Consider the following 43,917-nt stretch of genomic DNA (forward strand, 5'->3'; position numbering starts at 1 on the left):
GCTTCGGTCAGCAGGTTCGATTAGTCTCCTTTACGTGGTCAATCGCCACAACGAGATGATTCAACCTCTGACCTATCTACTCCAGCTACTTTCGCAACTGGAGTTTACCGCCGCACCTCTTACTCATCATGCCGTCTCCTATAAAAAATCCGGTGATGACAATGTAGGGGCAGACCTGGGTGTCTGCCCCGGTCGCTTTTGCGGCCTTCGATGCCGTCTGCGGCCACCTGGGCAGACACCCAGGTCTGCCCCTACATTGTCACCGAAAAATTTACAGCAAGAATTGTTTTGTTAAGCTGGGAAACCGGGCTGAAATTACCTGATCTGTAAAACCCTAGTCTGGCCTAGCGGAATCGTCCCCATACGTTGCCACGCTTAACGATTCCGCTAGACCAGAAAGGGTGCGACTTAAGCTCGTAGGACGAACCCGCGAAGTTCGTAACTACCCACAGCGCTTGTGCATCTTCCACGCTATCCCCAGATGCACCGGCTGTCCGTCCAAAAGCCGCACCCATCCGATAAACTTGCAAAGATCTGCCGCGCTTAACCGGCGGCCGAGAAAGCCGGCGCGCCGTCCTGCTCCGGCTGTTTACACCGGCTCAATTGGCGCAGGGTTTCGCTGACCAGTTCCAATTCTTCCGACTTGTCGAAAAAATAATCCGCCCCTGCCGCTAGGCAGCGTTCGCGATATTGCGGGTAAGGAAAACTGGTCAGAATGATAACTTTCAACTTCCCGCCGTCTTGCCGAATCTGTTGCAAGACCTCAATGCCGCTCCCGCCCGGCATCCGTAAATCCAGAATGAGTGCATCGGGCTTGATCACCTGCGCCAGTTGCAGCGCGGTCGCGCCATCGGGCGCCTCGCCTGCTACTTCGACTCCCTCAATCGCCGACAATAACCGCGTCAGCCGCTCGCGCAGCAGCGCCGAATCGTCAGCAATCAACACCTTTAAGCTCATCTTGCACATAACGATTCATTTCCCGGGCGGGTCGCCTTGCACGAGGCTGACTCTCTGCCTGACAGATCAGCCGCACGGCCGTGGGAATCAGGTGGTAGGGGTCCACCGGTTTTTTCAACAGCCACTGCGCGCCTGACCGTAACGCTTTGTTAAATGAAACAGTATTGATCTCTTCGGCAAACAACAGAATCGGCGTTGCCGAATCCAGCAGCCGGAACGCCTGGCACATTTCCAAGCCCGTATCGTCTTGCTGCGCTTCATCGAAGATAAAAAGATCAAACTGTTTTGTCTGTGCTTCACGTACTGCCGTCGCGGGGTCGGCGGCGTAGATGACGTGATAACCAATTGAATGCAATTTGTCGGTCACCAGGCGAATCAACGCCGCTTGGGAGCCGACCAGCAATACCTGCTTAAGGTCGTCTTTCATTTGTGCTTCGTCCACGCTTGCCTCACCGCTGAACCCGCTGCCTGGCAAGCCGCCATGCTGTTTTCGCCAAACGCGCGGCGTCAAACTCAAGCTCCCGGTCAGCTCTCCTATTTGCCTCATCACCAGTTCCGAAAGACGTGGAGAAGAATTCGGATCTGACACGCACAAAATAACAATGTGGCTCATGTTCTACTATCGGACGATGGATGAAAATCTTAGTAGGTGTTTGTCTTATAACCGAATGAGCACTGAGCCATCGGTCGGTGGCAGGCTGGCCGGACAAGCGTCAACAAATTGCCCGCGTAGTCAAGCGTGCATCAAGACGCGGCCAGCAACGCGATAATGCGTTGCGCCGCCCGTGCCGAGGCGTTGGCGTCGCCCAGTTGCTGGCGTAGTGCGGCCAATTCCGCGCGCTGTTGCTGCAAGCCCACCGGGTTACCCAGCAGCGTGACAAGCTCTGCCGCCAGGCGTGGCGCGTTCAACTCGTTTTGCAACAGTTCGAGTGCAATCTGCCGCCCAGCGATGAGATTGGGCATACCGACAAAGGGTACATTGATCAGCGGGTGAAAGAGCCGCCAATTCAAGGCGGAGGCACGATAGACCACGATCAGCGGCGTCCCGATGATGGCTGTTTCCAGCGTTGCCGTGCCGCTGGCGACGACGGCCAGATCGGCGGCGGCGATGGCGTTGTAGGTGTCGTGTTCAAGCAATCGTAATGGCAAGCGCACAACCGCCGCCGCAGGCACTTCAGCGCGCGTCAACGTGCGCGCCAGCGGCAAGACGAATTGAATCCGGGGCTGCGTTTGGTTGAGCAACTGCGCGCTTTCAAGCAACGGCGGCAGGATGTATTTGAGTTCCGAATGACGGCTGCCCGGCAGGAGCGCCACGATGGGCCGGGCCGGGTCGAGTTGGTAACGCGCACAAAATTCCGCTCTGGTCGCCGTCACGCGCACACTGTCGAGCAGCGGATGGCCGACGTAATCCACCTCGACGCCGTGGCGTTGATAGTATTCCTGTTCAAACGGCAGGATGACCAGCATGCGTTCGACATCGCGTTTGATTGCGTGGATGCGGTAACCGCGCCAGGCCCAGATTTGCGGGCTGATGTAATAGACGATGCGCTGGCCGTCGCGTTTGAGCCGCCGCGCCAGCCGCAAATTGAACTCCGGCCAATCAATCAGGATGACCAGATGCGGTTGGCGTGCGCGCGCGGCCTCACGCAAGCGCCGGAAGACGCGCAGAAATTTTGGCAATGCCTTGGCAATTTCGAGCGCGCCCATAATCGCCACCTCGCGCGCATCCACCAGCGTTTCGACACCCACCGCGCGCATCTCGTCGCCGCCCGCGCCAAAGAATTCCCACTGCGCGTCGGGCCGTTCCGCGCGCAAGGCCGCCGCTAGTTTCGCGCCGTGTTTATCGCCCGACGCCTCCCCGGCGACCAGCATGATGCGGATGGCGGATTCTGACTCCCGCCTGTTCATAACTTGCCCCAAAGCATCAGCGCACCTATGAAAATGAAGGCGACTGCCGCAGCTTTGTGCAGGTATTCGGCGTTGATGTAATTGGCCAGCACACTGCCCGCCGCCACGCCCAGCAACGAGACCGCCGTCAGGGCCAATGAAGCGCCGATAAAAACAGCCAGCGGTTTGCGGGTTTGCGCCGCCAGCGTGATCGCCGCCAACTGCGTCTTGTCGCCCAATTCGGCCAGGAAGATCGCGCCGAAGGTTGTCAGAAAAACTTTCCAGTCCATAGGTTTTATCCAGTTGAGCGGAGTCTTCGCGGCGAAAAAAGGATTGGCCACAGAGGCACGGAGTCACAGAGGTAGAACGAGCGTCATCAAAGGTAAGAATTCCTCTCTGTGACTCCGTGCCTCTATGGCCAACCTCAGGTGATTAATAGATTTCTGGCGCACCAACTGGACGTGTGCGCCAGCGACGGTGAATCCACAACCATTGATCGGGATGGCGGCGAATTACGGCTTCCAGCCGCTGCGTATAGCGGGCCGTATTGGCTTGCACATCTTCTTTCTGATTGCCGGTGTTGATGGTTTCGACGGGCGGCTCGAAATGCAGCCGGTGAATCTGCGTCGCTTCGTCCCAGAGCAAATAACCAGGCAAAACAACCGCGCCCGTGCGCAAGGCCAGCGTCGCCACCCCCGCCGTCGTGCAGGCCGGGCTGCCAAAGAAATCGCAAAACACGCCTTCTTCGCGCGAAGCATTCAAGTCAGCCAAAATGCCGACCACGCCGCCCGCTTTGAGCGTTTTCAAAACCTCGCGCACCGAACCACGTTTATCAATGCCGCGATTGCCGAAATGCGCGCGGCGGCGTTCAGCCAGCGCTTCGACGAGCGGATTGTCCACGTTGCGTTTGAGAAAGGACATTGGGTAGCCGTAGACCGAATGCGCATAAACCGACAGCTCCCACGCGCCGATGTGCCCTGTCAGCAGGATCACGCCGCGTCCCTGGGCGACGGCGTCCAGATAGTTTTGCAGCCCTTCGTAAACGACGACTTGTTCGATGTTCGCACTTGTAAGTTTAGGGAATTGGCTGACTTCACCCAGCAGGCGGCCCAGATTGCGAAAGACGCCGCGCTGAATTTGTTGCCGCTCGGTTGCATCGAGACCAGGCAACGCCAAGCGCAGATTCGTTTCGGCGTGGCGGCGCAAATGGGGCAAGACCCGCTGCGCCAGAGCGCCGACCGCCTGGCCAACTTTGAGCGCCAACGCGCGCGGCAAGGCGCCTAACACGTGCAGGATCACCCAGGCGACGGCAAATTCGGTATAGCTGCGCAACCTGCCGCGTTGGGCAATGTGTTCCGCCAAAGTCTGTGGCTGTGGGGGTGTTTGATTGTGCTCGTGAACCGCTTGATACAAAACGGCGCGAAGCTAGCACGCGATGTGAAAGGCTGTCAATTTGCTGAAATTACGTAAGAGTGTGCGCAATTCGGCTGGCCCGTAGGCCTTTCAGCAAAGCATTCTTCATTTTCAATTCTCCATTCTGAGGCAGAGGCAACACTGGCGCAGGAACTCTTTGCCCAAGCATGGAGAATGGCGAATGGCGAATGGCGTTAGCCCAATGCTGACAAGGCTGCTGCATTCCGCACGCTCCTCAATTACGTGAACGGCGTCTTTACAGATAAGCCGCCGTGGCTTGTTGATAGGCGGGCCAGAGCGCGTCGCGGCTGCCGATAGTGACTTGCATGTCGCGCACGAGGCCGTCCTGCAAACCGTAAATCCAGCCGTGAATGAAAAGCTCTTGTCCGCGCGTCCAGGCGTCCTGCACGATCGTGGTTTGGCATACGTTGATGGTCTGTTCAATAACGTTTAACTCACAAAGCCGGGCGAGTCGTTGCTCTTCATCCGCCGTTTTGTGCAACGCCGCTGCGTGCTTTTCGGCAATGTCTTGCAGGTGGCGCAACCAGTTGTCAATCAAGCCGAGCCGCTGTGCCTGTAGCGCGGCCTTGACACCGCCGCAGCCGTAATGGCCGCACACGATAATGTGTTTGACCTGCAAAACCTCGACGGCGTATTGCAACACTGACAGGCAATTGAAATCGGTGTGCGTGACCAGATTGGCGACGTTGCGGTGCACAAACATTTCGCCGGGATCGAGTCCGACCAGTTGAGTCGCGGGGACGCGGCTATCCGAACAGCCGATCCAGAGGTAAGGCGGCGTTTGTTGCTGCGCCAGCTTGGCAAAGAAATCCGGCGTCAGACGGGTCATTTGGTTGGCCCAGTCGCGATTGTTTTGCAATAAGTGTGTCAGGGTTTTCATAGGCTCCGGTTTTCCTTGTGGGGGTGAATTTATTCGTGCCGCGCTCGCACGAGCAGATTCGCCCCCACGAGGAATGGAGTTGCTTCTCTTGATTGACCGGCAGCCAGCGCTAACGCCGCGAGCGCCGCATGGTTCTTTTCAATGACGACCAGATAATGTCCGCCGCCGTATGCGTCAGCGCGCCAAAACACATGCCGACAAAGCCCGCCAGCAGGTATTGCCGGTCGGCACCGCGCCAATAATCGAACACATCGTTGCGCAACAGCAGGTATTGCTGCTGCCACGTCGTTTGCACGCCGTGGATGTAGCTTTGTTGAATGTACAGCACGATGCTGCCGACAAAGGTGAAGACGCCCAGGAAATAAACGATGCGAACGATGGTGCCCAGGATAGGGCCGTGCGAAAACTTGGAGCGGTGTTGCAGCGCGGCCTGATACGGTCGCCACATAAACCGTAGCGGCCCCCAGCGGCGATAGGGGCGGCTATGCAAATCCAGATCGGGGCCGAACATCAGTCCGGCGAAAAGCATGGCGGCGGTGGCAATCAGCGCCAGCAGGGGCGCTTGCCAATACCACTGCGCCGTGATGAAGGTGACGGGGGCGAAAAGATAAGTGATGCGATCGTGCGTGTCCGCGTTTGGCATAGGGTTCGAGCGTGGCAAAACAGTTGCTGGACGGCACACACGCGGCGCAACAGCGGCGCGACGGTGTGCGTGAATTGCGAGCTATTTTGCTTCCCTTGAATAGTCAGATACCACGCGGCTCGTGCGAGTGTCAATTTGTGGAAATAGCAAAAGGCGCACAGAGGAGTTGGCTCCCTGTGCGCCTTTTGGTTACCAGACCGACTTCAGTCTAGGTTTGAGAGCCGCTTCTTTCAGTGCTTCTTCGGTGCCGCGTCTTTGGCGGCCCCAGCGGCTTTGTCCATCATGCCGCCAGCGGCGCTGGCAGCACCCGTCATTGCGCCTTTGGCGGTGTCGGCCATGGCGCCCGCCTTCTTCGCCGTTTCGGCCAGCGAAGTCACGGTTGCGGCCAGATTGCTCAAGGTCTTGTCGGTGCCGGGGGCTTTGATGTCCTTAATCCCCGCGAGGCTGGCGACAACTTTGTCAATGCCCGCTTTGACGGGGGCCGGCGCCGTGGCCGCCGCTTCGGTCAAATGCGTTTTCGTTGAGGTGAGCAAATCCTGCGCGCCCTGATAATTTTTCTCTTTCAATTCGCCGACCGCTTTGGTCAAGCTGTCTTTGGCGCTGGTCAGATGATCAGCGGCAGTCAATTTAGGCGCTTCGGTGGGGGCGGGTGTCGCGGCGGCAGGTGAAGCCGCCGGAGCCGGTGCGGGTTTGGGCGCTTCAGGTTGTGCACAACCTGAAAGCGTGAGCGCTGTGCCGATTAAACCGCTGGCAAAGACGATTGCGAGTGCTTGTTTCATTGAATTCCTCCGAAATTTAGTGAGTTGCGGTTGCAGTGAGCTGCATAACGCAGTGTTATGTCACCCGCTGTGAAACCGTCGAGGCTGCGGCACATATTGATACAGCGTGTGGGGTCAGTGTTGAGGCCGCTTTGGTGGTAAATCAGTGGGCCTGCGGCGCGTTTTTCACGCCGCAGGCCAGTTGGTAAATAATGCTACGTCGCCGAGTTAATCGGATTTCTTTTTCTTGCTGGATTTTCCTTCAGTCGGGGCAGGCGTTGAGTCTGTCGTTTCGTCCGACTTCTTAGACTTTTTCTTGGTGGACATTGCTTCAGCCTGTGCCTGTTGGCTTTCAGCGGGAGCCGCTGTCGGGGCAGCCTTTTTATCGTCTTTTTGGGAGTTCTTCCGGGCTTTCTTTTTCGGCTTTTTCTTGGACATCATCTCGCCGCCTGCCGCCGCTGTGGCGCCGCCCGCAAAGGGAGGATTATGGCCAAAGGCCGCGCCGCACATAAAGGCCGCCAGCACGAGCATCACGATGGTTTTCTTCATAGTTGTCATTCTCCTTCAAGCAAGGTCGTTGAAATGTGGGGTGCCAGGTTTGCTCGGAGGGCCGGCGCTTGCCGCTAAGCTTACCGGGCGTGAATGGTGCAACCAGTATGCCAGCTTGCAAGCCCGGGCTGAAAGGCTGAATTACGGCCTGCGTCTGCCGTGTCGGTAAGGACCAGGATTTTCTTCAGACGTTTTGTGGCGGATTGGCCGTGGCGGTTTTGCGGGTTGGCGCGCAGAAGCGCCACGTTGCGGCCTCAATCTTCAGCGGCGTTTTTCGCGGCATTCCCGGAACTGGTAGTCGGATTGGCGGGGCGGACGGGGCGGCGGAAAAGATTGTCCATCTGTTCCAGGTCTTTATTGCAATCCGTAATGAGCGCCGCCAAATCGGGGACGGCGGTTGTATTGCTGCTGCCCGTGACGATGCGTTCGACCAGCGTGTCGAAATGCGCGGCGGTCTCGCGCCCGTTGCGGCGCGCGGCGATGACTGGGCGTAAATCTTGCCAGGTTTCGCGCAGGGCGTTGACGCGCTCGCGTAAGAGCGCCTCGTTATTCAACTGGCTCCAGAGTTCAACCTCGCGCACCAGAAAGTTGAGCCGCACGATTTCCAGCGGCATGCCGTGTGAACCTAAGCGGGCGCGCAATTCACTGACAATGGCGTAAAGTTGATTGAGCGCAAAGCGCGCATTGCCCGCGTGCTGTTCGTTCAACGCCCGCGCCAATTCCACGCGATAAAGCGCGAGAAAGTCCGGCCAGAGCGGCGAGAGTTCGGCCTGATTCAATTGCGGCGCGGGCAACTGCCGGGTCTTATTCGTAAATTCTGCAAAGCGGGTTTGCGCCGCGGCCCAGTCGCTCGCCAACACCGCGTCGCGCAACTGATCGAGCAGTGCTACGGCCTGGCCCATATCTTCGTACATGCGTTTTTCCGCCGTCGGTTGGCGGCTGGGTGTGGCAGCGGCCACGGCGGCCGGTGCGGCAGCTTGTGTTGGACTTGGGGCGATGGCCGTCATCCCTGGGCGATTGGGTTTCTTGCTGATATAGCTCGAGACGAGCGCGAAGCTACCTAGCGTTAGCCCGGCCAAAACAACCGCCGTGATGGAAGATTTATGCGTCACTCTTATTTACTCTGTTGAACGCTTGACGAGGAACGCTGCGCCAGCGTGCGTTGCGTAACCGATAAAAGACCGTCAAACCAGCAAACCGCATACCAGCCAACTATTGCCCACCGCGCCAAACATGCTTAACATCCGCGCTATGTCCACCGCAATCATTTATTCCGACGACTATTTGCGCCACGATACGGGCGATCACCCCGAACGGCAAGAACGCTACAGCGCCGTGCTCGGCGGGTTGCAGGCCGACGCTGGTTTGTGGTCGGCGTTGCACAAACTCGCGCCGCGCGAGGCGACTCTCGCAGAATTGTTGCGCTGTCACACCGAACAAACGATTGCGCGCGTCGGGCGCGCCTGCGAATTCGGCTACGCCGCGCTGGATGCCGACACGCAGGTTTCGCCCGAATCCGAACGTATCGCGCGGCTGGCGGCGGGCGGCGCCTGTCGCGCCGTGGATGCCGTGCTGACGGGCGAGGCCGCCAATGCCTTTGTCGCCTGCCGTCCGCCGGGGCATCACGCCACAGTGGGCCGTTCAATGGGCTTTTGTCTGTACAACAATGTCGCAGTGGCGGCGCGTTATGCGCAGGACAAATACCCTGAACATGTCAAACGTGTGCTCATCGCCGATTTCGACGTGCATCACGGCAACGGCACACAGGACATTTTTTACGATGACCCCTCGGTTTATTTTTTCAGCCTGCACCAATATCCCTGGTATCCCGGCACCGGCGCGGCCAACGAACGCGGCGCGGCGGAAGGCACGGGGTTCAATCTGAATGTGCCCGTGCACGCGGCCACGCCCGTGGAGGATTATGTGCGGCTGTTTGAAGACGGATTGGCGCAGGTCATGAAGAGCTTCGCGCCCGATCTGGTCGTCGTTTCGGCTGGCTTTGACGCGCATCGCGAAGACCCGCTGGGACAGTTGTTGCTGGAAGACGCGACCTACGCACGGCTGACGCAGCGCTTGAAAGAAGCCGGACAGGGGCGTGTCGTGGCCTGTTTGGAAGGCGGCTACAACCTGCACACGCTGGGCGCGACGGTGCGGGCACATGTGGCGGCGCTGGCGGAATAGCGTCCTGATTGGAAATCGCTTGGGCCAGCGACGGCTTGAGCAACTGCCCTTCTGCCCCGGCAAAGGAAGGATAATTCGAATATGGCTACTTCATCTTCGCACGCAGTCACACAATTGTTATTGGCCTGGGGCCAGGGCGAAGAAGGCGCCTTGGCGCAGTTGGTGCCGCTGGTCGAAACCGAATTGCATCGGCTGGCGGAATTGTATTTGCGGCGCGAGCGGCCCGGCCATACCTTGCAACCCACCGCGCTGGTCAATGAAGCGTTTGTTCGGTTGATTGACGGCGGGGCGGTGCAATGGCAGAACCGCGCGCAATTTTTCGGCATTACCGCCCAAGTGATGCGACGCATTTTGGTGGATCACGCCCGCCGCAGGCAGCAACAAAAACGTGGCGGCGATATGTTGCGCGTTTCGCTCACTCAAGCCGAAAACGCCGTCCAGGAACAGAGTGCCAGCGTCATTGCGCTGGATGACGCGCTGGCCGCATTAGAGGCTTTCGATCCGCGCAAGAGCCGGCTGGTCGAATTAAAATTCTTCGGCGGGTTGAGCGAGGAAGAGATCGCCGAAGTCATGAATCTGTCATTGCGCACCGTGCAACGCGATTGGAATCTGGCGCGCGCCTGGCTCTATCAAGAGCTGGCTAAAAAGTGAGCGCCTCGGCAGCGGCGGTCAACCTTACGAAAAAACTTTCCCAGGGGTGCGTGTAGTGGCTGAAGCCACCGTATGGCGCCGCCGCTGCGTGCGCTGGCTGAGTTGCAAGCACGCGGCGGCAGGTGTGGGGAAGGTTTATTCCACCGTGATGGTGACGGTCTCAGGGACGGCCTGATGGCGCGCCAGGTTTTTTGCGGCCTCGGCGGTCTCGCGTTCGCGGCGCGATTTGGGCGCTTCAAAATAGTTCCCCGTGAAGGCTTGTTTGACGCTGCTCAAAAAATACTGGTCACCGTAGCGGCGAAAATCCAGTTGGGCTTTTTCATTCGGCGTGCTGCGTTGACCCGCATTGGTGATCACCGCCACGCTTTTGGCGGTCTGGTCATTGCGCACGATCAAGACGCCCGCCGCATTGGCGCGGCTCACGGTGTAAGTGCCTGCCGGAAGCCGCTGGCTGCCGATATTGAAGTCGAACGGAATTTTCGCCGTCATCAAATTCGTTCCCAGGGCGGCCACGGCCACGGCGGCCAACACAGCGGTGCAAACCAACGTCAGCATCATGTTCAAAGCGGTTCTTTTCATACTGTCCTCCTTGTGAATCCAACATTCTTTGATTGCCGGGCAGCGTTTTCCACGCTTGTGTTTGCTGTCCGTCTGTCCTCACTGGGTAATGCGCCGAGACCGCCGCAAACCCGCCAAACAGTACAAAACTTTTTTGTGAGCGCTTGGGCGAAAATGGCTAGAACGCGACTGGTGTGCTAGATTCCGCGCGCAAAACCATCGCGCAAGCAGAATCAAAGGGGTAAGCGGACTGGGTTATTCGTCCTGTAACCAGGTCTGCCACGTGTGCGATTTGCCCCTAGGCTTTGTCCCCTATGACCCCTGAACGCTGGCAACGAATCGAACAGCTTTATCACGACGCGCTGGAGTGCCCGGCCAATGAGCGCGCTGCTTGGTTGGTGTCCGTCTGTGGGGACGATGCCGAGGTGCGGCGCGAAGTCGAGTTGCTGCTGGCTGCCAACGATCAGGCCAGCGGGTTTTTGACCGCGCCCGCCCTGCAACTGGCCGCGCAAAGTCTGGCCGCTGACGAAAAGCCAACCAAGCCGCTGGGTGCGGCCATCGGGCAACAACTCAGTCATTACAAAATCCTGGCGCGCATCGGTGCCGGCGGCATGGGCGAAGTTTTTTTGGCGCGCGATGCCAGTCTGGAACGCCGCGTCGCGCTCAAGTTATTGCCGCAGAAATTCACGCAAGACCCCGAACGCCTGCAACGCTTCATCCGCGAAGCCAAAGCCGCCAGCGCGCTCAATCATCCCAACATCATCACGATTTATGAAATTGGCGTGGCCGCTTCTGAACACGGCCAGACCCATTTCATCGCCACCGAATACATCGAGGGCGTGACCTTGCGCGATTGGAAGCCGGACGAAGAAAGCAAACGCCTGCACCGGACGCTCGAACTCGGCTGCCAGATCGCGTCGGCGTTGGACGCGGCGCATCACGCGGGCATCGTGCATCGTGACATCAAACCCGAAAACCTGATGGTGCGGCCCGATGGCCTGGTCAAGGTGCTGGATTTCGGCTTGGCCAAACTGACGGCGACGAGCAATTCCGGCGACAACCAAATTGACACCGACGCCCAGACGACGCCCGCTGAGATGCAAACACTGCCGGGCATGATCCTGGGCACGCTGCGTTACATGTCGCCCGAACAGGCGCGCGGACGGGCGCTGGATGCGCGCACCGACATTTTCAGTTTGGGCGTGGTGCTTTATGAATTGCTGACCGGCAAGCCGCTGTTTGAAGGCGAGACGACCGCCGACGTGATCGCGGCGATCATCCACAAAGAAATGCCGCCCTTGAATGTGTACCTGCCCGACACGCCACCCGAACTGGAACGCATTCTGCGCAAGGCGCTCGCCAAAGACAGCCGCGACCGGTATCAGACCGCGCGCGATGTGCAGATTGACTTGCAGGCGCTCAAGCAGGAATCCGCAATGAGCGCGCGGCTGGCGCGTTCGGGGCAGGCGCAGACCTCCGGTTCAGCAGCCGCGCAAGTTGTGCTGCCAACCACCCCACGGTTCCCCTTCAAGCGGGCCAGGTGGGCTTTACCGGTGGTGGCGTTGCTGGGCGGCGCGCTCTGGTGGTGGTCGGCTGAACGCGGCAGGTCAGTCGAAGCTCCGCCGCCGGCCTCGCTGAAGACGGCGGAGGTCTTTACCTGGCAGAGCGCGATTGGCGAAGTGAACAGTCTGGGTTCGTTCTCGCCGGATGGGAAATGGGTGGCCTTTACTTCGTTCAAAGGCGGAACCAGCAGCGTGTGGGTCAAACAGGCGGCGGCGGGCGGGGCCGAACAAAGCACCAAAGACGAGTTTTACAATCGCAACCCGATCTGGTCACCGAATGGAGAAGAGCTGGCCTACATTTCGATGCGTCCCAATCAGCCGGGGATTTGGCGCAAACCTCCGCTCGGCAATACGCCGACCTTGCTCAAGGCACTGGCGGCGAATGAGATTGGCGTCCAATTACGGACGTGGTCACGCAGCGGCGCAACGCTCTATTACGAGGTGAATCATAATCTTTATGCGCTCGATCTAAGGACGGGGGCGGCCAAACAGTTGACCAATTTCACCGCCGCGCAAGTCGTGCAAAATACGATCAGCATCTCGCCTGACGAATTGCAGATCGCCTATGGCGGCAGGGTTGATCAGGAGGATGCTATTTTCACAATGCCTGTCAGTGGTGGCGCGCCCAAGCGTGTAGCCAAGCTGGCGGCGAGAGCCTCAAAAACGGTTTGGCATCCCGATAACAAGCGCATCTTTTTTAGCGCGAGCAGCGGGGGCGCGTCACAAATCTTCGTGGGTGACCGGGCAGGCCACCAAGCCGTACAGCTCACGTTCGGCGATCAGGACATCCGGGTGTTGGATGTTTCGGCGGATGGCACGAAGGTGCTTTACGGCTCGTCATTGGAAGAGTCGGACCTTTGGGGCGTGCAGGTGGCCAAGGCCGAAGAATTTGCCGTGGCCTCAGAGATCGGCTTTGAAAGCTGGCCTGACGTTTCACCCACTCGGCCCATCGTCGCCTATCAGAGTGTCAGGAATTTCAACCAGGCGAACAATCTTTATCAGAGTTCGATTCTGACCAAATCCCTCAGTTCAGCAGACAGGCCGGTGGTGCTGGCAAAAGAAGCCGTTTGGCCCAAATGGGCGCCCGATGGCAAGCGGCTGGCCTTCAGACGCAGGCAAGGCCGCGAAGATAGCCTTTGGACGATCACTGTCAGCAGTGGTGAAGAGAATCAATTAGTGAAAGGCGCTTTGTCCGGGATCAATGCTACTCCCTTGCCCTACAATCGTATGCAAGCGACTAACTTTGATTGGTCGTCGGATGGCAGCAGGCTGGCGTATAGCAAGGAGACAAATGGGCTGTTCAATCTTTGGGTAGTTGCCGCTGACGGTTCAAGTAATACACAAGTCACGAACCATAGAGAGCCGGGCGTGAATGCCGATAGCCCGTTTTGGTCAGCAGACGGCAAGCGCTTGGCTTATTTGATCGCAACCCCTAAAGCAGTGGCTGGTCTCTGGGTAACCGAAGCCGGAACAAAAAACTCGCGGGCTGTTTTGCCAGAAAACAATTTAGTACGCTTGCTAGGTTGGTCGCAGCAAGACAAGGAATTGGTCTTCGCCAGACGGCCACGGGGCAATGATCACCTTTCTCCCTCAGAAATTAGTTTGCTGCGTATTTCAGTCGCCACGGGCGAACAGAAAGTGATCGCTGTTTTGCCAAATACCTATTTGCATAACATTTATCTCTCCACAGACAAGCAAACGATTGCCTATGTCGCGCGGCAGGATGGGAAAGATAACGTCTGGGTGCTGCCGGTCGTGGGTGGCGTTGCGAAGAAACTGACCAGCAACAACGATCCACAACTCTATCTTTCCAGCTTGGCTTGGTCGCCGGATGGCCGTGCCGTCTTTTTTGGCAAGCAGACCAAGCATAATGTGATTGCGATGCTGACCAACTTTGAATGAGCAACGCCCATTTGTGTTGAGGCAGCTTCTCCAAAAAAAATATTTTCGGATGGCGGTTTTCAGTCACTTTTTGCGCATGGCTTAAATGAAGAGTATGCGTAATTCAGCAGGTTCCGCATCCGGCTCTGTCGGAGCCAAATGTTTATAGAAATCGCGTGGTCATTGTTCCCAAGCTCCGTAGGAGCGGCCTGTACCAGATGTCGCTCCTACGGAGATTGGGAACAATTGCTCGCCAAAACTATAAACAGGCCGCGCCGCTGGCGCTAAAACCGTTGGAAGCATAGGTCGTGAATTACGCATAGGCTCCACCTAAACAAGGGCCAACTGTGTAAAGAGTGGCTTCAGATCAAAACAAGTAGTTTTACACACCCATTGACCAGCATGGAGCAATGCGCAGTTGCAGCGTCTGTGCCGGTCGTGATTGAAGGAGAACACACGATGTCCAAGAAATTTACGCTGGCCAGTCTCACGCTGATTGGTTTGCTGGTGTTGGTCTTTGGTGACGGGTCTTTTGCCGCGCGCCGCCACACCGCCCTTAGCAACACTCTGAAAGCGGGGCCGCAAGCGGTTGCCAGCCAACCGCCAAGCGATGCCGAACTGTTGAAAGCCGTGATGGCGAATATCCGCAAAGGGATGACCGACGCAAAACTAAAGGCCTTCAAGGACGCAGGGTTCAGGTTCGGGATTAGCTGCCAACAGGGAGTGGTTACCTTAAGTGGCAGGGCTCCAGGAAAAGCCAACCGCGCTAAGATTGTTGCTCTCGTCGGAGCGACCAAAGGCGTTAAGCGGGTGATTCGCAAAAACTTTACCGGCCTTATCGGTCACTGTCCGGCAGGCACGATTGATTGTTTTGGTGATGGGTCGGTATGTGCCGCAACTCAGGCGGAGTGTGGCACTGAGTGTTGTATTCCGCCGGGAGAGGGGAATTAGTCTGTCGGCAAAGCGGGTGGCCTGTATTCAGTGAAGGGAGCGTGTTCGCATGTCCCGAATCCGGCTCAGCAGGAGCCAAATGTTTAGCGCACCCGTGTGGTTTATTGTGCTCAAGCTGCGTCGGAGCGGCACGTGTCAAATGCCGCTCCGGCGCGGAGCTTATGAACAGGCGCGCCAAAACTAGCAAGAGGCCCCGCCGCTGGCACTAAAACCGTTGAAATCAAGGGCCGTCAATGATGAAAAAAACTAAGCCGAACCCTTCTTCTGAAAAACAGAATGACAGCAATAAGCAAGCAGAACTGACTGAAGAAGAGGGATTCCAGCGACTGGAACTTGAGGAGCTTAATCAGCCGCCCAAACTGGTTCCGAACGAGGGGGTGCGCGGGGCGGAATTAAGCCAAAAGGTCGAGCAGTTTCGCCAGCAATTGCAGGGGCGATACGACACGGCGATGGCACAGGGCGCGCGCCGCCTCGTCAGCCAAACTGTCAAAGAAACGGTCGTTGATGACATCGTCCGGCGCGGAGCTTCCGGCCAAAGCCGCAGCCAACTCGAACAGCTTCCCATCGGTGAGTTGCATAAATTTTTGCCGCGCTTCGATTGGCGGATCAAGGCAGTCGTGCCAGCGGTGCGCGATCAGGAGAAGTGCGGTTCGTGCTGGGCGCATACGGCGACGGCGGTGTTGGAAAGCAATTTGCGGATTCAACTGGCGAACTTTGCGACGAACAATATGGATTCACGTCCCGACACGTTTTTTGTTTCCTGGGTTGATCTGAATGTGCACAGCACGTTGCATTGCGTGGCGCCGCGCAACTGTAACGGGGGCGGGCGGTATGAAACGGCGTTCAACTATTATTTCAAACGGGGCATTCCGCATAGCGAGGTCAGCCTGAACGGCACACCGCTCGATCAGCCCGCGCCCGCGCAACCTGTCGCTAAAATTCCGGAACGGGATAGGCCCCTGCCCAAAGGACATTGTCAGAACCAGACCACCGACAGAATCAAAATCGTCGGTTGGGATTATGTGAATCAGGCCAAGCCTTTTGCCATTCCGCCCGTTGAAGATTTGAAAAGCGCCTTGCTGGAACACGGCCCGTTGGCGGTGGGCATCAATACGAAGGGGTTGGAAGAGTACGGCGATTTGCGGCTGCTTGAGCAAAGCGAAGAACTCGGCAGGAATGCCGACACGGGTATTAGTTTCAAGCGCGAGCAGATAAGCGGCGGCTTGCTTGTTTGTATTCCCGCCAAACTGGTGCGCAAGCAAGCGGTACCCTCTCTGAACGGCGAGTTCTTCAATCTGAATCTGCCCAAGGGCGGGGATCGCCGTTACCAGTTTTTGCCAGAGGCTGCGGCGATCTTCACGCAAGGCACACATCTTCGTGCCGCTCAAAAAGACCTGGATGTGGCGGAGTTTAATCACATAAACACAGATGTTTTTGGGGGGCCTGGCAAAGATTCTATACGCGAGACTGAAACCTTTATTTTGCATTTCCCCGCCAGCAATGCGGTGAACCTCGAACAGGATTCCGCCACCAGCAAGTTTGCGCTGCGCTTGCCCCAAAACACGGACGCGAAAATGCGCCTGAACGCACGGGGTGAACTGACGCTGGTGATTCCCTGGCAACCGCCGGAAAACCTCACGCCGGTTTTTGAGGCCAGGGCCGATTTGCCGTTCAATCATTACGTTTTGGTGGTTGGCTGGGACGACCGCAAGCAAGCCTGGATCATGCAAAATTCATGGGGCGAAGCTTGGGGATTCCCTTGTGGCTTCTCCAGTGACAGTGCTGGAAAAACGGTTAACGGCGGCTATGCCTACGTCCGCTATGGCACGTTCGGGCAGTTTGCCGCCTGGGTTGAAGCTCCCTTGATTGAGCAGCGGCTGGCCGAGAGACTCAAGCGCGTGCCAGCACGGTGAAGCCGGACTGGTACGCGCTTGGCTTACCCGCTTAACCTTTACAACAGCGGTTGGCAGGCCGCACGCATTCGAGTTGAAGTAGATTGGGGGAACGCCAGACGGCCTGGCCGTTTGTACCTATTTCTGCGCTTCAGGCCGGATGCTCAGTTCCGGCACGTAGCGCACGGTCAGCATTTCCGAATGCGCCACGACGCCAGCGGGCGCCGCCGTCGCCAGATTCAATTCGGCCTTCGCCTTGCTCGAGGCCTGCGCAAACCTGAACCCGTCGGCATAGGAATCGAAGAGCAGCAACGTGCGGTATTCATTGGTGTCGCCGCCCACGGCAACCTTGCCCACCAATACGCCTTTGATACCGGCTTTCTTCGCCGCCGGCAGGTTGCTTTCCTTGACATATTTTTCCCATTCCGCCGCGCGACCAGGCGTCACGGTTGTGCTGATCGCCGACGCCAGTTTGATCGGCTCGTTCGAGGTCGGCGCAATGCCCAAGTCGGGCCGGCCTTGCGCGACGTAGCTATGCCATTCCGCCAGCAGCCGTCCCTGTTTGTTGTTCAGCGCCCGCGCGCCTTCTTCGCCCAACGCCTTGACGAGCGGCGTGGGTTCATCGAGTTGGGCAAAATTCTCCAGCGCCGCCGAGATGATGACCCACTGGCGCACATCGCCCTGGACGACCTGCAACACGGTGTGCTGTTTGACGCCGGCTTTCTTCAAGGCCGGCAGCACTTCGTTTTTGTAGAGGGCTTGCCATTCGGCGCTCACGCCCGGATTCGTTTTGAGCACTTGCACGCGGAAAAACTGCGGCGCGGGCGGCGCGGTTTGCGCGAACGTGAAGGACGCGAGCGCGGCAGCCAGCAGCAGGCTGCATAGCGCGGCGCGCGTGAATTGCGAAGTGGATTGGTGAACGACGTGTGTCATGGTTTTCTCCTTGTCGGTTGTGGTTGATGTGCTGCCGCAGGCGACGCAAGCCAGCGGCAAATTGCGTTAGACCAGTTTGCAATTGAATGTACGGGCAGCGCGGCTAAGACAGTACCGCGCGCGTGAGCAAGCGGGACGTCAACGCTGGCGCAATACGGTCTACCTTGAGTCTCCGCTTGCTCACGCGCGCGGTACTGCCCCGGAGCGCGCTTTTTCCCGTACACTGATCTGCAACCCGATCTAACGCTAGATTCGTCCCAGCTCAGCCAGCGCGCCTGGCTCATTGGCGCGGGGCCGGCAGTGGGGCCTCGCCCGGTTGCCCTTGCGCCTGCACGTGAATGCTTTGATCGGTTGAATAGCGGACGTACCAGCGGCTCTCGCGCAAACGCCAGACGGTGAGGTCGGCTTGCCCATCGCCGTCGTAATCGCCCGTGACCGGCACATCCCAATACGGCGCATAGCCCGCGCCCCAGGGCACGATTTGCGCCGCGCCATCCGCTGAGCGCCGGATGTACCAGTTGCCCTCCGACCCGCGCCAGACGGCGATGTCAGTCTTGCCATCGCCGTCGTAATCGGCGGCCACCGGCGTGTCGCTGCCCAGGCCCCAGGCTTTCACCAGCGGCGTGCCCGTGCGGCTCAGCTTGACGAACCATTCCCCGCTGCCGCGCCGGAAGACAGCCAGGTCGGTGCGGCCATCACCGTCGTAATCGCCGGGCACGGGCACGTCCAGATAAGGCGCGGCAGCCGCGCCCCAGGCTTCGATCTCATACGCGCCGTCGGCGCTGCGCGCGATGTACCAGCGGCCTTCGCCGCCGCGCCAGACGGCCAGATCGGTTCGCCCGTCGCCGTCGTAATCGCCGGGCACGGGCACGTCGGAAGCCATCCCCCAGGCCTTGACCAGAGACTGCCCGCTCGCGCTGAGCCGCGCGTACCACGTGCCGTTGGCGGGGCGAAAGACGGCCACATCGCATTGGCCGTCGCCGTCGTAATCGCCCGGCACGGGCACGTCGCCCGGCGCGCCGAAATCAATGGCTTGCGTCGCGCCGTCGCTGCTGCGCGCGATCAGCCAGCGTCCGTTCTTGTCGTTCCAGGTGAAGAGGTCGCTGCGGCCATCGCCGTCGAAGTCGTTGCGGGCGTCTTGCTCCATCTCGCAACTGTCGTCGTCGCCCTGGTGGATGACGATGCTGCCGCCGCCCAACACAGTCGCGGGGGGGGCGTTGTCGGGCGCATTGAGTTGCGTGTCATAAACCAGCGCGCCACTCGGCTGATTCCAAACCTTGAGGCGGAGCTTGTCTTGCCCGCCGCCACCGGGCTGTTGCCCGTCAATGACAGTCAGCAGGAAACGATAGTCACCGGCGTTGTTGACCTTGCCTGTGCCGCGGTATTGCGCCCGTGCGCCCGCGACCACCAGCCATGCGTAGCTTATGCTCTTGAATTTGAAATTGGCCGCGCCGAAGCTGAATTCGGTCGCCCCCTCTGGAAGGGCGCGCCTCTTTTTGTACTTGGCCGAGAAACTGAATTCGGCTTTGCCGATCAAAGCCGGGTTCGACGTATAAGCGCCCGCCGGTGAATTGATCCAGCCGCCGCCGGTGACAAAGCCGGCGCAGGGGTCGTAAATCACGACTTGCGCCATCAACCCGCCGATGGTAGTGGCCGTGCCTTGCTGGCCGCATTGGTTGCCCACCGTCAGCAGCACCGGATAAACGCCCGGCTGGGTGAAGGTATAACTGGCGCTCACCGTGCCCGCGCCCTCATTCACCACGCCGGGCCGCGTCAGCGCGCCGAAGCTCCAGGTCGCGGTATGCGGCGCGCCGCCGCTATCCGTGAACGCGCCGCTGAAGCTGACCGCCGCGCCCACCGCATAGACCGCTTCGCTGGCGGGCGCGCTCAGGCTCACGACCGGCGCGGCGCACGCGCCGCCGCCGACGGTCAGCACGGCGACGCCGGACGTGACGCTGCCGCACGCGCCGCCGACCATCACGTCGTAATTGCCCGCGTCGCCGTTCGTGACCGCAGCGATGGTATAACTGCTGGCCGTGGCGCCGCTGATGTTGTTGCCGTTCTTGCGCCATTGGTAAGTCAGACTTGCGCCCGTGGCCGTGACCGTGAAGCTCGCGCTCTGGCCCACAGTCCTGGTCAGACTGGCGGGTTGCGTGGTGATCGCCGTTGCCGGATTGACTGTCAACGCGGCAACCGTCGAGGTCGCGCTGCCGCACGCGCCGCTCACGACGACATCGTAATTGGCGGCATCGGCTGCGGTGGCCGCTGCAATCGAATAGCTGCTGCCCGTCGCGCCGCTGATGTTCACGCCGCCCTTGCGCCATTGATACGACAAGCCCGTGCCCGTCGCGGTTACGCTGAACGTCGCGGCGGAACCCGCGCACGCCGTTTGATTGGTTGGCTGCGTCGTGATGGCCGTTACCGCATTGACCGTCAACGATGCCGCCGTTGAAGTCACACTGCCGCACGCGCCCGTGACTAGCACATCGTAGCTCGCGGCTTCCGCCACCGTGATTGCGGCAATCGAGTAACTGCCGCCGTTTGCGCCGCTGATATTCACGCCGCCCTTGCGCCATTGATAGGTCAAGCTTGTGCCCGTGGCGGCGACGTTGAAGGTTGCTGACGCGCCGGTACACGCGGTTTGATTGACGGGCTGCGTCGTGATGGCCGTCGTCGTGTTGACGGTCAATGTTGCGGCGCTCGAAGTCACGCTGCCGCAGGTGCTGTTCACGACCACCTCGTAATTGCCCGCGTCGGCTGCGCTGACAGGGTTGATGGTCAGGCTGGCGGCGTTTGCGCCGCCGATGCTGACGCCGCCTTTGCGCCATTGATAGCTGACCGCGCCCGCGCCGCTGGCCGCGACGCCGAAGGTCGCCGCACCGCCGGGGCAGGCCGTTTGATTGGCCGGTTGCGTGTTGATGGCCGTAGCCTCGCTAAGCGTCAGGCTGGCCGGAGAGGAAGTGACGCTGCCGCACGCGCCGCTGACAATGACGTCATAGCTCGCGGCATCGCCCGCCATCACGGCGGCAATTGTGTAACTGCTGCCGTTCGCACCGCCGATGCTCGCGCCGCCCTTGCGCCACTGATAGCTCAGGTTCGTGCCGGTCGCGTTGACCGCGAACGTGACCGCACCGCCCGGACACGACGCCTGATTGGCGGGCTGTGTGTTGATGGCCGTCGTGGCGTTGATCGTCAATGTGGCCGGGGATGAAGTCAGCGCGCCGCACGCGCCGCTGACGACGACATCGTAGCTCGCCGCATCCGCCGCAGCGGCTGCGGCAATGGTGAAGCTGTTGCCGTTTGCGCCGCCGATGCTTGCGCCGTCCCTGCGCCATTGATAGCTCAGGTTCGTGCCAATCGCCCCCACGCTGAACGTCGCGGACGCGCCCGCGCAGACGGGTTGACTGGCGGGCTGTATGTTGATGGCCGTTGTTGCATTGACGGTCAGCGTGGCCGCGCTGGAAGTCGCTGTACCGCACGCGCCGCTCACCACGACATCGTAGTTGGCGGCATCGGTGGCGTTGTAACTGCTGCCATTCGCGCCGCCAATGTTCGCGCCGTCCTTGCGCCACTGATAGGTCAGGCTCGCGCCCGTTGCCGCAACGCTGAAGGTGGCGGACGTACCCGCACACACTGTTTGACTGGCGGGCTGTGTGTTGATGACTGTCAGCGCGTTGACGGTCAAGGCCGCCGCGCTCGAATTCACCGTGCCGCACGCGCCGCTCACGATGACATCGTAGCTGCCAGCATCCGTCGCCGTGTAGCTGTTGCCGTTTGCGCCGCCGATATTCACGCCATCTTTGCGCCACTGATACGTCAAGGCTGTGCCGCTGGCCGCTACGCTGAAGGTTGCGGCTGTGCCCGCGCAGACGGTTTGACTCGTTGGTTGCATGGCGATGGCGGTTGCCGCGTTGACTGTCAACGTGGCAACCGCCGAGGTCAGGCTGCCGCACGCGCCAGTCACGACGACATCGTAATTGGCGGCATCCGCCGCAGTGGCTGTGGCAATCGTGAAGCTGCTGCCCGTCGCGCCGCTGATGTCCACGCCGTCCTTGCGCCATTGATAGCTCAGGTTCGTGCCGGTCGCGCTCACGGCCAAGCTCGCCGCGGCGCCGTTGCAGACGGTTTGACCGGCGGGTTGCGCGGTGATGGCCGTCACGGCATTGACGCTGAGCGCCGCCGCGCCGGAAGCCGTTGTGCCGCAGCCGTTGCTGACATCCACCGTGTAAGCGCCCGCGTCAGCCGCCTGCGCATTGCTGATGGTCAGCGTCGCGGCGGTCGCGCCAGTAATGGAGCTGCCGTCTTTCTTCCACTGATAGCCGGTCGCGCCGAGGGCCGTGACGCTGAACGTGGCCGTGCCGCCCGCGCACAGCGTTTGGCTGGCGGGTTGCGCGCTGATGACCGGTGCAGTGTTGACGATCAAGGTTGCGGCGTTCGATGTGATCGTGCCACAGGCGTTGACGGCATCCACCGCGTAAGCGCCCGCGTCGCCCGGTTGCGCGTTGTTGATGATGAGCGTGGCGGCGTTTGCGCCGCTGAGGGGCGCGCCGTTCTTGCGCCATTGATAGCCGGTCGCGCCGGTCGCGCTGACGCTGAAGCTGGCCGTGTCGCCGGCGCAGACTGTGGCGGCAACGGGTTGCGCGGTGATCGTCGGCGGATTGTTGACCGTCAACGTGGCCGCTGTTGAAACGACGCTTGCGCCGCAGGCGTTGACCGCGACGAGATCAAAGAGCGCGCCGTTGTCGCCGAGAGTCACGGCCGATGTGGTGTAACTGCTGCTGGTCGCGCCCGCGATATTCGCGCCGTTCTTGCGCCATTGATAGCTGAGCGTGCCGTTGCCGCCGCTGACGGCGGCGGTGAATGTCGCGGGTTGGCCCGGACAGACCGTTTGATTGGCCGGTGGCGTAGCGATGACCGCCGTGCCTTCGCTGTAGTGCGCAAAGAACTGCGCCTGTTGGCCGCCCGCCGTGGTGAAGTTGCCGCCGAGATAAAACTGCCCGCCCGCCGCCGCCAGCGCCGTGCCGAACGCGCTTGAATTGAAACCGCCGCCCAGTCCGCTGCCCACGGCTGACCAGGTATTGTTGACGGCATCCCAGCGCGCCAGTTCGTTGACGCCGGTCAAGCCGCCGGCATTGACGAAATCGCCGGTTGCGTAAATTGAATTCCCGCTCACGGCCAGCGCATTGACATTGTGGCTGGGGATGCCGCTGCCCAAGGCCGACCATGTTGAAGTGCTCTCGTTCCATTTGGCGATGCTGTCGGCTGGCACGCCGCCCGCGCTGGTGAAGAGGCCACCCACGTAAAGCTCGTTGCCGCGCACGGCCAGCGCGCGCACAGTGTTGGACTGCAAACTGGGGCCGATGCCACTGCCCAGCGCCGACCACGCGCTGCCATTCCATTTGGCGATGCCGTTGGCGGTGACGCCGCCCGCCGTGTCGTAACGCCCGCCCAGATAGAGGTTGTTCCCGCTCACCGCCAGCGCAAACACAAAGCTAATGCTGCCGCCGATGCCGCTGCCCAGCGCCGACCAGGCGCTGCCGTCCCATTTGGCAATGCCGCTGGCCGGAAAGAAGGTAGTGCAGGCGGCATTGCTGCAAGCCGTGGTGAAACTGCCGCCGGCATAAACGTCATTGCCGATGATGGCGATGGCATTCACGGTGCCGCCGCCGCTGCTGAGACCGCCCGACAGCGCCACCCAACTTGTCCCATTCCATTTCGCGATGCCTCTGGTCGCCACGCCGCCGACGGTGATGGTGAAATTCCCGCCCGCATAAACGTCGCCGTTGGCGCTCACTGCAATGGAGCGAACCTCAGAGCCAGCGCCGCCCGCGAGGCCGTTGCCGAGCGCCGACCATTGCGTGCCATCCCATTTGACGATGTTGTTGGCGGTCACGCCGCCCGCCACGGCGAATTGGCCGCCGACATAAACATTGTTGCCCTGCACTGTGACCGCCGTGATGTAGGGCGGAATATTGCTGCTGCCGTAGGAAGTGAAGATCGCCTTGCCGCCGCCGCCCAGCGCCGCCCACGCCGCGCCATTCCAACGCGCCAGGTTGCTCACATTCGGCCCGCCCACGCCGCGGAAATCGCCGCCCACATACACGTCGCCGCCCGTGGCCGCCAGCGCATAAACAGCCACGGTTAAGTTCGTCCCGCTGGCCGCCACACCGTTGCCCAGCGCCGCCCAGCTTGTGCCATTCCACTCCGCGATGTTGTTCACGGTGATGCCGCCCGCCGTCACAAACTTGCCGCCAGCCACGAGATTGCCGCCGCGCACCGTCAGCACTTTGACCGAACTGCTTGCGCCACTCGCGCCACTGCCAAGCGTGGCCCACGTGCTCCCGTTCCAGCGCGCCAGCAGATTGGCGCTGACGCCGCCCATCGTCGTGAAAGCGCCGCCCGCAACCAACTCGCCGCCATACCAGGCCAGTGCATTGACGGTGGTGTTCGCGCCCGTGCCCAGCGCTGTCCACGCGCTGCCGTCCCAACGCGCCACGCGATTCACCGTCACGCCGCCCGCCGCCGTGAAATCGCCGCCCGCATAAAGCTCCGTGCCGTTGAGCGCCAGCGCGAAGACCTGGCCCGCAAATGGCGGCGCGGTCAGGCCCGGGCCGAGCGCCGCCCACGTGCTGCCGTTCCAGACCGCGACGTTGTTCACGGTCACGCCGCCCGCCGTGCTGAAGACGCCACCGACATAAACATTGGCGCCGCTGATGGCGATGGCGCCGACGTTCGGATTGAAAGCCGAACTCAGACCTGTGCCCAAAGCCGACCACGCGCTGCCGTTCCATTTCGCCACGCCTTTGATATTCGCGCCGCCCGCCGTCGTGAACGTGCCGCCCGCATAAACATCATTGCCGCTGACAGCCAATGCCAGTACGTCGCTGTTGAGGCCGCTGCCCAGCGCCGACCACACGCTGCCGTTCCATTTGGCGATGCGATTGGCGCTGACAGTGCCGACGAGTGTGAACGTCCCGCCGACATAAACGTCGCCCGTCGCGCTGATGGCTACGGCATTGACCTGGCCGACGGGGCCGGGCGCGTAAAATTGCGTGTCCCAGTTTTCATCGCAAGTGACGGCCGGAGCCAGAAAGCGCGGCGCGCCATTGGCTGCCGTCGCCATACGCCAGCCGCGCGCGTCGAAGCTGCCGCGCAAGTCCGGCGCGCTTTTCAGCGTGCCATCCGCATTGAGCAGGCTCGGATTGAGCGCGCTTGGCGAGGGTGCGGGCGCGCCGGGCCACAGTGACGGCGCGTTCTGTGTCGCCACGGCCTGGCGCGGCGTGAAGCTGAAGAGCACGAAGACGGCGGCGAGCAGCAGCAGGCCGAGCAGCGCGGCGCGTGTGAATGGCGCGGGGGGCTGGCGAAATGCGGGTGTCATGGTTTTCTCCTTGGTGGGGTTGTGATTGAAATTGAAAGTAGTGAAGGTGCGGCGACACGCGGTGAGCCGCCACGCAAATTGATCTTCCTCGCTCCGTAGGAGCGCAATGTTTATAGAATGCGGCGCAAACACAGCCGCTAGCTCGGTAGGAGCGGCATCTGAGACGCGCACATGCCGCTCCTACGAAGCTAACGGACTTTTGCTGTACGGCTTCTATAAACAGGCCGCTCCTACGGAGCTAAAGCTGAAAGCCGCACTGGCAAACACCCGCTCGATCTCAATGCCATTCGCAAGTGGCCATTCATTGCACCTGATCCACCAGCGTCAGCACTTGTGTGCGCACGGTTTTGCGCGTGGCGTTGAGTTGCGTGATGACATCGGCGCCGTTCACGCCCGGCAGGACTTTGCTCAGCAGGTCGGGCGGATTTTGCGTTTCGAGGTGCTCGAATTTGGCAATGAAACTGAGCGTGATTTGCCCGTATTCCCGCTCCGTCCCGCCGGGATACCGCACGCCGAAACGCTGCCAGCCGTTGAGTGTGCCGCGCTTGATACGCTCCTCGTAGAGCGGCTTCAAGTATTTGCCGATCAGCGCGGTGTACTCAGGGCCCTTGCCCGGTTCCACCTTGTGAAAACTGATCTCGGCAAACGGCGCCGGCGGCAACGGTTGCGGATTGAGTCCGACGCTGTCGAGCAGCGTGACCATCTCTGAGCGCACCAGTCGGATCAGTCCCCGCGAACGCGCCAGGAGTTCGGCAGCGGTCGTGTTGGGAAAGACCTTGGTGAAGATCGCCGTTGGATAGGGCGTTTCGACAGCGGCGAACTTGTCGAAGGTGGTGATGGTGAGCCGGTCATATTCGCGGGCGGCGCCGCCGGGGAAGCGCACGTTCCACACCGACCACGATTTGATGATGCCCTGTTTGACGCGCTCGCGCTGGATGGGCACATAGGCCTCCTGTTCCAGCTTGCGATACTCCGGCCCTTTGCCCGGTTCGAGTTTGAAATACTCGAACAAGGCGTATTGGGGCGCGGCGGGTGGCGCTTGCGCCTGCGCGCGTTGCCGCAGACTCGGCGCACAGAGCGCGAGCAGCACGAACAGCGCGAGACAAAACGAACGCAGCGAGCATTGGTGAATTCTGTGTGTCATGGTTTTTCTCCTTGTTGGGTTGTGATTGAAATTGAAGGTGCGTGAAACTGGCGCGCCTGGTTGTGCGCGCCACGGAATCACGAGGTTGTCCACACGCCGCGCTCGCTGATTTCTAGTCGGCGGTCGTGTCGTGACAACCTCAAGACAGCCAGACCAAAGCGAGCGCGACCGCCCCAGGCAGCGCCTGCGCCAAGAGTATTTTTCGATTGCTCGTGAAGCCTCCGAACAGGCCCGCGATGATGACGCAAATCAAAAAGAAGACCTGGATGGCGGTGTCGTGGCTCAGCAGTCCCCAAGCCAGCCCCGCCGCCAGAAAGCCGTTGTACAGCCCTTGATTCGCGGCCAGTGACTTTGAAGCAGTGGCGAACTGCTGTCTGTCTTGCATCTCAAAAATCTGTAGGCCGGGAAACTTGTCCCAGAAAAACATCTCCAGGATCAGGAAGCCGACGTGCAGTGCGCTGACCAGCCAGACGCAGAAATTGGTGATGGTGCTCATTGGTTGCTCCTTTTACTATTGTTTTGAGGTTTACCTGCCGGCCACGCTGGCGCGTGACACACGAAACGTTCCAGGTGCCGCCCGCGTCACTTTGCCTGCGCCGCTGGCTGACCAGCCACGATGCTCAAATCGGGGCGGTAACGCAGCCAGTAATCGGTGTCGCACATCACGACGCCCGCCGCCTGCAACTGCGCGGTGGCCTGCCGGTCAAAGGCCGCGTCGAGATCGGCGAAACGCTCGCCCATGCGCCACGACAGAAAAGTGTTCACCACATCGCCGCCATAACGCAGCTTGGCGAACCATTCCGTCGCCGCCCGGTTTTGCGCCGCGTGCGGCAGCAATTCGCCTTGCACCCATTGCGCGAAAGCGCCGTCGCGTTGGGGCGCGGTCGTCGTGATGCGCAAACGCAGCAGGCGCGGCCAAGCGTGGACAGGCAATGGTTGCGCGCTCAATGCCGGGTGCGTGACGATGACGTAAGCGAGCCGCTCTTCGTAAAGTCGTGTGAAGGGCGGCCACAGGGCCGCCGATCCCGACTCGTTTTCCGGCTGGGTGAATTGCTCTAAGGCGTCCGCCTCCGCCAGCGGTTGCAACGTGATGAGTTCTTTCAGATCGCCCCACGCCGTAGACCAGGCGTACAGGGTTTTCACTCCGTCCCGGCGGCGCGCGGGGGTGAGTTCCTGCCGGATGAAGGCCGCGTAACCGGGCTGCAAATTGCGATACACCACCAGCAGAAAAAACTGCGGTTGTTCGGCGGATGGCGTTTGCGTTTGCGCGGCGGGCAACCACGCGCAGGCGCAGAGCAGCGCCAACCAAAGGAACCCTGACAGCCGTTGTGTAAGCATAGTGTGCTCTCCTGTGAATGATGCGTTCAGAGCGCCGCGCCGCGTCAACGGTCTGCTGAGGCGGCAAATGAGTTTGTGTTCCGGCGCCGCGCGCCGCGTTTGCGGCGGTTACGGATCGCCTTCGCCGCCGCCACCGCCGCCGCCCGGATCAGGCGGTGGAATCACGGTCAGTGTTTCGATGCGCCGCGCCAGCAGGTTGAGCGGCTCCACCACCACGCTGGCAATGGGGCCGATGGCGTTGCCGAATACTTCCACCGCGCCGCCCGCGCTCAGGTTGACCGCCAGGCCCAAGCGGACGCTTTCAAAATGCTGCGGCGGCACGAATTGGTTTCTGGCAAACGTGAACCTCAGCTTGTCTTGCGCCGTTCCCGCCGTCAGCCGGCAAATGACGAAGCCGAAGGAATCCTCTGGCGGCAAGCCTTGCACGAGCAGGCAACTGAAAACGGCGCGCGCTTCGACGAGATAATTACCGGCGGGCAATTCGATGCGAGCGAGCGAGGCCTCGGTACCCTTGGCCGGTAGCTCGGCAAACGCGATCTGGTGCGCGAAGTATTCATTGTCGGCTGCGGTGCCGACTGCTTCACTGGTTGCATAGTTGGTTTGTGTCATAGCGTTTGTCCTCCGGGCGCCGGCGCTGAGGTAGGGCGATTTGGCAAATCGCCCCGCCCTGCACCAGCGCAAATCGAGTTAGGGATTGATCGCCTTGCCGTCTACCTTGCCGTCAATGATGCTCAGGTCGGGACGGAAGCGGATCAGGTAGGCTTCGTCTCGTGCGAGTACGCCCGGCGCAAGCTGGTTGTAAATCTTGCGCGCCTCGGTTTCACCGAGCTTGTTGATGAGTGGATCACCCGCATCCAGTTCAGCCGTGCTCGCCAGCGGTCTGAGCATCAGATAAGTGGTCGTGTCGCCGCCGAAACGCAGCCGAAAGCGCCATTGGCCGAGCATCTCGCTTTGCGACACGCTCTTGATGTAACTCTTCAGGAAGCTTTCGTATTCACCGGCGCGGCCAGGCGCGGCGTGTTGCCAGCGCATAATCGCCAGTTGCGGTTGACCAGTCAGTTTCGGGTTTGTCCAACTCAGGTCGGGTTGCGCCTCGACGGTCAGAATCTCTGTGCCCGTCAGAAACTTGCGCGAGGTCTGATAGTAAAGGGCCGTGGCGGCATCGTTGCCCAACGCCGCGCGGATCGAATCGGGCACCGTGCCGATGGTGGCGTAGCTTTCCATCGGCACAAAGGTGAGGAAGTCAAACCGGTCGCCACGCTCCGAGCGCCAGACGTATTTGGCTTTGAGTCCGCCTTTGAGTTGGAGCGGCAGCGTGGTGTTTTTGGTGAAGTCGCTGAATTCAGCGAATAGCTCCGGCTTGACGTGTTGGATCGTCAGATTGAGCAACTGCTTCTTCTCCGCGCGTTGCGCCGTTGCCAGCCTGGTCAGTGGCGCGAATGAAGATAGCAGCAGGCTTGCCAGCGCGACGACGCCAGCGGCGCAGATCACTTGCGTGATTCGTTTCATTGTCGGTCTCCTTTGTGAAAGTTGGTTGGTGGACGGCGGGAGCGCACACTGTGCGGCTTGCGTTCCCGCGTATGGCCTAAGTGAAGCTCACTTCGCCGCTAGCAGCTTGCCCTCAGCGATGCTCAGTTCCGGGCGATAACGCAGCAGACAGGCTTCATCCGCGACCACCACGCCCGGTGGCAATTGGCTGTAAAGTTTCTGCGCCGCCTCCGCGCCGAGCAGTTCGCGCAAACCTTTCGCATCGTCCAGTTCGGCGAAATTCATCATGGGCCGCAGCATCACGTAGCTGTAACTGTCGCCGCCGAAACGCACGCGGTAACGCCACTGGCCGAGCATGGTGGTTTGCGCGACGAGCTTCAGCCGCGCGGGGATTTCGACGTTGCGGAAGTAATTCTCGTACTCGCGCTCGCGGCCCGGCGCGACCTTGATGAAGCGCAGTACCGCCGCCTTCTGCATCCCCGCTTTGTAATTCGGACTGGTCCAACTCAATTCCGGCAGATGCTCCAGCGTGTAGGCTTCATCGTTGGCCAGCATGCGCCCGTGCTTTTGCCAGAAGGCCGCCGCCGCTTTCGCGTCGAGCACGCGACTGATGCCAGCCGGGTGATCCAGATCGGCAAACTTTTCGATGGGGTGCATGAAGATGCGCCCGCCCATGCCGCCCCGCGTCAGGTTCCAAACATCCATTTGCTGAATGCCGCCCTTGATGCGCAGCGGGTTTGCCTCAGTGCGGACGAAGTTGTCGTAGTCATCGCCCAGGCCGGGTTGTGGGCGACGAATCATCAGGTTGTACAACTGATGTTTCTCCGCGCTGGGCGCGGCGGTTTGTTGCGCCGCGACGGTTTGCGTTGTTGGCGCGGTGGTGGATTGACAGGCCGTCAACGCGCAGGCGCAGGCGGCGAGAATGATGGGGAGTACTCGGTTCATGATTTTTCCTCCTAGCGATTGATTGAGTTAGAATCCGCCCGCTGACCAAACCAGCTCAGTAAACGCCAGTTCAGCAAACGGAGGTTGCCAAATGACAACGTTGGAGCAAGTGATCGAAAGCGCGAAAACCCTGCCGCCCGCCGACCGCCAGCGCTTGCAGCTTTTCCTGCAAGAACAGGCCGCGTGCGACGCCACTGCCGCACAAGCTGACAGCGCCGCGCAGGCCAAAGCCGAACGGTTGCGGCAGGAACTGGACGAGTACCGGCGCGCCAAAGCCTGGATCGCCGCGCATCGCGCCGAATATCTGGGCCAATGGGTCGTGCTCGCGGGTGACCGGCTTATCAGCCACGGCTTTGATGGCCATCAGGTTTGCGATGAAGCCAGAACCGCTGGCATCAAAGTTCCTTTCCTGGTTTGGCTCCATGAAGAACCAGCGGCTTTTATGACGGGGCTTTTGTGATGGCCTATCAACTCAACTTCACCGCCAGACACGCTTACGACACACGGGCGGAGGGCATCACACTTTCGCGCTCCCGCTAAACAGCTTTCACCGCAACTGATTGATCACGTGCGCCCGTGTAATCTTGTCTACCGAAGTTGCCCCAGCCTGCCGCATGATGGTTAGCAACTCACGCCGCAAGATTTCCAGCACCGTCTCGACGCCGGGTTGCCCGAACGCCGCCAACCCCCAGGCGTAAGGGCGGCCGATGCAAACACCGTTCGCGCCGAGCGCCAGCGCCTTGAAAATGTCCGTGCCCCGGCGAAAGCCTCCATCAATCAGCACGGGAATCCTGCCGGCCACGCCCTCTACCACTTCGGGCAGGCTCTCAATCGTCGAGCGATTGCTTTCTTCGCCGCGCCCGCCGTGGTTCGAGACGATGAGGCCATCCACTCCGTGTTCGACCGCGAGTTGAGCGTCTTCGCGCGTGACGATGCCTTTGACGACCAGCTTCATGGTGGTCGTGTCGCGGAGCCGCTTGATGAAGTCCCAGGTCATATTCAGCGGAATCAAGGCAGAGCTTGGTGACCGGTTCAGACCCGCAAACATGGGCCTTTGCGTGCCCACGCTGGTGGGAGTGACCCGGATGTGGCAATCGCTGCATTGGCGTGAGTCCATGCGCCTGAATTTCAACAACGTTTCCCGGTTGGTGCCGCCCTGCGTGTCTACGGTCAGCACGAGCGCCGGGCAGCCCGCCGCTTCGGCGCGTTTGGTCACCGCACGTGTGATGTTCCATTCGTCGGTCGGATAAAGCTGGAACCAGACCGGCGCGCCGCGCGCCTCGTTGACCGCTTCGACCGGCGTGGAGGTCACGGTGGAGAGCACTTGCAAGTGGCCTTTCGCACGCGCGGCTTTCGCCACTGCGATTTCTCCATCGGGATGGAAAGCCTTCTGGCTGCCCATCGGAGCCAACACGATGGGACTGTCCCAGGTGACGCCAAACAAGCGGACGGACATGTTAATCTTCTCCACATCAATCAGCCGGCGGGCGCGAATTTGCAGTCTGGCAAAGCCCTCGCGGTTGGCGCGCAACGTGGCGTCTTCGTCCACGCCAGTCGCCAGATAGCCAAAGTGTGCGGGCGGCAGTTTCTTGCGCGCGACCGCCTCGAACTCCATCACGTTGAGCGCTTGTTCCGGCACGGCAAGCAAAGCTTCGCCTTGCGCAAGGCCCTCAAGCGCGGCGAGCGCAGCGGTGGTTTTCCCGTTGCCAGACAGCAGCTTCTCCATTGGGGTAAACGAAAAGCCGGAGCAAGCCAGCAGCGGACTCGCCGCAAGCAAGCGTAAGAACCTGCGGCGACTGGCCGCTTCCTCGACAAGATTTCGCATCGCTAGTTTTCCTTTCATTGCTCCCACATTCGCGGCCAGCCGTAGCGCAAGTGGGCCGAGGTTGCGCCGCTCCGTCATCCGACCCATTCCGGGAACCAGACGCACTGCTGAAGCCGCACCGTTGCCCGCACTGTTCGTCCTATCCACCGGCGCAACCTCGGCCCACTTGCGCTACGGTTGCCGCGTTCTCGGTGTCGCTCAATTCGCCGCCACCACGACCGGCTTGCCGTCAAAGATGCTGATGTCCGGGCGATAGCGCACCAAGCGCCGCTCCTGGCGCGCGACCGTACCTGCGGGCAGTTTGTCCATGGCGGCTTGCACTTGCGCGCCCTGCGGCGTGGTTTGATCTATCTCCGCTGGCGACGTGAGCAGGCGCAGTTCAAGGTAAGTGCGGGTGATGTCGCCGCCGAAGCGCACCTTGGTGAACCAACGCGCCAACGCACTGCCTTGGCGGTCTGCCGGGATAAATTCGGTTTTGCGCCAGTCTTCATAGGCTTTCGTCTGCCCCGGCGCGATTTCGAGGAAATTCAAAATCGCCCAGTCCGGCTTGCCCTGAAACTTCGCGCTGGTGTGGCTGAGCGCGGGGTCGTAGCGGACGACGTAAGCCAGCCGCTCTTCATAGAAGCGTGCGGCCCTAGCAAACAAAGCGGCGGCGCCGTCACCCAACGCTTTGTTAATTGCGGTAGGTTGTCCGATCTGGGCATACCCCTCCGGCATTGGGTTAATGGCAATGAGTTCGGTCGTATTGCCGTAGACCGTCGCCCAATAGTCGAAGCGTTTCGTGCCGCCCTTAATGCGCGCGGGATTCAACTCATGTTTGAGGAAGCTGGTGAGCTCCGTCATGTTCGCCGGTTTCACGCGGTAAATCTGGATTTGCCAAAGCTCTGTTTTGTCGGCGGGCGGCGCGAAGCTGTTGGGGCTTTGCGCGGCGGCTGGCGGGAACGCTTTGTGCATGAGCGCGGGCGTGGCGAGCGCGAGCAGCAGCGCGAGAATGATGAACAAGCTGCGATAGGGTTTCATGATGCTTTCTCCTTTTGCCGATAGTGACCGGCGGGTCGTTGTCAGTTACAATCCGGCAGACCATGCAACCGGAGGAAAATGTGATGATGACGTATGAACAAGTGCTTGAAACCATTGGTACGTGGCCGCGCGCCGCGCGCCGCCAATTGCGCGAACAGTTGCAGACGCTGGAACAACAGGACGCCGCGCCTGCACCGCCAGTCGAACAACCTGTCAATGGTGTGCACCAAAGCGAGACCGTCGAAGAACAAATCGCGCGCTTCAACAAAGCGCTGAACTGGATTCGTGAACACCGCGCCGAATACCTGGGCCAATGGGTCGTGCTGGTCGGCGACCAACTCATCAGCCACGGGCCTGATGCCGCGGCGGTCTTTGCGCAAGCGAAAGCTGCCGGCATTGAAACGCCGTTCCTCGAACAAATCCGCGCAGAAGAACCGGCTTACTGTGGAGGCTGGTTGTGAGCCACACGCTGACGTTCGCCACGCTTTATGAATACGACTCCCGCCGCGAAGGCATTGAGTTGCCGGTTGTCCTGCGTTCCGGCGCGCGCTCGGTGGCGTTGCGGGCCCCGGTTCCACCTTTTGCATTTTCCGGCGCGACCTCGGCGAGCAACTCGGCTTCGACATCGAACGCGGCCTGCCGCAATGGATCGGCACGGCAACGGGCCGCTTTCTCACCTATGGCCACGAAGCCCTGCTAACGGTGCTCGGCTTGGAAATCGTCGCCACGGTCTATTTCGCCGCCAGCGTAGACATTCCGGTCAACGTGCTGGGCCGCGTCGGCTGGCTCGACCGCGTGCGCCTGGGTTTGGTGGATTACAACTGCCACCTTTATCTGAGCGCGAGCGGCGACCCGGCCTAACCCTTCCTTTACTGCGTTGCGGGAGGCCCGGCTGGTTTGATCGCGGTGAATTGCGAAGCCGCCAGCCGCCATTGCCCGCGCTCTTTCAGCCAGACGCTGGTGCTGCGCCAATCCGCTTCGTAACTGCCCCGGCTGTTATGGGCTTTGACCTTGTAACGGCAGAGCACGATGGCTGTGTCGCCGTGCACATTGGCTTGGCGTTCCACCTGCTGCCAGTCGTCCCAGCCGCTGGTTTCCGATTTCAAACTGTTGACCAGACGCGCGCGGTCACCGACCCCGCCGCCGTCATACACCGTGAAGTAATCGTCGGTGAAGACGCGTTCGATCAGCGCGCCATCGCGTTTGACGAGCGCGGTCAAGACTTCGTCAAGCCGCTTGAGCACGGCTTGCGCGTCTTTGCTCAGCGCGGGTTTGGCGGACGTTTGCGCGAACGCGGGCAGTGCCGCAACGCAGACGAGCAGGGTGATGAACAGGATGCGTTTCATGATTGATCTCCTTGTGAATGGGTTATGGCGCGCGCCGGGTGTACCTGGGTACGCAGCGCTTCCAGCGTGCGGGCTTCAAAGGGGACGCCTTGGTTCCGGCAGGGTTTCCCTCCGGCATGCATTCGTCCGATTGAAAGCCCGCCTGCTGGAAGCGCTGCGTACCCAGGCTGCGCTTACTTCGCGGCCTTCTGCGCTTCGGGCCGGATGCTCAGTTCCGGCACGTAACGATAGACCGCCGATTCCTGCGACAGCACAACACCTGCCAGCTTTGGGGCTGCGCCGCCGCTGCCACCAGATGTACCAGCCTTGACCAGCGATATTCCCCATTTGTCAATGCCCGCGAAGGAATCCAGGAAGAACATGCCGAAGTACTCATTGTTGTCGCCGCCAAGCCCAACCTTGCTCATCAAGAAGCCATTCGACTCGCCCTTGCGCAGCCACGACAGCGTGAAGTTTTTGAAAATGTCTTCGTACTCTTGCGTGCGGAAAGGCGCGATCTTCGTGCGGTAAACGACGGCCAGCTTGGGCTCCGCGTCGCGTTTCAGCGGGATGCACAACTCAGGCCGCAGTTGCACGCTGAAGCGGCGCGTGTCGGCGACGAGTTGGCTCCACTTCGCATTCAAGGCGCGCGCGCCCTCCGCGCCCAGGGCCTTCGTCATCGGATTGGGTTCATCGAGATTCGCCAGCCCGCGTGACGGTTCAACCGAGATGTATTCATAGCCTTCGCCGAAAACGGCGGTGTTCCACACGTTGTGTTCTTTCACGCCGCCTTTCTTGAGCGCGGGCAAGGCTTCGTTGATTTGTAAGTCTCTGAACGCGCCTTCCATGCCGGGTTTCACATGCGTGATGCGCACCCAATAAGACGGCGGCGTGGCGGTGGGTTGCGCGGTGGCGCCTTGCGTGGCGGCGACCGGCACGGGGGTGAATTGGAAGAGCGCGCATACGGCGACGGCCAACAACAGGCCGCCCAGCGTGGCGCGGGTGCATGACAAAGTGGCTTGGGGTTTCATTGTTGCGATCTCCTTGCGGGGGAAAGTTCGTTGAAGGGTTGGCGTCGCTGGCCGCCGCGTCCGTTGGCGCGTGGCACGGCGAGTTGGGTGGTTTCGTGTTGGGACGGGCATAGCAGCCCGCCCAGCACGAGGTTCAGAATCTCTTCGGTCAGCGCGGCGGCGCTCAGGCGGCCATTGGGGTCGTACCAGCGCGCGACCCAGAGCATGGTGCCGAGCAAGCTGAAGGCGGCGACGGTTTCATCCAGCGCGCGCAGCTTTCCTTCGTGTTTCAGTTGCCACAGCGTGTCGCGCAGCAGCTCAACATAGGCGCGTTTGCGTTCGTCAATCCGGCGGCGCTGCGTTTTGTTGAGACCGCCGGTTTCGTCCACGACGATGGTGACGGGGTTGCCGCGCCCAGCGCTTTTGCCAGGGCTGTTTGTGGAGGCCCCGGCGGTGATGAGGGCAACGTGGTTGCGGATGATGCTTTGCAACCGCGTTTCGGCATCGGCGCAGGCGCGCGCGGGCGTGCTGACGTGCTCTTCCAGCCGATCAAGCCCGAAGCTCATCACGGCATAGAGCAATTCCTGTTTGCCGCCGGGGAAGAAGTAATACAGCGCGGCTTTGGTGACGCCGACGGCGTCGGCGACGGCGCTCATGGTCGTGGCGTCGTAACCGCGCGCGCAAAACAGCGTGGCTGCCGCGCGGTAAATTTGCGTATGGCGCGTGCCCTCAGCCGCTTTGATTTTTTTACGCAATGTTTTCATGGCGGGCCGCAAGGAACGTCGAGTTAGGGTTTGTCCGCCTTGACCGCTTCCAGCGGCGGTTCGAGTTGGGCGGTCGGGTTGTCGCTCATGGTCAGACTGCGGTTGAAATCGGCTTCGGCCTCAAAGCCTTTGCCCAAGGCTTTGTAAACGGCGCTGCGATTGAAATAGGCCAGGCCGAAGGTGGGCCGCAGTTCGATGGCGCGGTTGTAATCGGCGAGCGCGCCTTGCAGTTGGCCGAGTTTCTTACGTGTCACGCCGCGATTGTTGAAGACGAACGCTAGTGTCGCGTCAAGCGCAATGGCTTGGTCATAATCGGCGAGCGCGCCGCGCAAATCGCCCCGGTCGTGTTTGATGCCCGCGCGATTGTTGAACGCGACGGGCAAGCGCGGTTCGAGCTTGAGCGCCTGGCTGTAATCGGCGAGCGCGCCCTCGACATCGCCTTGCTGCTGCCGCGCGAGGCCGCGATTGTTCCAGGCCAACACGGCGCGCGCGTCGTGTTTGAGGGCTTGATTGAAATGACTGATGGCCGCGTCCCACTCCTCGCGCTTGAGACACAGATTGCCGAGTTTGATGCGGGCCGAGACATAGGCCGGGTTGCGTTGGAGCGCCGCTGCAAAATCGAGCCGCGCGGCGTCCCATTCGGCGCGGTCGTAATGCACGACGCCCCGGTTGTAAAACAGCGGAGCCTCTGCCGGCGTCAGCACACCGATGTTGCTGGGAGCCACCGTGTCGGGCGCAGCGGGCGCGAGGCGCGTCGCCAGTTCGATGGCGCGGTCGAACTCGCGCAAGGCATCGTCCAACTCGCCGTGTTGATAAGCAACCACGCCGCGTTTGAAAAAGTCTGCGGCTGAACGCGGCGTGGCCGTTGGTGACGGCGCGGCTGGGCGGCTGGGCGGCGGTGCGCTTTGGCCGTAAAGCAGCGTGGCTGCGGCGCACGTGACGCTGAGGATAGTGCTGGCAATCGGGAAGAGGCGTTTCATTGGCTTGGCTCCTTCTGAAGTAACTGCTGGTTGAATTGGACTGGCGCAGCAAACGGGTTGGCGCAGCGCGCACTTCGACGCACGACAGCGCTGGTGGCCTTGCTGCACCGCAACGTTTTTTCTGGCTCTATTGGTAAAGGCGTCGAACGCGGCGAAAACTGGACACGCGGGCTAAAAAATCTTTGCGGCCCAGCTTCGCGAACGCGGGCAGGGCCTGTCACCGTGCCCGCTGGGTGTGGCGAAACGCCCTTGACGGACTATTCGGCTGCCAGGAAATGCTGTAACTCCGACGGTTGTTGCAACAGCGTTTCGGTCGCACATGCGAGCGCGCCCGCGCCCGCGCCGGTGATGCCGCCCGTGATGTTGCGGCCCCGGCCCAGACCTGCATAAGCGCCGAAAAGGGCGCCCAGCAACGCTTCTTTTTGCCCTGGGGCGGCCAGCACGATGTCGGCCAGCGCCACGGCCAGCGGGCTGGCGGTCGGGCGTTCTTTGATTTGCTCGGCGGCTTCCAGCACGGCGGCTTCGGCTCCGGCACAAGCCAGCCGCGCCAGTTGGCGCAATTGGTGCTGCTCTTCGTGGCTGAGACCGAGCAGGCTCAACCGCAAGAGCATGTATTTCAGCCCGCGCCGCGCGTCGTCGAGCGCGAGCCGATGGGCATTGGCGTACTGGTTGCCCGCCGCTTGCGCGAGGTCTTGTTCTGCCGGGGAAAAAACGGTTTGATTCATAGCATCCTCCAAACACACTTTCACTGGTACGCCGAATAAAGCGGCGTAGGCTTCGCCGATATGTAAATTGACGGCGCGGCTGTGTGGCTATTCCCACACCCAAACGGACGACAAGCGGTGCGCCTGCGTGTGCGCGGTGTTTACTTCGCCGCCGGAACGCTCCGCGTGGTGTCAAACTCAAAAACACCGTCTTGGGGATTGAACGCACCGAAGCCAGGCCAGGGGGGATTCAAAATAGGATCCAAAGTCGGGGTGTCTTGGGGAATCAGGATGAACACCTTGAAGTTGCCTTTAACCGTGGTTGTTCTTACGTCGGCAACTTTGATGTTGAAGTCCTTCAATTTTTTCGCGACTAGCCCCAGCAACTCCTTTTTTTTCGCCGGGGCGTCCGCCGTTTCATAGCCCAGTATCCGCAGAAATTTCTCTTGCATGTTTTGCTCCTTACTTGAGAAGTGGGGAAGCAATTTGCTGGCCGCCCCACGGAATTTTCAGCGCTGTCTATTTCGCGTCATCGCCTAAAGCGGCGTTTAACTGGAATTTCTCGCTGTCTTTTTTCAGCAACGCCGCGAGTGTGGGCCAGGGTCTGGCATCCAGCGCTTTGGGATCGGTCTTGTGAAAGACAACCAGCACCCTGAGCGTGCCGCCGGAATCGCTAGCCAAGACGTGCGCCTGACTGACTTTTGCCGCTTTCTTGAGATCCGCAATTAGCTTGGGGGTCTCAGTGCGAAGTGTGGTCTGATCCGCAGCGTTCGTAGCCACGTAATCAAAAACTTCAATGTTCACGTCATTGCTCCTGGAAATTTCAGCCGCCACCTTTTTGCCGTCCGGCAACCGGTGTGACTGAGCTGTAAATTTATTTGATGCCGTATTGTCGCGGCTTCAACGCTTGGCATAGAATGCCGCCCCGTTGAGTTCAGCCGTGAGTCCTGCAATGACTCACGTCCTTGGTTTCGCCCTCCATACGGCATCGAGTACGGTTGTTTGTTGTTGCGCAACATAAACGAAGCCTGCTTTGACAGTCTTTAAGGTTTGGAAAAATTCCGGCTAAAGTTCGCTGAAATTTTTCCCGGCCAGGGGAGTGACTCGATGAACACACGCCCGCGCCGGATTTACGAATTCGGGCCTTACCGCCTGGAACTGGCTGAATGCCGGTTGTGGCGCGGCGGCCAGGAACTAAAGCTCAGACCGCGCCTGTTCGATCTGCTGGCCGTGCTGGCACAGCGCGGCGGGCAGATGATCGAAAAGGACGAACTGCTGCAAACCGTCTGGCCCGACAGCGCCGTCGAAGAGAACAATCTGACCGTCAGCATCAACGCGCTGCGCAAAATCCTCGGCGAACACTACATCGAAACCGTCTCGAAACGCGGCTATCGGTTCACCGCGCCGGTCACCGTGCTGGCTGGCGAAACGCCGAACGCTGCGCCGCCGCTTGCTCAAACCGCCGCGCCCGGGCTGCCGACGGCTGAATTGCCGCCGCCGGGTGGGGCGCTGCCGCTGCATTCGCCGTTGTATCTCGCACGCCGCACCGATGCCGAATTCAACACGGCCATCGCGCGGCGCGACAGCATCGTGCTGGTCAAAGGCGCGCGTCAGGTGGGCAAGACTTCGCTGCTTGCGCGCGGCTTGCAAGAGGCGCGGGCGGCAGGCGCGGCGGTGGTGCTGACCGATTTTCAGCACCTCAACGCCGAAGCCTTTGCCACTGTCGAAAAGCTGTTGCTGACGCTGGCCGAATTGATCGCCGACCGGCTTGATCTCGACACGCCGCCGCACGAACACTGGAACAGCTTTCTCAGTCCGAGCAGCAACTTCGAGCGCTATTTGCGGCGGCAGGTGCTGGCGCGGCTCACCACGCCGCTGGTGTGGGCGCTAGACGAAGTGGACAGGCTTTTCAGCTTTGCTTATGCCAGCGAAATTTTCGGGTTGTTCCGTTCCTGGCATAACCTGCGCGCGCTCGAACCTGACGGGCCGTGGCCGCGCTTGACGCTGGCGCTGGCTTACGCGACCGAGGCGCACCTGTTCATTAGCGACCTCAACCAATCCCCCTTCAACGTCGGCACGCGCCTCGTGCTCGAAGATTTCACGTGCGACCAAATCGCCGAACTGAATGAACGCTACGGCGCACCGCTCGGTGATGAGGCCGAAATCGCGCGCTTCTTCGCCTTGTTGGGCGGGCATCCGTATCTGGCGCAGCGCGGCCTGTATGAACTGGCGCAACATGGCCTGGCGTTGACGGCGCTCGAAGCGCAGGCCGACCACGATGAAGGGTTGTTCGGCGATCATTTGCGGCGGCTGCTGGTTTCGCTCGAACGCGACGCGGCCCTGTGCGCGGCCTTGCGCGCCTGGTGGCGGGAACAAACCCCGCTGGCGAACGCGGAGTTTTACCGGCTGCGCAGCGCGGGCGTGCTGGCGGGCGAAGCAGCGACGGAAGCGCGGCCTCGCTGTGAATTGTATGCGCGCTATTTGCAGCCGCGGTTGTTGTGAACGACCGGAGATTGGAGATTGGAGATTGGATTTATGGTTTGATGATCGGGTTTTGGTACTTGGGCGTTGGTGCTTGGGCGTTGATGCTTGGGAATTATCAGCGGCTAGCTCTGTCAATCAATAGGTGACGGACTTTGCCTGATCTCCAATCTCCAATCTCCAATCTCCAATCTCCGATTCAAACTTGATTGGCAGAAGAGACGCGCACCCGGTTGTAACGTTCGCTATCCAGCTTGCAGTATCGGCTTGCACCAATGGACACATTGCAACCCCAATTCGCCCCCGGTTTTTACGTGGTCGGCGGCACGCTGCGCCACGATGCGCCGTCCTATGTCGAGCGGCGCGCCGATCATGAATTGTTCGAGGCGCTGGCGCGCGGCGAATTTTGTTATGTGTTGACGGCGCGCCAGATGGGCAAATCGTCGCTGATGATTCGCACGGCGCGGCGGTTGCGCGCGGCGGGTTGTGGCGTGGCGGTGCTCGATCTGACCGCCGTGGGCCAGAATCTGACGGCGGAGCAGTGGTACGGCGGGTTGCTCTTACAAGTCGGCCAGCGGCTCGAACTGGAAGACGAATTGATCGAGTTCTGGCAAACGCAAACGCTGCTCGGCCCGTTGCAACGCTGGCTGGCGGCGTTGCGCACGGTGGTGTTGCCGCGTTATCCCAGCGCGCGGCTGGTGATTTTCATTGACGAGATTGACGCGGTGCGCAGCCTGCCGTTTTCGACCGATGAGTTTTTTGCCGGGTTGCGCGAATGTTACAACCTGCGCAGCGCAGACGCGGAACTGGAGCGCCTGAGTTTTTGCCTGTTGGGTGTGGCGACGCCAGCCGATTTGATCCGCGACATGCGCATGACGCCTTTCAACATCGGTCGCCGCATCGAATTGCACGATTTCACTGCCGCCGAAGCCGCCCCACTGGCGCAAGGCTTGGATTGTCCTACGCACATTGCCGATGTCTTTCTAGCGCGCATTCATTACTGGACAAACGGCCATCCTTACCTGACGCAACGCCTCTGCCAGGCCGTCGCCGAAGCCAACCTGCAAGCCGCCAACCACACACCGCAATTCGTGGATGAATTGTGCGTCGAGTTGTTTTTCACGCGGCGCGCGCAGGAACGCGATGACAATCTGCTGTTTGTGCGCGAACGCCTGTTGTGCCACGAGGCCGATGTGGCGAGCCTGCTCGACCTCTATGCCAAAGTGCGCAAGGGCCGCCGCGTCGCCGCTGACGAAGCCGCTCCGCTGGTGAGCGCGTTGCGGCTGGCGGGCGTCACGCGCGGCGCGCCGGCGGGGTTGGCGCCAGCAGGATTGATGGAGGCTGGCTTGCAGGTGCGCAATCGCATTTACGCGCGCGTGTTCGATGCGGCCTGGATCGCGGCGAACATGCCGCAGGCCGAATTGCGGCGGCAACGCGCGGCCTATCGGCGCGGTATCGTGCGCACGGCGTTGCTGAGCGGTTTGTTGCTGGCGCTGGTGAGTTGGCTGGCCTTTACCGCCATCGGCCAACGCAACCGCGCCGAGCAGGAAGCCGAAGCGCGGCGGCAATTGCTTTACGATTCGCAACTGCGCTTTGCCTGGCAGGAGTGGGAGACCAACGCCAACACCGACCGCATCGAAGAGTTGTTGAACAGCACGCGCCCGCAACCGGGTGAGAGCGATCTGCGCGGCTTTGAGTGGCAGCAACTCTGGGCGCTCACGCATGGCGAAGTGTGGCGCTGGCAGGAAGCGGATAAAGTCGTCGCCACGGCCTTTGCGCCCGACGGTCGGACGCTGGCCATCGGCACCGCCAGCCGGGCAGGCGCGCGCGGCGAGAATCAATATCTGGTGAAACGCTACGACCTCGACACGCGGCGCGAGTTGCATTCTTTCCGCGCGCCCGCCGGCAATGGTTTTGACTTGATCGTCTTTGCGCCGGGCGCACAGCACGTGGCGACGGACAGCCCTGATAACAACGTCGTTTTGTGGGATGTGCTGACAGGGCAGCCGCTGCAAGTCTTCAAAGGACACACCGACTTGCTGAAAGTCATCGCCTTTGCGCCGGACGGCCGCCAACTGGCGACCGGCGATGCGACCGGCGTCGTGAAGCTGTGGGACACGGCGACGGGCCGCGAACGTTTGACGCCGGGGCAAAACAAAACAGGCCCGCCGCCGCCGCACGACATCACCTGGCTCGCGTTTGCGCCGGATGGCCGTTGGCTGTTGGCCGCCGACGGCACAGCAACCGCGCGCTGGTGGGAAACCGCGACGGGCCGCGCGCTGCCGCCCTTCGTCTTGCCGGATGGCTTTATTCAAAACGCCGTCTTTCTGCCCGACGGCAAACAGTTGTTGACGGGCGATAAAGACAGCGCCTTTCACCTATGGGATGTCACAACGCGGCGGCATTTGCTGCGTTGGAACGGCCACACCGGCTTTATCCAAGCCTTCGCTTTTGCGCCCGCTGGCCGCACGCTGGCGACAGGCAGCTATGACCGCACGGTCAAACTCTGGCCGTTGACCATGCCGCTGAAGCAAGTGCCGCAACCCGTCACGCTGCGCGGCCACGGTTCGGCGGTCTATTGCTTGGCTTGGTCGCCGGATGGCCGCTGGCTGGCGACGGGCAGTTTGGACAACACCGTCAAACTGTGGGACACACACGCGCCGCCCGCATTACGGTTGCCAGCGGAAACAATGGTTTCCTGGCAGGCGACGGCCTTTACCGCCGCGCACGAATTGCTGGCGCTAGGCGTCACCAAAGACAGCCAGGTGAAGCTCTGGAATCTTTCTAAGGAGCAGGCGCCGGGGCAGGCAACCGGACAGGGGGTGGCGCAATTCACCGGGCTGGAACCGGACAAGCAGTTGTTGTGCGCTGTTTTCTCGCCTGATCAAAAGCTGGTGGCGACCGGCGGGATGGACACGCTGGTCAGACTTTGGGACACGGCCAGTGGGAAGCTGCGGCAAACCTTGCGCGGGCACGTTTCGATCGTGAAGGGCCTCGCCTTTTCACCCGATGGGAAATTGCTGGTGTCAGGCGGCGACGACCTGACCCTACGGCTCTGGGAGGTGGCGACAGGGCATGAATTGGGGCAATTCAAAAGTGAAGTGGAGAATGCCTGGCGCGCGGCCTTTGCGCCGGATGGCCGCACCCTGGCCGGGGCCAGTCGCGACGGCAGCGTGAAGCTCTGGGAGGTGGCGACGCAACAACTCTTGCGCGGCTTCAACGGGCATACCGACAAAGTCAAAGCCCTGGCTTTCTCGCCCGACGGCCACTGGCTGGCGACGGGCGGCGATGACGGCGTCATCAAACTGTGGGAAGTCGCCACGGGCCACGCATTGAAAACATTGGGGCGCACCGACAAGCTGCAACGCCTTGCCTTTGCGCCCGACAACAAACGGCTGCTGACGGGCGGGGTGGACGGCACCGTCAAACTCTGGAATGTCACCACGGGACAGGAATTGCTGACGCTGCCCGGCCATCAGGACGAAGTGACGTCGCTCACCTTTGCCAGCGACGGGCTGAGCCTGGCCACCAGCGGCGGCGACGGTACGGTGCGCTTGTGGCGCGCTCGCACGGCCAGCCCCGAATAACGTAGGCCAGACAGTGCGGCGTGACCGCGCCCCGTCCATAACGTAGACCAGCGGCGTGCTTCTAACTGATGTTACGCAGGCGAAGAATTGCAAGAAAGGTTGACACCCTCTGTGTGCCGGAGGCACAGCGGATTTTAGCCGGTGGTGGAGGCCTCGCCGCAACCACCGGAAGCAGGCGCACACGCCCCGCGCCCCGGGAGGGGCGCAGGAC

The 43,917-nt window shown here is 60.9% G+C and carries 39 protein-coding genes; 11 read left to right on the forward strand and 28 right to left on the reverse strand.

All coding sequences use genetic code 11. From position 1 onward, the window contains the following. Window positions 1–543 precede the first annotated feature (543 nt). From HY011_08955 to HY011_09000, 10 genes are all read right to left on the reverse strand, one after another. The gene (locus HY011_08955; GenBank protein ID MBI3423054.1) at window positions 544–966 is read right to left on the reverse strand and encodes a response regulator transcription factor; all 423 of its coding nucleotides are present in this window, start codon (window positions 964–966) and stop codon (window positions 544–546) included. Then, window positions 932–1,570, reverse strand: coding sequence for a response regulator (locus HY011_08960; protein MBI3423055.1), 639 nt, complete (start codon window positions 1,568–1,570; stop codon window positions 932–934). The genes HY011_08955 and HY011_08960 overlap by 35 nt, the downstream gene beginning before the upstream one ends. A gap of 131 nt (window positions 1,571–1,701) precedes the next feature. Further along, entirely contained in the window at window positions 1,702–2,865 is a 1,164-nt protein-coding gene (gene lpxB, locus HY011_08965) for a lipid-A-disaccharide synthase (GenBank protein MBI3423056.1), read from the reverse strand. Further along, window positions 2,862–3,134 (reverse strand): TMEM165/GDT1 family protein, encoded by a 273-nt coding sequence (locus HY011_08970; protein MBI3423057.1) that lies wholly within the window; start codon window positions 3,132–3,134, stop codon window positions 2,862–2,864. Before HY011_08970 ends, lpxB begins: the two co-directional genes overlap by 4 nt. Before the next feature lie 142 nt (window positions 3,135–3,276). Continuing rightward, entirely contained in the window at window positions 3,277–4,206 is a 930-nt protein-coding gene (locus tag HY011_08975) for a lysophospholipid acyltransferase family protein (GenBank protein MBI3423058.1), read from the reverse strand. A 307-nt stretch (window positions 4,207–4,513) separates the two neighbouring features. Continuing rightward, complete coding sequence (gene can / locus HY011_08980) at window positions 4,514–5,158, reverse strand: carbonate dehydratase (GenBank protein ID MBI3423059.1); 645 nt, start codon at window positions 5,156–5,158, stop codon at window positions 4,514–4,516. Between the two features lie 109 nt (window positions 5,159–5,267). Then, the gene (locus HY011_08985; protein ID MBI3423060.1) at window positions 5,268–5,801 is read right to left on the reverse strand and encodes a metal-binding protein; all 534 of its coding nucleotides are present in this window, start codon (window positions 5,799–5,801) and stop codon (window positions 5,268–5,270) included. Between the two features lie 230 nt (window positions 5,802–6,031). Continuing rightward, window positions 6,032–6,580, reverse strand: a complete 549-nt coding sequence (locus tag HY011_08990) for a hypothetical protein (GenBank protein MBI3423061.1) — start codon at window positions 6,578–6,580, stop codon at window positions 6,032–6,034. 207 nt (window positions 6,581–6,787) lie between these two features. Next, the gene (locus HY011_08995) at window positions 6,788–7,108 is read right to left on the reverse strand and encodes a hypothetical protein (GenBank protein ID MBI3423062.1); all 321 of its coding nucleotides are present in this window, start codon (window positions 7,106–7,108) and stop codon (window positions 6,788–6,790) included. Between the two features lie 254 nt (window positions 7,109–7,362). Continuing rightward, window positions 7,363–8,220 (reverse strand): hypothetical protein, encoded by an 858-nt coding sequence (locus HY011_09000; protein ID MBI3423063.1) that lies wholly within the window; start codon window positions 8,218–8,220, stop codon window positions 7,363–7,365. A 139-nt stretch (window positions 8,221–8,359) separates the two neighbouring features. Between HY011_09000 and HY011_09005 the strand changes: the two genes are divergently transcribed. Together HY011_09005 and HY011_09010 are read left to right on the forward strand one after the other, a co-directional pair. Beyond that, window positions 8,360–9,289, forward strand: a complete 930-nt coding sequence (locus HY011_09005; protein ID MBI3423064.1) for a histone deacetylase — start codon at window positions 8,360–8,362, stop codon at window positions 9,287–9,289. Between the two features lie 81 nt (window positions 9,290–9,370). Further along, window positions 9,371–9,940 carry a sigma-70 family RNA polymerase sigma factor gene (locus HY011_09010; protein ID MBI3423065.1) on the forward strand — a complete coding sequence of 190 codons (570 nt, stop codon included), beginning with the start codon at window positions 9,371–9,373 and terminating at the stop codon, window positions 9,938–9,940. A gap of 135 nt (window positions 9,941–10,075) precedes the next feature. Here the strand turns inward: HY011_09010 and HY011_09015 are convergent, their stop codons facing one another. Beyond that, window positions 10,076–10,519: a hypothetical protein gene (locus tag HY011_09015; protein ID MBI3423066.1), complete on the reverse strand. Its 444-nt coding sequence runs from the start codon at window positions 10,517–10,519 to the stop codon at window positions 10,076–10,078. 293 nt (window positions 10,520–10,812) lie between these two features. Here HY011_09015 and HY011_09020 point away from each other — a divergent pair, with 293 nt between their 5' ends. The 3 genes from HY011_09020 (at window position 10,813) to HY011_09030 (ending at window position 16,805) form a co-directional block, all read left to right on the forward strand. Continuing rightward, window positions 10,813–13,962 carry a serine/threonine-protein kinase gene (locus HY011_09020; protein MBI3423067.1) on the forward strand — a complete coding sequence of 1,050 codons (3,150 nt, stop codon included), beginning with the start codon at window positions 10,813–10,815 and terminating at the stop codon, window positions 13,960–13,962. 438 nt (window positions 13,963–14,400) lie between these two features. Beyond that, complete coding sequence (locus HY011_09025; protein ID MBI3423068.1) at window positions 14,401–14,892, forward strand: BON domain-containing protein; 492 nt, start codon at window positions 14,401–14,403, stop codon at window positions 14,890–14,892. Window positions 14,893–15,125: 233 nt separating this feature from the next. Next, window positions 15,126–16,805: a hypothetical protein gene (locus HY011_09030; protein MBI3423069.1), complete on the forward strand. Its 1,680-nt coding sequence runs from the start codon at window positions 15,126–15,128 to the stop codon at window positions 16,803–16,805. Between the two features lie 117 nt (window positions 16,806–16,922). Here the strand turns inward: HY011_09030 and HY011_09035 are convergent, their stop codons facing one another. The 8 genes from HY011_09035 to HY011_09070 form a co-directional block, all read right to left on the reverse strand. Then, entirely contained in the window at window positions 16,923–17,717 is a 795-nt protein-coding gene (locus HY011_09035; protein ID MBI3423070.1) for a hypothetical protein, read from the reverse strand. 280 nt (window positions 17,718–17,997) lie between these two features. Beyond that, window positions 17,998–25,095, reverse strand: coding sequence for a VCBS repeat-containing protein (locus HY011_09040; protein ID MBI3423071.1), 7,098 nt, complete (start codon window positions 25,093–25,095; stop codon window positions 17,998–18,000). A gap of 301 nt (window positions 25,096–25,396) precedes the next feature. After that, entirely contained in the window at window positions 25,397–26,239 is an 843-nt protein-coding gene (locus tag HY011_09045; protein MBI3423072.1) for a hypothetical protein, read from the reverse strand. Window positions 26,240–26,378: 139 nt separating this feature from the next. Further along, a complete protein-coding gene (locus tag HY011_09050; GenBank protein MBI3423073.1) occupies window positions 26,379–26,735 on the reverse strand; it encodes a DUF1304 domain-containing protein in 357 nt (118 codons plus the stop codon). 86 nt (window positions 26,736–26,821) lie between these two features. After that, complete coding sequence (locus tag HY011_09055) at window positions 26,822–27,577, reverse strand: hypothetical protein (GenBank protein ID MBI3423074.1); 756 nt, start codon at window positions 27,575–27,577, stop codon at window positions 26,822–26,824. Between the two features lie 108 nt (window positions 27,578–27,685). After that, on the reverse strand, window positions 27,686–28,186 hold the full coding sequence (locus HY011_09060) for a hypothetical protein (protein MBI3423075.1): 501 nt from the start codon (window positions 28,184–28,186) through the stop codon (window positions 27,686–27,688). Window positions 28,187–28,264: 78 nt separating this feature from the next. Next, a complete protein-coding gene (locus tag HY011_09065; GenBank protein ID MBI3423076.1) occupies window positions 28,265–29,086 on the reverse strand; it encodes a hypothetical protein in 822 nt (273 codons plus the stop codon). Between the two features lie 87 nt (window positions 29,087–29,173). Further along, window positions 29,174–30,010, reverse strand: coding sequence for a hypothetical protein (locus tag HY011_09070; GenBank protein ID MBI3423077.1), 837 nt, complete (start codon window positions 30,008–30,010; stop codon window positions 29,174–29,176). Between the two features lie 91 nt (window positions 30,011–30,101). On the opposite strand from HY011_09070, the gene HY011_09075 reads away from it, so the two are divergent. Next, window positions 30,102–30,470 carry a hypothetical protein gene (locus tag HY011_09075; protein ID MBI3423078.1) on the forward strand — a complete coding sequence of 123 codons (369 nt, stop codon included), beginning with the start codon at window positions 30,102–30,104 and terminating at the stop codon, window positions 30,468–30,470. 87 nt (window positions 30,471–30,557) lie between these two features. Here the strand turns inward: HY011_09075 and HY011_09080 are convergent, their stop codons facing one another. Then, complete coding sequence (locus HY011_09080; GenBank protein ID MBI3423079.1) at window positions 30,558–31,835, reverse strand: alpha-hydroxy-acid oxidizing protein; 1,278 nt, start codon at window positions 31,833–31,835, stop codon at window positions 30,558–30,560. Window positions 31,836–32,033: 198 nt separating this feature from the next. Continuing rightward, entirely contained in the window at window positions 32,034–32,855 is an 822-nt protein-coding gene (locus tag HY011_09085; GenBank protein MBI3423080.1) for a hypothetical protein, read from the reverse strand. A gap of 83 nt (window positions 32,856–32,938) precedes the next feature. Here HY011_09085 and HY011_09090 point away from each other — a divergent pair, with 83 nt between their 5' ends. From HY011_09090 to HY011_09100, 3 genes are read left to right on the forward strand one after another with little or no spacing between them, the layout of a single operon-like run. Beyond that, window positions 32,939–33,316 carry a hypothetical protein gene (locus tag HY011_09090; protein ID MBI3423081.1) on the forward strand — a complete coding sequence of 126 codons (378 nt, stop codon included), beginning with the start codon at window positions 32,939–32,941 and terminating at the stop codon, window positions 33,314–33,316. Beyond that, window positions 33,313–33,555 (forward strand): hypothetical protein, encoded by a 243-nt coding sequence (locus HY011_09095; protein ID MBI3423082.1) that lies wholly within the window; start codon window positions 33,313–33,315, stop codon window positions 33,553–33,555. The genes HY011_09090 and HY011_09095 overlap by 4 nt, the downstream gene beginning before the upstream one ends. Before the next feature lie 11 nt (window positions 33,556–33,566). Next, window positions 33,567–33,716 carry a hypothetical protein gene (locus tag HY011_09100; GenBank protein MBI3423083.1) on the forward strand — a complete coding sequence of 50 codons (150 nt, stop codon included), beginning with the start codon at window positions 33,567–33,569 and terminating at the stop codon, window positions 33,714–33,716. An 8-nt stretch (window positions 33,717–33,724) separates the two neighbouring features. On the opposite strand, the gene HY011_09105 is transcribed toward HY011_09100, so the two are convergent. From HY011_09105 to HY011_09135, 7 genes are all read right to left on the reverse strand, one after another. Next, on the reverse strand, window positions 33,725–34,201 hold the full coding sequence (locus tag HY011_09105; GenBank protein MBI3423084.1) for a nuclear transport factor 2 family protein: 477 nt from the start codon (window positions 34,199–34,201) through the stop codon (window positions 33,725–33,727). Window positions 34,202–34,374: 173 nt separating this feature from the next. Then, window positions 34,375–35,211, reverse strand: coding sequence for a hypothetical protein (locus HY011_09110; protein ID MBI3423085.1), 837 nt, complete (start codon window positions 35,209–35,211; stop codon window positions 34,375–34,377). Continuing rightward, window positions 35,208–35,954, reverse strand: coding sequence for a TetR/AcrR family transcriptional regulator (locus HY011_09115; GenBank protein MBI3423086.1), 747 nt, complete (start codon window positions 35,952–35,954; stop codon window positions 35,208–35,210). The genes HY011_09110 and HY011_09115 overlap by 4 nt, the downstream gene beginning before the upstream one ends. A gap of 23 nt (window positions 35,955–35,977) precedes the next feature. After that, on the reverse strand, window positions 35,978–36,934 hold the full coding sequence (locus tag HY011_09120; protein MBI3423087.1) for a tetratricopeptide repeat protein: 957 nt from the start codon (window positions 36,932–36,934) through the stop codon (window positions 35,978–35,980). 257 nt (window positions 36,935–37,191) lie between these two features. Then, window positions 37,192–37,659 (reverse strand): hypothetical protein, encoded by a 468-nt coding sequence (locus HY011_09125; protein ID MBI3423088.1) that lies wholly within the window; start codon window positions 37,657–37,659, stop codon window positions 37,192–37,194. 140 nt (window positions 37,660–37,799) lie between these two features. Further along, window positions 37,800–38,090, reverse strand: a complete 291-nt coding sequence (locus HY011_09130; protein ID MBI3423089.1) for a hypothetical protein — start codon at window positions 38,088–38,090, stop codon at window positions 37,800–37,802. A 67-nt stretch (window positions 38,091–38,157) separates the two neighbouring features. Next, window positions 38,158–38,442 (reverse strand): hypothetical protein, encoded by a 285-nt coding sequence (locus tag HY011_09135; GenBank protein ID MBI3423090.1) that lies wholly within the window; start codon window positions 38,440–38,442, stop codon window positions 38,158–38,160. A 303-nt stretch (window positions 38,443–38,745) separates the two neighbouring features. Between HY011_09135 and HY011_09140 the strand changes: the two genes are divergently transcribed. Together HY011_09140 and HY011_09145 are read left to right on the forward strand one after the other, a co-directional pair. Further along, the gene (locus HY011_09140) at window positions 38,746–40,140 is read left to right on the forward strand and encodes a helix-turn-helix transcriptional regulator (protein ID MBI3423091.1); all 1,395 of its coding nucleotides are present in this window, start codon (window positions 38,746–38,748) and stop codon (window positions 40,138–40,140) included. Between the two features lie 254 nt (window positions 40,141–40,394). Further along, window positions 40,395–43,706, forward strand: a complete 3,312-nt coding sequence (locus tag HY011_09145) for an AAA-like domain-containing protein (GenBank protein MBI3423092.1) — start codon at window positions 40,395–40,397, stop codon at window positions 43,704–43,706. Window positions 43,707–43,917 lie beyond the last annotated feature (211 nt).

The sequence above is a fragment of the Acidobacteriota bacterium genome, assembly GCA_016196035.1.
Classification (GTDB): Bacteria; Acidobacteriota; Blastocatellia; order RBC074; family RBC074; genus JACPYM01.

Bases quoted from the DNA above. Each gene is read 5' to 3' on its own strand.
- HY011_09065 (MBI3423076.1), bottom strand. From the start codon at position 29,086: ATGAAACGAATCACGCAAGTGATCTGCGCCGCTGGCGTCGTCGCGCTG.
- HY011_09075 (MBI3423078.1), top strand. From the start codon at position 30,102: ATGACAACGTTGGAGCAAGTGATCGAAAGCGCGAAAACCCTGCCGCCC.
- HY011_09115 (MBI3423086.1), bottom strand. From the start codon at position 35,954: ATGAAAACATTGCGTAAAAAAATCAAAGCGGCTGAGGGCACGCGCCAT.
- HY011_09080 (MBI3423079.1), bottom strand. From the start codon at position 31,835: ATGCGAAATCTTGTCGAGGAAGCGGCCAGTCGCCGCAGGTTCTTACGC.
- HY011_09035 (MBI3423070.1), bottom strand. From the start codon at position 17,717: ATGACACACGTCGTTCACCAATCCACTTCGCAATTCACGCGCGCCGCG.
- HY011_09145 (MBI3423092.1), top strand. From the start codon at position 40,395: ATGGACACATTGCAACCCCAATTCGCCCCCGGTTTTTACGTGGTCGGC.
- HY011_09140 (MBI3423091.1), top strand. From the start codon at position 38,746: ATGAACACACGCCCGCGCCGGATTTACGAATTCGGGCCTTACCGCCTG.
- HY011_09110 (MBI3423085.1), bottom strand. From the start codon at position 35,211: ATGAAACCCCAAGCCACTTTGTCATGCACCCGCGCCACGCTGGGCGGC.
- HY011_09130 (MBI3423089.1), bottom strand. From the start codon at position 38,090: ATGCAAGAGAAATTTCTGCGGATACTGGGCTATGAAACGGCGGACGCC.
- HY011_09025 (MBI3423068.1), top strand. From the start codon at position 14,401: ATGTCCAAGAAATTTACGCTGGCCAGTCTCACGCTGATTGGTTTGCTG.
- HY011_09125 (MBI3423088.1), bottom strand. From the start codon at position 37,659: ATGAATCAAACCGTTTTTTCCCCGGCAGAACAAGACCTCGCGCAAGCG.
- HY011_09045 (MBI3423072.1), bottom strand. From the start codon at position 26,239: ATGACACACAGAATTCACCAATGCTCGCTGCGTTCGTTTTGTCTCGCG.
- HY011_08990 (MBI3423061.1), bottom strand. From the start codon at position 6,580: ATGAAACAAGCACTCGCAATCGTCTTTGCCAGCGGTTTAATCGGCACA.
- HY011_09015 (MBI3423066.1), bottom strand. From the start codon at position 10,519: ATGAAAAGAACCGCTTTGAACATGATGCTGACGTTGGTTTGCACCGCT.
- HY011_08960 (MBI3423055.1), bottom strand. From the start codon at position 1,570: ATGAGCCACATTGTTATTTTGTGCGTGTCAGATCCGAATTCTTCTCCA.
- lpxB (MBI3423056.1), bottom strand. From the start codon at position 2,865: ATGAACAGGCGGGAGTCAGAATCCGCCATCCGCATCATGCTGGTCGCC.
- HY011_09090 (MBI3423081.1), top strand. From the start codon at position 32,939: ATGATGACGTATGAACAAGTGCTTGAAACCATTGGTACGTGGCCGCGC.
- HY011_08985 (MBI3423060.1), bottom strand. From the start codon at position 5,801: ATGCCAAACGCGGACACGCACGATCGCATCACTTATCTTTTCGCCCCC.
- HY011_09005 (MBI3423064.1), top strand. From the start codon at position 8,360: ATGTCCACCGCAATCATTTATTCCGACGACTATTTGCGCCACGATACG.
- HY011_09120 (MBI3423087.1), bottom strand. From the start codon at position 36,934: ATGAAACGCCTCTTCCCGATTGCCAGCACTATCCTCAGCGTCACGTGC.
- HY011_09040 (MBI3423071.1), bottom strand. From the start codon at position 25,095: ATGACACCCGCATTTCGCCAGCCCCCCGCGCCATTCACACGCGCCGCG.
- HY011_09055 (MBI3423074.1), bottom strand. From the start codon at position 27,577: ATGCTTACACAACGGCTGTCAGGGTTCCTTTGGTTGGCGCTGCTCTGC.
- HY011_08955 (MBI3423054.1), bottom strand. From the start codon at position 966: ATGTGCAAGATGAGCTTAAAGGTGTTGATTGCTGACGATTCGGCGCTG.
- HY011_09010 (MBI3423065.1), top strand. From the start codon at position 9,371: ATGGCTACTTCATCTTCGCACGCAGTCACACAATTGTTATTGGCCTGG.
- HY011_08995 (MBI3423062.1), bottom strand. From the start codon at position 7,108: ATGAAGAAAACCATCGTGATGCTCGTGCTGGCGGCCTTTATGTGCGGC.
- HY011_09085 (MBI3423080.1), bottom strand. From the start codon at position 32,855: ATGAAACCCTATCGCAGCTTGTTCATCATTCTCGCGCTGCTGCTCGCG.
- HY011_09020 (MBI3423067.1), top strand. From the start codon at position 10,813: ATGACCCCTGAACGCTGGCAACGAATCGAACAGCTTTATCACGACGCG.
- HY011_09105 (MBI3423084.1), bottom strand. From the start codon at position 34,201: ATGAAACGCATCCTGTTCATCACCCTGCTCGTCTGCGTTGCGGCACTG.
- HY011_09060 (MBI3423075.1), bottom strand. From the start codon at position 28,186: ATGACACAAACCAACTATGCAACCAGTGAAGCAGTCGGCACCGCAGCC.
- HY011_09050 (MBI3423073.1), bottom strand. From the start codon at position 26,735: ATGAGCACCATCACCAATTTCTGCGTCTGGCTGGTCAGCGCACTGCAC.
- HY011_09070 (MBI3423077.1), bottom strand. From the start codon at position 30,010: ATGAACCGAGTACTCCCCATCATTCTCGCCGCCTGCGCCTGCGCGTTG.
- HY011_08970 (MBI3423057.1), bottom strand. From the start codon at position 3,134: ATGGACTGGAAAGTTTTTCTGACAACCTTCGGCGCGATCTTCCTGGCC.
- can (MBI3423059.1), bottom strand. From the start codon at position 5,158: ATGAAAACCCTGACACACTTATTGCAAAACAATCGCGACTGGGCCAAC.
- HY011_09030 (MBI3423069.1), top strand. From the start codon at position 15,126: ATGATGAAAAAAACTAAGCCGAACCCTTCTTCTGAAAAACAGAATGAC.